Annotated in this window: 59 protein-coding genes and 1 pseudogene (2 of these 60 only partly in view); 37 read left to right on the top strand and 23 right to left on the bottom strand. The window is 36.1% G+C overall.

The features are described 5' to 3' along the window. Together BN990_RS14580 and BN990_RS14575 are read right to left on the bottom strand one after the other, a co-directional pair. On the bottom strand, positions 1 to 700 hold the 5' portion of the coding sequence (locus BN990_RS14580; protein ID WP_021292189.1) for an ABC transporter ATP-binding protein. 398 nt of this gene lie to the left of the window's left edge; only the first 700 of its 1,098 coding nucleotides appear in the window; its start codon is at positions 698 to 700; its stop codon lies beyond the left edge, outside the window. A 91-nt stretch (positions 701 to 791) separates the two neighbouring features. After that, on the bottom strand, positions 792 to 1,688 hold the full coding sequence (locus tag BN990_RS14575; RefSeq protein ID WP_038245660.1) for a PucR family transcriptional regulator: 897 nt from the start codon (positions 1,686 to 1,688) through the stop codon (positions 792 to 794). A 160-nt stretch (positions 1,689 to 1,848) separates the two neighbouring features. Between BN990_RS14575 and BN990_RS14570 the strand changes: the two genes are divergently transcribed. Further along, complete coding sequence (locus BN990_RS14570; protein WP_021292191.1) at positions 1,849 to 2,220, top strand: YlbF family regulator; 372 nt, start codon at positions 1,849 to 1,851, stop codon at positions 2,218 to 2,220. Positions 2,221 to 2,367: 147 nt separating this feature from the next. Here the strand turns inward: BN990_RS14570 and BN990_RS14565 are convergent, their stop codons facing one another. Next, a complete protein-coding gene (locus BN990_RS14565) occupies positions 2,368 to 2,820 on the bottom strand; it encodes an SgcJ/EcaC family oxidoreductase (protein WP_021292192.1) in 453 nt (150 codons plus the stop codon). Between the two features lie 386 nt (positions 2,821 to 3,206). On the opposite strand from BN990_RS14565, the gene BN990_RS14560 reads away from it, so the two are divergent. After that, positions 3,207 to 3,980, top strand: coding sequence for an enoyl-CoA hydratase (locus tag BN990_RS14560; RefSeq protein ID WP_051739215.1), 774 nt, complete (start codon positions 3,207 to 3,209; stop codon positions 3,978 to 3,980). Between the two features lie 265 nt (positions 3,981 to 4,245). Here BN990_RS14560 and BN990_RS14555 read toward each other — a convergent pair whose 3' ends face one another. Beyond that, the gene (locus BN990_RS14555) at positions 4,246 to 4,431 is read right to left on the bottom strand and encodes a YhzD family protein (protein ID WP_021292194.1); all 186 of its coding nucleotides are present in this window, start codon (positions 4,429 to 4,431) and stop codon (positions 4,246 to 4,248) included. Between the two features lie 184 nt (positions 4,432 to 4,615). Here BN990_RS14555 and BN990_RS14550 point away from each other — a divergent pair, with 184 nt between their 5' ends. From BN990_RS14550 to BN990_RS14520, 7 genes are all read left to right on the top strand, one after another. After that, complete coding sequence (locus BN990_RS14550; protein ID WP_038245659.1) at positions 4,616 to 5,512, top strand: ABC transporter ATP-binding protein; 897 nt, start codon at positions 4,616 to 4,618, stop codon at positions 5,510 to 5,512. Beyond that, a complete protein-coding gene (locus tag BN990_RS14545) occupies positions 5,505 to 6,755 on the top strand; it encodes an ABC transporter permease (protein WP_021292196.1) in 1,251 nt (416 codons plus the stop codon). Before BN990_RS14550 ends, BN990_RS14545 begins: the two co-directional genes overlap by 8 nt. A 179-nt stretch (positions 6,756 to 6,934) precedes the next feature. After that, the gene (locus BN990_RS14540; protein WP_021292197.1) at positions 6,935 to 8,161 is read left to right on the top strand and encodes a metallophosphoesterase family protein; all 1,227 of its coding nucleotides are present in this window, start codon (positions 6,935 to 6,937) and stop codon (positions 8,159 to 8,161) included. 9 nt (positions 8,162 to 8,170) lie between these two features. Beyond that, positions 8,171 to 11,140, top strand: coding sequence for an ATP-binding protein (locus BN990_RS14535; RefSeq protein ID WP_021292198.1), 2,970 nt, complete (start codon positions 8,171 to 8,173; stop codon positions 11,138 to 11,140). 52 nt (positions 11,141 to 11,192) lie between these two features. Further along, positions 11,193 to 11,738 carry a GbsR/MarR family transcriptional regulator gene (locus tag BN990_RS14530; RefSeq protein WP_021292199.1) on the top strand — a complete coding sequence of 182 codons (546 nt, stop codon included), beginning with the start codon at positions 11,193 to 11,195 and terminating at the stop codon, positions 11,736 to 11,738. Positions 11,739 to 11,840: 102 nt separating this feature from the next. Continuing rightward, on the top strand, positions 11,841 to 12,800 hold the full coding sequence (gene yhaM / locus BN990_RS14525; protein ID WP_021292200.1) for a 3'-5' exoribonuclease YhaM: 960 nt from the start codon (positions 11,841 to 11,843) through the stop codon (positions 12,798 to 12,800). Between the two features lie 77 nt (positions 12,801 to 12,877). After that, the gene (locus BN990_RS14520) at positions 12,878 to 13,078 is read left to right on the top strand and encodes a sporulation YhaL family protein (RefSeq protein WP_021292201.1); all 201 of its coding nucleotides are present in this window, start codon (positions 12,878 to 12,880) and stop codon (positions 13,076 to 13,078) included. Between the two features lie 46 nt (positions 13,079 to 13,124). Here the strand turns inward: BN990_RS14520 and BN990_RS14515 are convergent, their stop codons facing one another. The 3 genes from BN990_RS14515 to BN990_RS14505 form a co-directional block, all read right to left on the bottom strand. Beyond that, the gene (locus tag BN990_RS14515; RefSeq protein ID WP_021292202.1) at positions 13,125 to 14,036 is read right to left on the bottom strand and encodes a peptidylprolyl isomerase; all 912 of its coding nucleotides are present in this window, start codon (positions 14,034 to 14,036) and stop codon (positions 13,125 to 13,127) included. Between the two features lie 105 nt (positions 14,037 to 14,141). Then, the gene (locus tag BN990_RS14510; RefSeq protein WP_021292203.1) at positions 14,142 to 14,327 is read right to left on the bottom strand and encodes a hypothetical protein; all 186 of its coding nucleotides are present in this window, start codon (positions 14,325 to 14,327) and stop codon (positions 14,142 to 14,144) included. A gap of 163 nt (positions 14,328 to 14,490) precedes the next feature. Beyond that, the gene (locus BN990_RS14505) at positions 14,491 to 15,045 is read right to left on the bottom strand and encodes a DUF3267 domain-containing protein (protein ID WP_021292204.1); all 555 of its coding nucleotides are present in this window, start codon (positions 15,043 to 15,045) and stop codon (positions 14,491 to 14,493) included. A 221-nt stretch (positions 15,046 to 15,266) separates the two neighbouring features. Here BN990_RS14505 and BN990_RS14500 point away from each other — a divergent pair, with 221 nt between their 5' ends. Then, the gene (locus BN990_RS14500) at positions 15,267 to 15,608 is read left to right on the top strand and encodes a DUF1878 family protein (RefSeq protein WP_038245655.1); all 342 of its coding nucleotides are present in this window, start codon (positions 15,267 to 15,269) and stop codon (positions 15,606 to 15,608) included. 42 nt (positions 15,609 to 15,650) lie between these two features. Here the strand turns inward: BN990_RS14500 and BN990_RS14495 are convergent, their stop codons facing one another. Continuing rightward, positions 15,651 to 16,124, bottom strand: coding sequence for a GbsR/MarR family transcriptional regulator (locus BN990_RS14495; protein ID WP_038245652.1), 474 nt, complete (start codon positions 16,122 to 16,124; stop codon positions 15,651 to 15,653). 361 nt (positions 16,125 to 16,485) lie between these two features. Here BN990_RS14495 and BN990_RS14490 point away from each other — a divergent pair, with 361 nt between their 5' ends. The 4 genes from BN990_RS14490 (at position 16,486) to BN990_RS14475 (ending at position 20,480) form a co-directional block, all read left to right on the top strand. Continuing rightward, on the top strand, positions 16,486 to 17,682 hold the full coding sequence (locus BN990_RS14490) for a quaternary amine ABC transporter ATP-binding protein (RefSeq protein ID WP_038245651.1): 1,197 nt from the start codon (positions 16,486 to 16,488) through the stop codon (positions 17,680 to 17,682). Continuing rightward, positions 17,675 to 18,529, top strand: coding sequence for an ABC transporter permease (locus BN990_RS14485; RefSeq protein ID WP_021292208.1), 855 nt, complete (start codon positions 17,675 to 17,677; stop codon positions 18,527 to 18,529). Before BN990_RS14490 ends, BN990_RS14485 begins: the two co-directional genes overlap by 8 nt. 68 nt (positions 18,530 to 18,597) lie before the next feature. Continuing rightward, complete coding sequence (locus BN990_RS14480) at positions 18,598 to 19,491, top strand: glycine betaine ABC transporter substrate-binding protein (protein WP_038245650.1); 894 nt, start codon at positions 18,598 to 18,600, stop codon at positions 19,489 to 19,491. Between the two features lie 38 nt (positions 19,492 to 19,529). Then, entirely contained in the window at positions 19,530 to 20,480 is a 951-nt protein-coding gene (locus BN990_RS14475; RefSeq protein ID WP_051739271.1) for a glycine betaine ABC transporter substrate-binding protein, read from the top strand. A gap of 86 nt (positions 20,481 to 20,566) precedes the next feature. Here BN990_RS14475 and BN990_RS14470 read toward each other — a convergent pair whose 3' ends face one another. From BN990_RS14470 to BN990_RS14460, 3 genes and pseudogenes are all read right to left on the bottom strand, one after another. After that, positions 20,567 to 20,926 (bottom strand): YtxH domain-containing protein, encoded by a 360-nt coding sequence (locus BN990_RS14470; protein WP_021292211.1) that lies wholly within the window; start codon positions 20,924 to 20,926, stop codon positions 20,567 to 20,569. 123 nt (positions 20,927 to 21,049) lie between these two features. Next, positions 21,050 to 21,570: pseudogene (locus BN990_RS14465) on the bottom strand (tryptophan transporter). Positions 21,571 to 21,711: 141 nt separating this feature from the next. After that, positions 21,712 to 22,140, bottom strand: a complete 429-nt coding sequence (locus BN990_RS14460) for an HIT family protein (protein ID WP_031335769.1) — start codon at positions 22,138 to 22,140, stop codon at positions 21,712 to 21,714. Positions 22,141 to 22,743: 603 nt separating this feature from the next. Between BN990_RS14460 and BN990_RS14455 the strand changes: the two genes are divergently transcribed. After that, on the top strand, positions 22,744 to 23,490 hold the full coding sequence (locus BN990_RS14455) for an ABC transporter ATP-binding protein (RefSeq protein WP_038245648.1): 747 nt from the start codon (positions 22,744 to 22,746) through the stop codon (positions 23,488 to 23,490). Then, positions 23,483 to 24,703, top strand: coding sequence for an ABC transporter permease (locus BN990_RS14450; RefSeq protein WP_021292215.1), 1,221 nt, complete (start codon positions 23,483 to 23,485; stop codon positions 24,701 to 24,703). The genes BN990_RS14455 and BN990_RS14450 overlap by 8 nt, the downstream gene beginning before the upstream one ends. Before the next feature lie 29 nt (positions 24,704 to 24,732). Here the strand turns inward: BN990_RS14450 and BN990_RS14445 are convergent, their stop codons facing one another. Both BN990_RS14445 and BN990_RS14440 read right to left on the bottom strand, forming a co-directional pair. Then, a complete protein-coding gene (locus tag BN990_RS14445; RefSeq protein ID WP_038245646.1) occupies positions 24,733 to 25,902 on the bottom strand; it encodes a M20 metallopeptidase family protein in 1,170 nt (389 codons plus the stop codon). A gap of 136 nt (positions 25,903 to 26,038) precedes the next feature. Further along, positions 26,039 to 26,473 (bottom strand): ferritin-like domain-containing protein, encoded by a 435-nt coding sequence (locus BN990_RS14440; protein ID WP_021292217.1) that lies wholly within the window; start codon positions 26,471 to 26,473, stop codon positions 26,039 to 26,041. A 107-nt stretch (positions 26,474 to 26,580) separates the two neighbouring features. Here BN990_RS14440 and BN990_RS14435 point away from each other — a divergent pair, with 107 nt between their 5' ends. The 7 genes from BN990_RS14435 (at position 26,581) to BN990_RS14405 (ending at position 32,030) form a co-directional block, all read left to right on the top strand. Continuing rightward, positions 26,581 to 27,222 (top strand): phosphatase PAP2 family protein, encoded by a 642-nt coding sequence (locus BN990_RS14435; protein WP_021292218.1) that lies wholly within the window; start codon positions 26,581 to 26,583, stop codon positions 27,220 to 27,222. A 92-nt stretch (positions 27,223 to 27,314) separates the two neighbouring features. Continuing rightward, positions 27,315 to 28,544 (top strand): MFS transporter, encoded by a 1,230-nt coding sequence (locus BN990_RS14430; protein ID WP_021292219.1) that lies wholly within the window; start codon positions 27,315 to 27,317, stop codon positions 28,542 to 28,544. Between the two features lie 12 nt (positions 28,545 to 28,556). Then, complete coding sequence (liaF, locus tag BN990_RS14425) at positions 28,557 to 29,303, top strand: cell wall-active antibiotics response protein LiaF (protein WP_038245644.1); 747 nt, start codon at positions 28,557 to 28,559, stop codon at positions 29,301 to 29,303. A 12-nt stretch (positions 29,304 to 29,315) separates the two neighbouring features. Next, positions 29,316 to 30,347: a sensor histidine kinase gene (locus BN990_RS14420; RefSeq protein ID WP_021292221.1), complete on the top strand. Its 1,032-nt coding sequence runs from the start codon at positions 29,316 to 29,318 to the stop codon at positions 30,345 to 30,347. Between the two features lie 18 nt (positions 30,348 to 30,365). After that, positions 30,366 to 30,998, top strand: coding sequence for a response regulator (locus BN990_RS14415; RefSeq protein WP_021292222.1), 633 nt, complete (start codon positions 30,366 to 30,368; stop codon positions 30,996 to 30,998). Positions 30,999 to 31,115: 117 nt separating this feature from the next. After that, positions 31,116 to 31,550, top strand: coding sequence for a disulfide oxidoreductase (locus tag BN990_RS14410; protein ID WP_021292223.1), 435 nt, complete (start codon positions 31,116 to 31,118; stop codon positions 31,548 to 31,550). Further along, on the top strand, positions 31,551 to 32,030 hold the full coding sequence (locus tag BN990_RS14405) for a thioredoxin family protein (RefSeq protein ID WP_021292224.1): 480 nt from the start codon (positions 31,551 to 31,553) through the stop codon (positions 32,028 to 32,030). It begins immediately after the preceding gene. Positions 32,031 to 32,128: 98 nt separating this feature from the next. Here BN990_RS14405 and BN990_RS14400 read toward each other — a convergent pair whose 3' ends face one another. Next, positions 32,129 to 32,626 (bottom strand): antibiotic biosynthesis monooxygenase family protein, encoded by a 498-nt coding sequence (locus BN990_RS14400; RefSeq protein ID WP_021292225.1) that lies wholly within the window; start codon positions 32,624 to 32,626, stop codon positions 32,129 to 32,131. 750 nt (positions 32,627 to 33,376) lie between these two features. On the opposite strand from BN990_RS14400, the gene BN990_RS14395 reads away from it, so the two are divergent. From BN990_RS14395 to hemY, 4 genes are all read left to right on the top strand, one after another. After that, on the top strand, positions 33,377 to 35,545 hold the full coding sequence (locus BN990_RS14395) for a transglycosylase domain-containing protein (RefSeq protein ID WP_038245643.1): 2,169 nt from the start codon (positions 33,377 to 33,379) through the stop codon (positions 35,543 to 35,545). Positions 35,546 to 35,647: 102 nt separating this feature from the next. Then, positions 35,648 to 36,685, top strand: a complete 1,038-nt coding sequence (gene hemE, locus BN990_RS14390; RefSeq protein WP_021292228.1) for a uroporphyrinogen decarboxylase — start codon at positions 35,648 to 35,650, stop codon at positions 36,683 to 36,685. A gap of 30 nt (positions 36,686 to 36,715) precedes the next feature. After that, a complete protein-coding gene (gene hemH, locus BN990_RS14385; RefSeq protein ID WP_038245642.1) occupies positions 36,716 to 37,657 on the top strand; it encodes a ferrochelatase in 942 nt (313 codons plus the stop codon). Continuing rightward, positions 37,654 to 39,063, top strand: coding sequence for a protoporphyrinogen oxidase (gene hemY / locus BN990_RS14380; RefSeq protein WP_038245641.1), 1,410 nt, complete (start codon positions 37,654 to 37,656; stop codon positions 39,061 to 39,063). The genes hemH and hemY overlap by 4 nt, the downstream gene beginning before the upstream one ends. Positions 39,064 to 39,186: 123 nt before the next feature. Here hemY and pepF read toward each other — a convergent pair whose 3' ends face one another. Together pepF and yhfH are read right to left on the bottom strand one after the other, a co-directional pair. Next, positions 39,187 to 40,989: an oligoendopeptidase F gene (pepF, locus tag BN990_RS14375; RefSeq protein WP_038245638.1), complete on the bottom strand. Its 1,803-nt coding sequence runs from the start codon at positions 40,987 to 40,989 to the stop codon at positions 39,187 to 39,189. Positions 40,990 to 41,154: 165 nt separating this feature from the next. Further along, entirely contained in the window at positions 41,155 to 41,283 is a 129-nt protein-coding gene (gene yhfH / locus BN990_RS22020) for a protein YhfH (protein ID WP_021292232.1), read from the bottom strand. A gap of 104 nt (positions 41,284 to 41,387) precedes the next feature. Between yhfH and BN990_RS14370 the strand changes: the two genes are divergently transcribed. The 5 genes from BN990_RS14370 to BN990_RS22015 all read left to right on the top strand — a co-directional run bounded on the left by BN990_RS14370 (position 41,388) and on the right by BN990_RS22015 (position 45,836). Next, positions 41,388 to 42,119: an MBL fold metallo-hydrolase gene (locus BN990_RS14370; protein WP_021292233.1), complete on the top strand. Its 732-nt coding sequence runs from the start codon at positions 41,388 to 41,390 to the stop codon at positions 42,117 to 42,119. Between the two features lie 83 nt (positions 42,120 to 42,202). Continuing rightward, entirely contained in the window at positions 42,203 to 43,198 is a 996-nt protein-coding gene (locus tag BN990_RS14365; RefSeq protein ID WP_021292234.1) for a lipoate--protein ligase, read from the top strand. Between the two features lie 218 nt (positions 43,199 to 43,416). Next, complete coding sequence (locus tag BN990_RS14360; RefSeq protein WP_021292235.1) at positions 43,417 to 44,952, top strand: fatty acid--CoA ligase family protein; 1,536 nt, start codon at positions 43,417 to 43,419, stop codon at positions 44,950 to 44,952. A gap of 102 nt (positions 44,953 to 45,054) precedes the next feature. Then, on the top strand, positions 45,055 to 45,210 hold the full coding sequence (locus tag BN990_RS22630; RefSeq protein WP_021292236.1) for a hypothetical protein: 156 nt from the start codon (positions 45,055 to 45,057) through the stop codon (positions 45,208 to 45,210). A 95-nt stretch (positions 45,211 to 45,305) separates the two neighbouring features. Next, on the top strand, positions 45,306 to 45,836 hold the full coding sequence (locus tag BN990_RS22015) for a competence protein ComK (RefSeq protein WP_021292237.1): 531 nt from the start codon (positions 45,306 to 45,308) through the stop codon (positions 45,834 to 45,836). On the opposite strand, the gene BN990_RS14355 is transcribed toward BN990_RS22015, so the two are convergent. Further along, a complete protein-coding gene (locus BN990_RS14355; protein WP_021292238.1) occupies positions 45,772 to 46,161 on the bottom strand; it encodes a hypothetical protein in 390 nt (129 codons plus the stop codon). The genes BN990_RS22015 and BN990_RS14355 overlap by 65 nt on opposite strands. A 196-nt stretch (positions 46,162 to 46,357) precedes the next feature. Here BN990_RS14355 and BN990_RS14350 point away from each other — a divergent pair, with 196 nt between their 5' ends. The 4 genes from BN990_RS14350 (at position 46,358) to addA (ending at position 54,948) form a co-directional block, all read left to right on the top strand. Next, complete coding sequence (locus tag BN990_RS14350; protein WP_038245636.1) at positions 46,358 to 47,014, top strand: TVP38/TMEM64 family protein; 657 nt, start codon at positions 46,358 to 46,360, stop codon at positions 47,012 to 47,014. Between the two features lie 55 nt (positions 47,015 to 47,069). Then, positions 47,070 to 47,624 carry a signal peptidase I gene (lepB, locus tag BN990_RS14345; protein WP_021292240.1) on the top strand — a complete coding sequence of 185 codons (555 nt, stop codon included), beginning with the start codon at positions 47,070 to 47,072 and terminating at the stop codon, positions 47,622 to 47,624. Between the two features lie 104 nt (positions 47,625 to 47,728). Next, positions 47,729 to 51,226: a helicase-exonuclease AddAB subunit AddB gene (gene addB, locus BN990_RS14340; protein ID WP_038245634.1), complete on the top strand. Its 3,498-nt coding sequence runs from the start codon at positions 47,729 to 47,731 to the stop codon at positions 51,224 to 51,226. Beyond that, a complete protein-coding gene (addA, locus tag BN990_RS14335; protein ID WP_038245633.1) occupies positions 51,220 to 54,948 on the top strand; it encodes a helicase-exonuclease AddAB subunit AddA in 3,729 nt (1,242 codons plus the stop codon). Before addB ends, addA begins: the two co-directional genes overlap by 7 nt. A 164-nt stretch (positions 54,949 to 55,112) precedes the next feature. On the opposite strand, the gene BN990_RS14330 is transcribed toward addA, so the two are convergent. The 6 genes from BN990_RS14330 to BN990_RS14305 form a co-directional block, all read right to left on the bottom strand. Then, positions 55,113 to 55,331 (bottom strand): spore germination protein, encoded by a 219-nt coding sequence (locus tag BN990_RS14330; RefSeq protein WP_021292243.1) that lies wholly within the window; start codon positions 55,329 to 55,331, stop codon positions 55,113 to 55,115. Positions 55,332 to 55,401: 70 nt separating this feature from the next. After that, complete coding sequence (locus tag BN990_RS14325) at positions 55,402 to 55,770, bottom strand: spore germination protein GerPE (protein WP_021292244.1); 369 nt, start codon at positions 55,768 to 55,770, stop codon at positions 55,402 to 55,404. 12 nt (positions 55,771 to 55,782) lie between these two features. Next, positions 55,783 to 55,959, bottom strand: coding sequence for a hypothetical protein (locus tag BN990_RS14320; protein ID WP_021292245.1), 177 nt, complete (start codon positions 55,957 to 55,959; stop codon positions 55,783 to 55,785). 2 nt (positions 55,960 to 55,961) lie between these two features. Next, entirely contained in the window at positions 55,962 to 56,546 is a 585-nt protein-coding gene (gene gerPC / locus BN990_RS14315; protein ID WP_021292246.1) for a spore germination protein GerPC, read from the bottom strand. 76 nt (positions 56,547 to 56,622) lie between these two features. Then, a complete protein-coding gene (locus tag BN990_RS14310) occupies positions 56,623 to 56,823 on the bottom strand; it encodes a spore germination protein GerPB (RefSeq protein WP_021292247.1) in 201 nt (66 codons plus the stop codon). A gap of 17 nt (positions 56,824 to 56,840) precedes the next feature. Next, the gene (locus BN990_RS14305; RefSeq protein WP_021292248.1) at positions 56,841 to 57,053 is read right to left on the bottom strand and encodes a spore germination protein; all 213 of its coding nucleotides are present in this window, start codon (positions 57,051 to 57,053) and stop codon (positions 56,841 to 56,843) included. Positions 57,054 to 57,171: 118 nt separating this feature from the next. On the opposite strand from BN990_RS14305, the gene BN990_RS14300 reads away from it, so the two are divergent. Continuing rightward, positions 57,172 to 57,671 carry the start of a DUF418 domain-containing protein gene (locus BN990_RS14300; RefSeq protein WP_031335773.1) on the top strand. It continues 688 nt past the right edge of the window, so 500 of the gene's 1,188 nt are visible here — the first part of the coding sequence; it begins with the start codon at positions 57,172 to 57,174; the stop codon falls past the right edge of the window.

Here is a 57,671-nt window from a genome sequence, read left to right as displayed (position 1 = left end):
AGCCTCCAACAAAGACATTGTCTGGATTATCATATACATCCTTTGGTGCCCCAATTTGTTGAATTACCCCATCTTTCATTACAACAAGTCGTGTGGCCATTGTCATTGCTTCTGTCTGATCATGCGTAACGTAAATGGTAGTAGTTTGTAGGCGTTGATGAAGTTTTTGGATTTCTGCACGCATCTGCACACGGAGTTTTGCATCCAAGTTTGATAATGGTTCATCCATTAGGAATACTTTTGCATCTCGAACGATGGCACGGCCAAGGGCTACACGTTGACGTTGTCCGCCTGAAAGCGCTTTAGGTTTACGGTCCAAGTAAGCCTCTAGGCCAAGAATATTAGCAGCATTTTTAACACGTTGTTCAATTTCATCCTTCTTAAATTTACGTAGTTTCAAACCGAATGCCATATTATCGTATACATTCATGTGTGGATACAAGGCATAGTTTTGGAAAACCATTGCAATATCCCGGTCCTTTGGAGCTACATCATTCATTTTTTTGTCATCGATATGCAATTCCCCATCAGTGATCTCTTCAAGACCGGCGATCATACGTAATGTAGTCGACTTACCACATCCAGAAGGACCAACGAAAACAATAAATTCTTTATCTTGGATATGTAAGTTAAAGTCATCTACCGCCGTTGTTTTTTTATCATAGGATTTTTGAATATGCTCCATACGTAATTCTGCCATTTTCTATTCCCCCAATTTGTAAGCGTTTGATTAATTATAGTATAAAAAAAGATTGGGTTGATCGAAACGGTAAACATGCACAAATATTCAATTAGTCTTTGTGCATATTTGCTAGAAGTGCCAAATAGACTGTGACAGCTTGATGAAATTGGCGAATATCAATTCCTGTCTTTTCAATAAACTTATCTAAGCGATATTGGAGACTATTACGATGCATATATAATTCCTTTGCAGTAACAGAAACATTGAGATTGCATTTCAAAAACATTTGAATGGTTTGTAATAGTTCTGTATCAGCTGTGAATTCTTGTAGTATCGTATTTGCTAATTCGTTTCGAAAGGGAGAACCCACTTGCTCAAGTAAAATGTAAGGAATTGCCTCTTGATAATTCGTTACTGGCTTATCGGAATAGGTTAAAGCTATCGGGGCATACCGAAACATCGTTAAGTATTGAGATTTTGCCTCTTGATATTGATTTAAATAAGGTCCAACAAAAAAATGAATATTCACATAAAGATCGCTCATGATCACATCTATGATTTGTTCGTAAGGGATATTTTCACCCGTAATGGAGGATTGCTCTTCAATAAGTATTCCTTCCTGTTCATTCTCCCATAATATAGGGATTTTATAATTGAACAAGGCTTGAATTGACTCTTTAAAGGTAATTGGTTCAATTTGTTGTTCGTTCATCGAAAAATAAACGAATCGAAAAGGGGAAGAAGCTGTTTGATGTGTCATGGAAGAGGTTTGGTTAATGACTTCTTTCCACTGCAACTCTTTATCAGAGGGCACCGGTATTTGCGCATGATATGGAGTCATAAATGTTTCCAATAATGCGGTATCTCTATTTGTTAATTCATTTTTTGAAATACCTATTTTAATCCCATTATCTGTGATATACCATTTATACATTTGCTGTGGGAGCTTGATTTTATCATCGTTTACTATAAGTGATGGAAATAATTTTTTTAGTTGATGTAGCATCTGCAAAACCTCTTTTTTAAAAGTTCTTTTTTTAATTATAGCAATCCTGGTTAATGAAAAAAATAATATATTCAAAAACATGACAATCTCGAATCGCTATACACAATTCCCATCGTTTGATATAGTAAATGGGAGTAAGAAATACGAAGGAGGATAAATCGTGCCTAACATTTATGATAGTGCTTATGATTTAGAAAAAGCGATTCGCGAGAGTGAAGAATTTAAAAACTTGAAAACTGCCTATGATGCGGTAATGAATGATCCATCTGCAAAACAGATGTTTGATAATTTCCGAGATACACAAATGGCTTTGCAAGAAAAACAAATGCAAGGACAAGAAATCACAGAAGAAGAGGTAACTAAGGCTAGACAAGTTGTAGAACTTGTACAACAGCATGGAGATATCTCTAAATTGATGGAAGAAGAGCAACGCTTAAATGTTGTGATCAATGATGTGAGCCGTATTATTACAAAACCATTAGAAGAGCTTTATGGTACACAGGAAGAACAAAATAGCCAAGCAACTGAATAGATAAAAGAAGAACAGCTTGTAGACAAATTATTAAAATTTTCTACAAGCTTTTTTGTCTTTATTATACTATTTAATATAGTTAAGCTTCATAAGCTGTTATTGGATAGTCGAAGGTTAGCATATGGGTATGTAGATCTGTAAATAATTCTAGTCCTTCTTTACCTTGTTTAATTCTTCAGTCATTTGTTCAACTAATTCAGGTCTCCCATGAAACTGAGCCGGAGTATTTTGAAAGAGCTCAATATGCCAATCACTATTTACTTTAGATACGACCATCGTTTGGTGGGCATTTAAATTGGGTTCAATATCTTCTTCTCCTGGTGGGATCATCCCTGCAATAGCATGTAGAATAGCAGCATGGTTTCCTATTGGACGTATATTTTTAATTTTAGTTACAAAAGGAGCAGTTGGATGATTTTCAAAGATAGGTTTTACATGTGCTATGATTTCTGTTTTTCCAATTACCTTGCTCCCATCAAATCCAATTTGAACTCCCTGTTCTGCGAACGATTCAGCCATTCTTGAAGCGTCGCGGTTATTCCAAGCTTTTATTAATTCTTGATAAACTTCCTGAACTTCATCGTATAAAGAAGTATCCATATTTTAATTCCTCCTAAAACAGATATATCATTAATTTTAATTAAAACTTATCCCACAGCAAAGCGTGTATGTTTGTAACCAAGTTTTTTTTGGCTTTAGGGAACGGATAATGAATAGTATGATTAGCCATTTCAATTTTTTTGTTACACCAGATTATGATATAGAGTAGGCTGAAACAAAAGATAAAGGTTATTAATGGCTGAATTTTTTCATGAATCTCCATTATAACTGCATTGTATCAAACGCAAGTATAACCTAACCGGAAGTGAATAAATAGTTTACCTATAATAGCAGATCTTCATTTTAACCTTATTGTTATATAGGCAGGAGAATGTTTCACTCATCTCGAAATTTATATACAGTTTAAAAAATAAGGGGAGAGGATTATGGGCCATACACTCATTTATGAAAGCAAGGACCGTGTATCATATATACATTTTAATCGTGCTGACCGTTATAATGCTATGAATAAAGAAATGCTGGAAGAATTATTACAAACGATTGAAAAAGTAGAACAAAGTGAAGATGCAATTGTCATTTTGTCTGGAGAAGGAAATGCTTTTAGTGCTGGTGGAGATATTTCGATGATGAAAGATTCTGCTACAAAAGAGAACTTTAATGAAATAATGGATATCATAGGCAAGGTAGCTTTAAAGCTATATACGCTTAACAAAATTGTGATTTCAGCTATTCACGGTTCAGCTGCAGGACTGGGATTAAGCATTGCTTTAACAGCAGATTTTTTGATTGCCCAAGAAGATGCAAAACTAGGAATGCTATTTATTGGAATTGGGCTTGCTCCAGATGGTGGAGGACATTTTCTACTAAAAGAACGGCTCGGAACACAGCAAGCAAAACAATTTATTTGGGGACGTAAACAGGTAGATGGTGTAAAGGCTAAAAAAATGGGTCTTGTTGATATTGTTACGGAGGAACGAGTATTGACGCATGCTATAAAGCTTGCGAATCAACTACTGTCTACCCCGCTAGCTGCTATGCTGGCGACGAAAAGCATCTACCATTCCAGGCAAAAGGATGAATTGAAATATTATATTGAAGAAGAAAAGCAAGCGCAGTGGAGCTTAAAGAATACAGAAGATCATCAAGAAGGTGTACAGGCTTTTTTAGATAAAAGAGAACCTGTATTTCAAGGAAAATAAGTAAATCTAAAGCCGGTTAACCATTTTTCTGTCTATTTCAAAACCTGAAACAGGTATGCTTCTACGAGAACGGTTTCAGTAATCTCCGTTAAATAAGACTCGAGTTGCTTCGTAGGAACTATGTCTATTTCATTTGCTTGGTAGGATTGGTTAACCGGTCAATGGAATTCATTTCTTCTGTAATTATCGGATAAGTAAATAATCTACATATGGTTTGTTACAGTCTTTTGAAGGAATTACTCCTGCAAAAGGGGAGGTATTCATATCATCTATGAAAAAGAACTAGCTTAGCTTCCGGTGATACACATCGATGCGTGTGTTCTAAGTAGCCTTCCGCTTCTAGCTTGGTTGTTCCCAATTGCTTTGCTTCTTCATCATTTGCAGCATTAATTGTTTCATCTAAGAGCTTTTTTCCAGATGGATCAAAAACGGTAAGTGTGTAATTTCTCATATATTACGCTCCTCCTTGAAGTGAATTCAATACTATATATATTCGACATATAATAACAAAAACCTTCCTAATCAAATGGTTATATTCTGTTTCTTTCGCAGCACGTTAAGCTGGGGAAAAGAAAGAATGTACGAAACATGATTCCAATCATTTACGTACTACAAATAGAAAAGGGGGAGAGACCATGCTTAAATTGACTAATGTAACAAAACAGTTTGGAAATCATACCGCAGTAGATCATCTTTCATTAGAGATCCCTGAAAAAGAAATGTATGGTTTTCTTGGAGGAAATGGAGCAGGTAAAACAACAACCTTTCGTATGATATTAGGGCTGTTGGATAGCACAACTGGTGACATTTCATGGAATGGACAATCCATTCATTATGATAAAAGTCACTTAATTGGCTATTTACCTGAAGAAAGGGGGTTGTATCCAAAGTTAACAGTTAAAGAACAGATTATCTATCTTGGAAAACTTCGTGGTATGAAGAAGGCGGAGATTATAAAAGAGCTAAATAGCTGGTTAGACCGTTTTAAAGTTCCAGAATACTTGAACAAGAAGGTAGAAGAGTTATCGAAAGGGAATCAGCAGAAAATACAATTTATCTCAGCTGTTATTCACCAACCGAAATTATTAATTCTAGATGAACCATTTTCTGGACTTGACCCAGTTAATGTAGAAATGCTTAAAGAAGCTGTTGTTGATTTGAAAGAGTATGGAACATCAATTGTATTTTCTTCTCACCGTATGGAACATGTGGAAGAACTATGTGAACATCTTTGCATATTGCAAAAGGGGAAACAAGTTGTGCAGGGTTCATTACAGGACATCAAGCGTTCCTATGGCAAGAAAAATCTAATTGTGCATGCTGCATTTCCATTAGAATTTTTGGAACGCCTTCCTGGTGTTGTAGGGTTTCGTAAGACAACAGAGGGGTGCCGCCTAGAAATTGAAAATGAGGATGTATCACAGCTGGTTTTTCAGGAATTACAGAATAAAGGCTTTATCCGCAAATTCGAACTAGAAGAACCGTCTCTTAATGATATCTTTATTGCGAAGGTAGGTGCTTCGTATGAATAAGTTCTGGATAATTCTTGGGCATACATTTATGACTCGAATCAAGACGAAATCATTTATTATTAGTACAGTTATTACACTATTATTAATTGTAGGGCTGGTTAATATACAATCAATTATAGAAACTTTTTCCAGTAAAGAAGATGATGAGGTAGCTGTAATTGATTATTCGAACGAATTATATGATCCTTTATCGCAAAGCATGAACCAGTCAAGTGAAGAAGTGAAATTAAGTGAATATGATGGTTCAGAAGAAGAGGCAAAACAAGCTGTTAAAGATGAAACATATCAGGCGCTGATTGTGTTAGACATGAATGAACAGCAATTACCAGAGGCTATTTATTATGCAAATAATATTTCTGAAATAGGCAATCAAGCAGCCATTCAGCAGCATATCCAACAACTGAAAGTTACATATGCGACAACTCAGGCTGATATTGATACTGAAACCTTAGCAAACATTAATGCACCAGTACAATTTGAAACCGTTGCATTGGATAAATCAGCAAAAACAAGTGATGAGTTAAATCAAGCCCGAGGCATTGTATATATCATGCTATTCCTACTGTATATGGCTGTAATTACCTATGGAAATATGATCGCAACAGATGTCGCGACGGAGAAGTCATCACGTGTGATGGAAATATTGGTTTCAAGTGCTTCTCCAGTAACCCATATGTTTGCAAAAATTATCGGTACTGCATTTGTCGGATTAACACAAATCAGTCTGTTTTTAATCGTAGGGTATACATTAATTACCACAAAACAGGATGAACTGACAGAAGGGATATTCTCTACCTTTGGAATTGGTGACACTTCCGTTTCTGTTTACATTTATGCCATTGTGTTCTTTATCCTAGGCTACTTATTATATGCTACCCTTGCGGCTATGTTAGGTTCATTAGTAAGTCGAATTGAAGATGTACAGCAATTAATTATGCCGATGATATTTCTTGTTATGATTGCCTTTTTCATTGCAATATTTGGATTAAGTGTACCTGAATCCAATCTTGTTAAAATCACTTCATTTATACCTTTTTTTGCTCCAATGATTATGTTCTTACGTGTAGGTATGTTAGATATTCCTGTGTGGGAAATTGCTCTATCTATCGGTATTTTAGTAGCTACAATCACTTTATTGGCTATTGTAGGAGCTAGAGTTTATAAAGGCGGCGTATTAATGTATGGCAAGTCTAACTCGTTGAAAGATTTTAAAAAGGCACTCGCTTTATCAAAGAAGGAATAAGAGTGCAGTATGGTATTAAGCTACATGGATAGGACGTAGGAAAACATTCTGTTTTCTACGTCCTTTTTTATGAAGAGCTTTATGTTAATGCAGAAACAGATCCAATAGTGGCCCCAGGCGTACGAACGTGCATTCTGTCATGGGGTTTGATAAAATAATGGGAGATGGAGGTGTGGTTATTGTTAAAACAAGTATCATTTATCCATGCAGCAGATTTGCATTTGGACAGCCCTTTTAAAGGATTATCTCAAACACCAAGCAACTTATTTAAGATGATACGAGAAAGTACATTTTCCGCATTGGATGAATTAGTGCAAACAGCAATTCATCATCAGGTTGATTTTGTTTTACTGGTGGGAGATCTATTTGATAATGAAAAACAAAGTATTAAAGCACAAATACGATTAAAGCAGGCTTTTGAATTGCTTCAACAACATCAAATACTTGTTTATTTATCCTATGGTAACCATGATTACATAAAAGGGAATAAGCATCCAGTAACGTATCCAGATAATGTTACCATCTTTTCCCAAGACACGGTTGATTCAATCGTCTATGAAAAAAATGGTGAAGCCATGGCAGCTATATATGGTTTTAGCTATGTAAATCGAAGTGTACATGCAAATAAAACATCGGAATACGAAAAACAGAACGAATCGATTCCATTTCATATTGCGATGCTCCATGGTAGTGTGCAAAGTAATACAGATCATGATGTATATGCTCCATTTCAAGTACGGGATTTATCAAGAAAGGACTTTGATTATTGGGCACTTGGACATATTCATCAGCGAGAAATTTTAAAGGAAGATCCACCTATTGTATATCCAGGAAATACCCAAGGGCGTCATCGAAAAGAAACTGGAGCTAAAGGCTGTTACCATGTTGTATTGTCACATGCAAAAGCAGAGCTGTCTTTTATTCCACTTCAAGCATTCCAAATAAATTCGCTAACGATAAATGTGTCAGAATGTAAATCAGTATTAGAAATAGAACAAAAGATCTTAGATGAACTGACAAAGCAATCATTTTCTGTGCCTCAATTAATCGATATTCACTTGGAAGGTACAGGTAACCAGGTAGTAGAGTGGGATAAAGAAGGCAGAATAGAAGAAGTAATAGATTTAATTAATGAATCATGTATACAGAAGGATCATTGGATATATCTATTTCGTTATTCTATCCACTTGAAAACTACTACGATAAACCCTGAATGGTATAAAGGGGAACATTTCATTAGTGAATTATTACATGAAGCAGATAACCAAACCATTTCATCGCTTGTAACAGAACTATATCAGCAAAAGCGAGCTAGAAGATTTATCGAACGTTTAACAGATGAACAGGAACAACAGATAAAAAGAGAAGCAAAAGAATTATTGATTCATGAGTTTTTTAAGGAATGAGGGTAACCGATGTTTATTGAACAAGCAACGATTTTTGGTTTTGGGAAGTGGGTTGACTACACGATTGATTTTTCTAGTGACAATGCTATTTATATATTTGGTGAGAATGAATCTGGAAAATCAACCCTACATACCTTTATTTTATTTATGTTGTTTGGTCTTCCTCCTAAAAAAAGAGAATTCTATCGACCGAAAACAAGTGGCAAATTGGGTGGCAGACTGACGGTGCAAGATAAGGGGATTAGGTTTACAATTGAACGATTTCACGAAGTTGATAACGGTGCAGCTAAATGTTATACATCTGACGGTATACAACAAGATGAACAATGGTTAAAGAACCGATTGCAAGGAATGACATATGCTTCTTATCAATCTGTATTTTCCTTTTCTGCAAACGACCTGTCACAGGTTTCCGAGATGAATGAAAATGAATTAGGTGAAGTTATTCTCGGGATTGGATTAACGGGATCTAAGAATCTATATGCAATTGAAAGACGATTAGATGACAAAATGGGTGATTTATTTAAGCCATACGGAAAAAAACCAAAGATTAATCAGCAGCTATCCAAGTTACAAGATATGCAAATCCGTTTAGATCAATACAAACAATTGGAAGCAAGTTATTATCAAAAGAAAACAGAAGCCAATAACATGAAAACAGCAATTACAGCTACGAAAGAAAAGTTGGAAAAGTTAACGAATGACCGTTTATTCTTGGGGAAAATGCAACATGCCCAGCCTTCGATTCAAATGTATAAAACGATATCGAAACAATTGGAAGATTTTCCTGAACATATTCCATTCCCTGAAGATGGAATAACCCGTTTAGAAAAATGGAAAGAAAAAATGCTTCCATTAAAGAGTGAACTTGCTATCTTACAAGATAATGAAAAGAAATATGATCAGAAAATTAAAAACCTGCAAATGCATCAACTCGAAAAGAGTATTCTAGATCAAGCAGAGAAAATGATAGAAGCAGAGAAAAGATACGATCACTTAATAAGTGAACAGAATAAACATAAAGCAGATAAGGATAAACAGCAAATACAAGTGGATAAAGAGTTAGAGGAACTAGATCTCCATATTAGCAGGGAAGAGCTTGTATCAATGGCCCTGTCTTTTCAAACAGAAAAAACATGGAAGCAAATAAAGGTCGATTCCGAACAAATATCTTTGGAAAAAGAACAATTACAAACAGAGCAAAATCAAATCGATCGGCAACGTCACCATTTGCAGCAGCAAAAGTCCGTACTACAGGAAAAATTACATTCAGATAATAAGATTCATGAGTGGCAAGAAAAGCTGCAAGCTGTAGATGAATTTGCTGCCAAAAATTATCTAAAAACGTTTAAAGAACAACAACAAAATGATTGGGCTAAGCAACGAGTCCGCAAACGAAAAGCAGCAAATTACATACTGATAGGGTTAGTTTTTATTGGAATGATAGTTGGTATGTTTGGCATACTAGGAACACATACTGTATCAATTTTTAGTTCACTACTTCTAGTGCTTTTAGGTATGGGTCAATGGTTTTTTCAACGTCATTCCATACATGAAATGGATCATGCGTTCATGCACGAAGATGACATGCCCATAAGGACGAACGAGATAAATGAAAGCGAACGGGAAATGATAATGGCTGATCTTGAGAAACAACACCAATATAGAAATCAAATTGATGCCATTGAAGAACAATTAAAGGGGCTAGAAATTCAATACTTAAAATGGGAAGAAAAAACCTATCAAACAGCAGAGAGAGAAAAGCGAATAGCTAGGCAGGTTCAGGACCAACAGTTGGAGTACCCCTTTTTGAGTAATATGGAAACTTCATTTTGGCCAGAATTATACTATCGTTTAAAGTCCGTGATACGAATGGATAAGCAAGTTCAAGATATAGCTGCAAATTTCAATAAAATAATATGCGAATTAGAACAAATCCAGGAACAGGTAAATACGTTTTTTGAGCAAGCAAATCGGGAAATGAAAAATAAATCAATTAAACAAAAGTTTGAGTGGATTCATCAACTATTAGATAATCATCATGAAACAACGAAGCAAATGACGTATTTAACAACGTATAAAAAGGATGCTGTTGAGAAACAACAACAGCTCCAACAGCAACTGCAGCCTCATCAAATGGAAATAGAAAAATTATATAAGCTTGCTGGCGTAAATAGTGAGGAAGCTTTTTATGAGAAGAGCAGGGAATTAAAAGAAAAACAAGATCTTTTACAAAAAAAAGATTCGCTGTATCAACAGCTATCTGCCATTGATGCAGAACAAGATTGGCAACATATGCTACAGAATGTCAGGGATGAACATACATTACAACTTCAACTTGACCAAGTACAAGAAAAAATGAAACAGTGTACTACAGATCTTGACAAAAAAAGACAGGATTTAGCAGATATTAATGCTGAGATTACCTCTATAGAAGGTTCGGATAATATTTCTCAATTGATGCATGAGTTGGAGTTTGAAAAAGAAAAACTGAAACAGCAGGCAGAGCAGTGGGCAGTAGTGAAATCAGCAAAGGAAATTCTCTTACAAACAAAAAGAACTTATCGTAACAAGTATTTAAATAAAGTGATGGAATTAACAACGGATTACTTTCAAGAATTAACAGGAGGAATTTATGTTCACGTTTTTCCACCTGTAGATGACTCAACGTTTATAGTCGAGAATGAAAACGGCACTCGATTTCATTTAAGTGAACTATCTAAAGGAACGGTTGATCAATTGTATGTTTCTTTACGTTTAGCTGTAAGTAAAAGTATGAGTGAAAAGCATGCATTGCCATTTATTATTGACGATGCATTTGTTCATTTTGATTCGATACGTACAAAGCGAATGGTTCACTTACTTAACCGTATTGCGAATGATCAGCAGGTTATTATTTTTACATGTAAAAAGGAAGTTGCTGATACTGCAGATAATAAAAGTTTTATAAAGCTACAAAATTCTATTCGCATTCATTAACAAATAATGATAAACTATTTGCAGATTATTAATGCAGGTGGAGGGACATCCATTGCCAGAGAAAAAAGAATCAAAAGAATGGGAAATATATGATGAAACGATTGAGAAGTTTATACAAGTTATCGCGAAGAATATGAACCTATATGGTATCACTTCATCAGTCGGAAGGTTATATGGTGTATTATATTTTGCAGATCAGCCAATGACGTTGGATGATATGCGAGATGCGTTAGAAATGAGTAAAACAAGTATGTCAACAGGAGTAAGATCATTATCCGATATGAAGATGGTTGAATCAACATTTAAGCGGGGCATACGGAAGGATTTATATCAATCAGAAGAAGATTGGTATAAATCTTTTACCTCTTTATTTGGTAACCGTTGGCGTCATCATACAGAAACAAATATTGAAGAAGCAGATGAAGCTATTTACGAATTGGAGAAACTTTATGAAGAAACAACAGATGAAGAGCTAAAGCTGAAGATTACTCGGGACATTGATCGATTACGGTATGCGCAGAATTATTATACCTGGTTAATGAAATTCATTCAGGTCATTGAATCTGGAAAAATCTTCGATTATATTCCTAAAAACTAAGGAACGGTAGGGATTGGCAGTTAAATTGACTATAATTAGTTGATGTCAATCTCTTTTTGTTTACAGTTGGATTGAATTATTTGGTAACGGGGAGGAGTAAATATGAAAAATGATGTTAAAAAAGGAATTGGACATGTAAGTGTTGGTGACGCTTATGACGGTTTCTTACTAATAAGAGAAGCAACCAAAGGGCTAACCAGTAACGGGAAACCATTCTTAACATTAATGCTGCGTGATGCATCTGGAGAGATTGAAGCCAAATTATGGGATGCTAGTAAAGAAGACGAAAGCTTATTCGTCCCTGAACAGATTGTGAAACTAGCTGGAGAAGTTGGTCAATTTCGAGGTAAACCACAATTAAAAATATTATCTGTACGACCTTCGCAACCGACAGATGACGTACATGTTTCTGATTTTGTGGAAAAAGCACCAATCGAAAAAGATAGGCTAATAGAGAAATTGACAGAAGCCATTTTTGAAATGCAAAATGCCACATTACAACGGATTGTTCGAGCTTTTATTAAGAAATATCAGGAGGCACTATTAACATATCCTGCTGCAACCAGGAATCACCATGAGTATGCTTCTGGTTTAGCTCATCATATTGTTAGTATGCTTGCAATTGCTAAGGAACTACATCAATTATATCCACAGCTAAATAAAGATTTACTATATGCTGGAATTATTCTTCACGATATAGGTAAGATAAAAGAGCTATCAGGTGTGGTAACAACCACTTATACATTAGAAGGTAAGTTACTTGGACATATTCCCATGATGATTGAAGAAATAGGTCTGATGGCTGAAGAGTTACAAGTAGAAGAGGAAGAAGAAGTTTTGATATTAAAGCACTTAGTTTTAAGCCATCATGGAAAAGCAGAGTGGGGTAGTCCTAAACCTCCTCTTGTACGTGAAGCGGAGATTCTTCATTTAATTGACCTATTGGATGCAAAATTAAATATGTTAAATCGATCACTCGAAAAAGTGAAACCAGGAGAGTTTACCGAGCGATTATTCGCAATGGACAATCGGGCATTTTATAAACCATTATTTGAAGATTAACGAAAAGTAACGGGTATTTTTTGCTTTCTACTCTCATATATATTCACTAGAGAGATGGACAAGGAGGCATAAAACCCATGATATTAGGAGTGCCTTGGTGGGTATTCGTCATGATTATTCTTATATTTCTTAGTGGATTCATGGCATTCCGTGGAATGCTCGCTGAAAAGAAAATTGAGCAACAATTCATTGAGAAAGAAGGAGAAGTATACATGAAACGAATACAAGAGGAACAAAAAAAGAAAGCACAACGAAAACAAACAAGAGAAACTTCATAATAAAAGGCTAGTCCACTGATTGTGGCTAGCCTTTTTAGTTCATTGTTTATTCTTGAGATTCAGTATCTTCTGATCCACCGTTTGATTCTCCAGATTGACTGCTGTCTTCTTGTTTAAACATATCTTTGTATTCTTCAATTTTTACATCAATGTTTGCGTCCTGAAGAATTTTATCAATTTTTTCCTGAGCTTTGGTAGGATCCATTTTTTGAGTTAGTAACTCACGACGAAGATCTTCTTTTACATCTTCATATTTACCAATACTTTCTTCTTTTTCGCGCTTATCATTTACTTTAATAATATGGAAACCATGTTCTGTTTTAACAGGATCGCTGATTTCACCTTTTTCCATACTGTAAGCGGCATCCTCGAACTCAGCAACCATATCGCCTGCTGTGAAGTAGCCAAGGTCGCCACCTTGTTCAGCAGACCCGTCTGTAGAGTATTCTTTAGCTAATTCCGCAAAATCTCCACCATCATCAAGCTTTTGTTTTACTTCTTTGGCTGTTTCTTCATCTTCCACTAAAATATGCTGAGCTTTAATTTCAGTGTTTTTTCGATCGTAGTATTCTTTAATTTCTTCTTCTTTAATTTCTACATCTTCAGCAACTGCTTCTTCTTGTAGAAGACTGATTTTAATAACACTACGAAGTGCGTTCTCACTACCGAACTGTTGTTGTACTGCCATATCATACTGTTCACCAAGTTGATCTTTCATTTTCTGTATTTCTTCATCAACTTGTTCATCTGATACTTCATACTTATCTTCCAATACCTCAATAGTAACCATCTCTTGAAGAATCCCTTCACCATAACGATCCTTTAATTCTTGGTAGAATTCTTCTTTTGTTACATTACCAGAACCAGTTTCTACAACTGCTTCTTCTCCGTCTGAACTGCAAGCACCTAACGTAATTAACCCTGCCGTTAATGTGACAGCAATTGCTGTTTTCTTCATACTTGAACACTCCTAATCTGCTTGTACAATAATTCTCCCCTAACAATAAATATAACATATAAATAAGTAAAAAATACAGTTCTAACTAAAACTGTATTTTTAAAACTATACCATGACATTCATTACTCTTACATACGAACATACAAGCAGTACAGTTATCATAATATTAATGATTCGGAACATCTTTCCTTGCTTGAGAGATTCCATTTCCATTTTTAAACAGAATTGATGTGTTAATGAATTAAAAATAAGTAAAATAATAAATCCATATAATAGAAAGATAATATTCATTATATCCCCCCTGATACTAAAGCTCTCTATATAACGTCTTTGTTGTATAATTAGTTAAGCTCTCTAGAATATCCTATTCACTACTGTATCAAAAGATTAACATTATGAACAGAGCAGAGTATTAGAAAAAATGAAAGGATTTGGTTCGATGGAACCAAATCCTTTAATGTTGATGTGCTCTTACAAGTATATCAAAACCATTTCCATCTTCTCTATTTTCGATTAAAGACCGTTTTGGTGCATTCCAAAGATATGCAATAAACAGTATATCAATAACTGCAATTCCAATATTTACGGATGTTAATAAGAGAATATATACGGAATACGCTGTAAAGTAGAAACTAGCAACTACTCCAGGAATTGTAAGCAAGACGGTAGGAGCTAATTTTACAATGAAATATGCTTTTTTTGTTAGGTGATATTTCGTATAATAATAAAATACAGGAAAAATTTTATGTCTTAATTTAAATACAATTTTAATGCGCTTATTCATTAGGATCAAAGGTAAGATATGCATACACGAATGAATGGTTGGTAAAAGAACCAATGAAAGCAAGAATGGAATGATTCCTGATTCATTTACATCATTCGTCCCTTGAGCCATTGTTAATGAAACATATAGAAAGATAAAAGCGATTAGTGCAACTAGCAAAGACACAAGGTATAAACGGTTTCGACCGAATTCTTTTGTAAGATTAATTGATTTCCAGCAATTCATTTTTGATCCCTCCAACCAAGCTTCTTAGAAGTTTTATCCTTCATGAATAATAGTACGATTAATGGTAAAAATCAATAGTTTTTTTATACTTTTTTTTGACGTAAAGAAAAGTTTAAAATAATGAGGGTGGGATCCCTATACAAGCAAGGGTTTGCCAGTTATTATCAACAGTATGTAAAAGTTGATAAAGGTGTGAAATGATGAAGGAGTGAAGATTTATAATGAAAGATTATCACGAAGCAGAAACAGCTTCTTTTCACTTACATTTACTGTCTAAAATTATGGATATGGATAAATACCCATTTACAAAGTTAATTATTGAAAGGAATCTAACCAAAGCAGAATACATTGAGTTAATGGATCGTTTATCCTTATTAAATCAACAGTTTGAGGTGCAAACAAAGGAAGGGTTGTTAGATTTTTCATCTTTGCTTCTTCATTTCGCAGGAATGCTTACGGAGAAACTAGAACCAAATCAAACCATTTATGCATTAAAAGAAGAAGGAGTTTATCCTTCTTTAATGGAAACATTTATAACTATCTTAAAACAAACCAAGGAATAGAAAAGAAGGTAATCAGCACATATCTTCTTTTCTATTCCTTTTTTAATCCTGTTTCATCTCTTTAAATACATTCTCAACTTCTTGATGAAATAAAATGATTTGCTTAAGTCGAGGTGTAATCGTTGTGACTTCAGATGATCGTAACTGATGCATTTGTTTTTCAATTTCTTCTAGAGAAACACGTTGTTGATTTGCGGCATCAATCCATTTGTTTATATAAGAATTCATAAATGATTTAAATAATTGCGTATTTGCTTCGTATAGATCTTTACGAACACCTTTTCTCCAAACACGAGTAACTAAATTTTGATCTGAAAGAGCGCGAATACTTGTACTCATTGATGTTTTACTTTTTCCAAGAGCATCTGCCATATCATCTAACGTCATTGGTTTTTCAGTTAAGTATAGGTAAGCAAATAATCTTGATTCTAAGGGGGTCAGGCCAAACATTTCTACCGTTTTTGATAATTCCAGCATAATTTCATTGATGATTGTTTCTTTTTGAGGTCTGTTCATAAAATCCTCCTAAAGCCTTGATATATCAAGGTTACACTATATCCTAATCTATTAAAAATAGGTAATGATATCGAATTTTAAAGCAATTTAGAGCTAAACAAAGGATATTGTATGTATTTTTTATACAGAATTAACTGTATAAAAAATACATACAAAACCAAAAGAATTTAAAGTTTGTATTGAATTAATAAAACCGTTATAGTAGATAAAGTAAATGAAAAACTGTGTTCGGAGCTCGTGAAAATCTATGTATCAATGAAAATAGTTTTTCATGCGTCTTTGTATGTATCAGTACTGATCTGAAAGTAGTAGTTCTATAATCATGTTCAGAAGCTGAAATAGAAAAATAGAGGTGAAAGTAGTGCCAGTAATAGAAGCGAAAAATTTATCAAAGATTTTTGGTAAAAATCCGAAGCAGACAACAAAGCTTTTGGATAAAGGGGTATCAAAAGACGACATTTTAAAGGAAACGGGTAACACAGTAGGTGTTAATCGTGCGTCTTTCTCCGTCGAACAAGGGGAAATTTTCGTTATTATGGGGCTTTCAGGAAGTGGTAAGTCAACATTAGTACGGCTGATTAATCGATTAATTGAACCAACGGAAGGAACGATATTAATTGATGGGGATGACTTATTAACTTTAGATAAGAAGTCGCTTCGAGAAGTTCGTCGTCAGAAACTAAGTATGGTCTTCCAAAAATTTGCGTTATTTCCACATCGTACAATTTTGGAAAATGCCGAGTACGGATTAGAAATTCAAAAAGTAGATAAAGAAGAAAGGCGAAAAAAAGCTCAGGAAGCTTTAGAATTGGTAGGTTTAGGTGATTATATGCATCAAAAACCAAATCAGCTATCTGGTGGTATGCAGCAGCGTGTAGGACTTGCACGTGCTTTAGCAAATGATCCAGAAGTTCTTTTAATGGACGAAGCTTTCTCAGCATTGGATCCATTAATTCGTAAAGATATGCAAGATGAACTATTAGATTTACAAACAAAGATGCAAAAAACAATCCTGTTCATCACGCATGATTTAGATGAAGCATTACGGATTGGCGATCGAATTGCTTTAATGAAAGACGGTTCGATTGTTCAAATTGGTACACCGGAAGAAATATTAGTTAATCCGGAAAATGATTACGTTGAAAAATTTGTTGAAGATGTCGATCGCTCCAAAGTTTTAACAGCACAGCATATTATGAAGCGTCCAGAAACAATTAATATTGAAAAACATGGGCCGCGCGTTGCGTTAGAACGAATGCGTGAAGAAGGACTTTCCAGCATTTTTGTCGTTGATAAGAAGCGAAATCTCAAAGGGTATATTACAGCTGACGATGCATCAGAAGCACGGAAAAAAGAAATTAAAGATCTCCAAGATATCATGAAAAATGATATCCCACGTGTAAATAAAGAAACGCCAATGCATGAGATCTTTGATTTGATTTATGATTCGCCAATACCTGTAGCTGTTGTTGAAAATGAAAAATTAGTTGGAATTATTGTACGTGGGGCAGTACTTGCTGCATTATCCAGTGAGGGTGAGGTGAATCTAGATGCTTAATAACATATTAGAAATAGTTCCAGAGATGCCAATTGCAAAATGGACCAATTCTGCTACAGATTGGATTACGGATAAATTTTCCTTTTTATTCGACCCTATCAAGGAACACTTCGGGAATTTCATGGAGATGACTTCCGAAACTTTAAATACTATTCCACCAGTCATTATTATTCTTATCGTTGCAATTATTGCATTCTTTATTTCTGGTAAGAAATTTGGATTGGCAGCCTTCTCTATTGTGGGATTATGGTTAATTTATAACCAAGGTTTATGGGAGCAATTAATTAGCACATTTACACTTGTGCTTCTAGCCAGTCTATTATCAGTCATTGTTGGTGTTCCACTCGGCATTCTAATGTCGAAAAGCAAAATTGCTTCTGCAATTATTACACCTATTCTTGACTTTATGCAGACAATGCCGGCGTTTGTTTATTTGATTCCGGCAGTAGCATTTTTTGGAATTGGTATGGTTCCAGGTGTATTTGCATCATTAATTTTCGCAACACCGCCAACAGTACGCTTTACCAATCTAGGGATTCGTCAGGTGTCAAATGAGTTAGTTGAAGCATCGGAGGCATTTGGTAGTACCGGTGCACAGAAGTTATTTAAAGTAGAGTTACCTATGGCAAAAACGACAATTATGGCCGGTATTAACCAAACCGTTATGCTGGCATTATCTATGGTAGTAATTGCTTCAATGATTGGGGCACCTGGTTTAGGAAGAGATGTTCTTTCAGCACTACAACGTGCAGAGGCAGGTGCTGGATTTGTTGCCGGACTAGCAATTGTTATCCTGGCAATTGTAATTGATCGTATTACACAAAACATGAATAAACAAAAAGATTAATCGTTGTTGGTATCTTTTCTAAGGAAAAGTTTCCATATATATCAACTTTAAAAGGGGAGATTAGTATTATGTTTAGAAATAACTGGAAACGTCTGGGTTTAACTGCCGGACTTGCATTGTCATTATTTGCAGCAGGATGTGGGTCAGATGAAGAATCTACTAGTTCTGATGAAGGAGCTTCATCAGAAGGAAAAGAAATTGAACTAGCATATGTAGAATGGGATACGGAAGTTGCTTCTACACATGTCATTGGTAAAGTTCTTGAAGATCAAGGGTTTGATGTAACGTTAACCCCATTAGATAATGCAGTAATGTGGGAAGCCGTAGCTAACGGCGAAGCAGATGGAATGGTAGCTGCATGGTTACCAGGTACGCATGCTGACCAGTATGAAAACTATGGCGATCAAGTAGTTGATTTAGGTACAAATCTAGAAGGAGCAAAAATTGGTTTAGTTGTACCAGAATACATGGATGTAAATAGTATTGAAGATTTAGATTCTCAAGCAGATCAAACAATTACTGGAATTGAACCTGGCGCTGGTGTAGTAGCAGCGGCGGAGGATGCAGTGGAAGAATATGAAAACCTTGAAGGTTGGGAAGTGCAAACTTCTTCAAGTGGTGCTATGGCTACGCAATTAGGTCAGGCGATTGAAAATGAAGAAGACGTCATTGTTACAGGTTGGTCACCACACTGGAAATTCGCTAAATACGATTTGAAATATCTAGAAGATCCAAAAGGTTCATTTGGTGAAGCTGAAACCATTGATACAATGGTGCGTCAAGATTTAGAAGAAGATATGCCAAATGCATATAAAATTTTAGACCAATTTAACTGGACCTCTGAAGATATGGAAGAAGTTATGCTAGAAATCACAGATGGAGCTACACCTGAAGATGCTGCAGCAGCATGGGTTGAAGAAAATCAAGATAAAGTTGATGCGTGGACAAAAGGTGTAGAGTAATGGATGGAGGGCTGATACTTTATTGTATCAGCCTTTCAATGAACAAAAGAAAGGATGTTTATGTGAATAGCAAAGTAAAAAAGACAGCAGGTTTACTATTTAGCTTAATCATTGTATGTATACTGGCAGCATGTGGTTCAAATGATTCTGAAGGTGAGAATACAGAAGGATCAACAGAACAAACCAATTATAGTGAGGCAGTCGATTATACAATTACAGGTATTGAGCCTGGAGCTGGAATTACAGTTACAACTGAAAAAGCAATTGAACAATATGATTCGCTCTCAGGCTGGGAACTAGAACAGTCGTCTACAGCTGCAATGGTCACAGAATTGGAAGATGCTATTGCTAATGAAGAACCAATTGTAGTTACAGGGTGGAATCCGCATTGGATGTTTGCTAAATTTGATAACATTAAATATTTAGATGATCCGAAAAATGTTTATGGGGATGTTGAGGTTATCAAATCATTAGCTCGAAAAGGATTGAAAGAGGAAAAGCCAAACGCTTATAAATTAATTGATCAATTTAACTGGAGCGTTGACGATATGGAAGGAATTATGTATGAATCATCAGAAACTGGAAAAGATATCGCTGAAGTTGCTAAACAATGGGTGAAAGATAACCCCGATAAAGTAGCTAGTTGGACCGAAGGCGTCGAAGATGTTGATGGTGTGGCAATCGAACTTGTGTCTACGCCTTGGGATTCCGAGCGTGCATCTGTTAATGTTGTAGCAGAAGTATTACGCCAGAAAGGTTTTGAAGTTACGATCACTCCGGTGGACGTAGCAGTTGTTTTTGAAGCGATCGCAAATGGTGATGCTGATGCTACGTTAGCAGCATGGATGCCAATGACACATAAAGATTTTTATGATGAATTCAAAGATGACTTTGTCGATATGGGACCAAATCTCGAAGGAGCAAAAATTGGAATTGTAGTACCAGAATATATGGATATTGATTCAATTGAAGATTTACAGGCAAAATAAAACAAGAAAAGAGCATAGAGATGCTCTTTTCTTGTTTTATTGAATAAACGAAAGCATTTTCTGATGGAAGAATGCTTACAAGCTTATTAATGTTTTTTTACTTTATCCTCTAAGTCTTTTAAACTTAATTCAATTTGTTCTAAATATTGGTGAATGCTTTCTTGATGCGGCTCTACTGTAGCCTTCCAATCACTAACCGATTGTTTCATATCTTGTGTAAGTTCTTTAATTAAAACTGCACCCTCTTGAGAAGTTTCTTTAATTTGCTTTTTCAAGCGTAATCCATCTTGTTTTAAGTTTAAAAGGACATCCTTCCATTCGATGCTTCTATCTTTCATTTGCATACGTAAATCTCTCCCAGAAGCGGGTGTACTTAATAATGTAACTGCTGCACTTACAGCACCTCCAACCATTAAACCTAAAAATAACGACTTATTATTCGCCATTTATCATACGCTCCTTTCTACACATATTATATCTTTTCCTCTTTAGAGTGTAATATTAAACCTTTTATCACAGCTTATGTATTTTTTAAAAAATCCTCCGACAAGCATGTCAGAGGATTTTCATTACGTAATGATGAGTGGCTGTGACCTCTTTAGAATTTTTTGTACGATCGGATAGACAACAGCCATTATGACTGTATTTAATAGAGCAGCTGGTAAAACAGCTATCCCAAATAATGCAATAAATGATCCATCCATTAGACCTATTAAAAATAGGGCAGTACTCAAGAAAATGGCTCCGGAAATCATTGTCCCAACTGCTGTTAGAGCTGGTGCACTATACGAAGGGTTCATTCGATCCTTTATTACAATAAACATTGCTAGAAATAACATCGCTGTTAATGGTTTATCAATTAAATTAGCAATTTGTCCCCTGGAGCTGTCGTTGTTAATGCTGATACAACACCCGTAGCAATAGAAAGTATAGCTACATATTTAATTTTAGGGAATAGAAGGATACCTAGAAACATCATTGCCAGCAACATGTCAGGTTTTACTCCAAATAATACTGGTGGCACTACTGCATGGAGTACTGCACCTATCCCCACCAAAAGAGACAAAATAATTAAAATACGCGTATTCATTTGTCAACTCTCCTCTTCTCAGCTTTTCTCAACTAAAGTTCCCAACTGTACACTATTGTCAGTTGCGGAAATATAGTACTATTATATCAAAAAGTTTACGGAATAAAAAGAGTTGAATGTGGATTTTTCAAGGGTTGTACACTAGTTCATTGCTTGGTTTAGTTTACTTGCAATCTCCTGTAAATCCTCTGATGTATAGTCATCAGAATGAACAGTCCAATTCGATGAAAAGCCGTCTTCTTTTCCATAACGAGGTAATAAATGTATATGTAAGTGGAAAACGGATTGATCAGCTGGTTTTTCATTATTATTTAATAAATTCATGCCAATTGGTTGGTATGTTTCTTTGATTGCTTTTGCGATTTTAGGAACTCTTTCAAATAAAGCTGCTGCTATTTCTGGAGGGGTTTCATAAATATTTTTAACATGTGTCTTAGGTATAACTAATGTATGCCCCTTGGTAACTTGGCTAATATCTAAAAAAGCATATACGTGTTCATCTTCATATACTTTAGCAGATGGAATTTCTCCATCGATGATTTTGCAAAAAACACAATCTCCATGACTCATTCTATCACCAATCCTCTCATACATTTTTTCTTTCATTGTATATAGTAATGTAACTTATTGTAAAGGGATCCATCTAAGAATTATTTATGTCAAAAAACGAGCTAGCCCATATGGACTAGCCCTTGAAAGGAATGAGATGCAATTTTCTAATGCGGGGACAAGTAAACATTACATAAGCGCATTGCTTCATAAATGCTTACAAAAACCTTTTTGTTCCATATCTCCGTTCTTAGAGATATGTTTCAAAATGGTCATTGATTAGACTGCCGTTCACAAACACCTCATTTTTGTGTTTTTTGTACACGAAATTCAGTTAGATATCGATCACTAACACCTCATTTGTGTAAGCATACACGCATTTACATTAGATTTTCGATCGCTGACACCTCATTTTGTGTTTTTACACGCAAATTGTTTGTTTCAAGTGAACATTGTTGCATCTTCATTCCTTCACGATTATTTTGTACGAAATAGATGAGATTATACAAGGTATTTATAAAAAATTCAATCGTATAAGGATGTCGAAAAATAGTGGAAAGTTTATTTTGGTTTTCAACAAGACAAATGATAAAATAAAGATTAGATGAAGAGGAGGAGCGACTTGTGGAAGCATTATTACATATAAACCATCTCTTTGGTGGGTATACCCATAAAAATGTATTACATGGTATTTCTTTTGATGTTCATCCTGGTGAAATTGTTGGCTTAATTGGGTTGAACGGTGCAGGGAAAAGTACGACAATTAAGCATATAATTGGATTAATGCATCCCAAAAAAGGGACAGTGATGGTGAATGGGAAAACCTTTCAAGAGAATAATGAAAATTATCGTAATCAAATGGCCTATATTCCAGAAATGCCTATTTTATATGATGAATTAACGCTATATGAACATCTACGTTTAACAGCAATGGCATATGATATTCCTGAACACATTTTCGAAAAAAGATTACAGCCACTTTTGAAGGAATTTAGAATGGAGAAGCGATTAAATTGGTTTCCTGTTCATTTTTCAAAAGGGATGCGTCAAAAAGTAATGATTATGTGTGCATTTTTAATTGAACCGCCATTATATATTGTAGACGAGCCATTTGTAGGACTAGACCCCCTTGGTATTCAGTCTTATTTACAACTTATGGAGTCGATGAAAAAAGATGGTTCGGGTGTTTTAATGTCCACGCATATTTTAGCGACCGCAGAACGCTACTGTGATCGTTTTGTTATCCTTCACGAAGGTGAAATACGTGCAAAAGGAACACTTGAGGAGCTGAGGGCAAGTTTTTCAATGCCCCAAGCGTCACTTGATGACCTTTACGTTCAATTAACAAAGGAAGAAAATAATCATGTTTGATTCACATCTATTCTTTAAACAACGATTTTCTGCACACTTAAAAGAGACAAGCCGTTATCTAAGGTATATCTTTAATGGACATATTGCTATTGCTATGCTTTTTTTTGTATCTGCTCTCGCATTTTATTATCAAAAATGGCTACTAGAAATACCTGAAAATTTTCCAACCGCATTTATTATTGGAGTATTATTTGGGTTGGTAGCAAGTTATAGTCCTGTTCGCACGCTGCTGAAAGAGCCGGATCTTGTTTTTTTGATAGCTGCGGAACATAAAATGACAAGGTATTTTAGGAATACACTTATCTATAGCTTTATCATTCAGTTGTATCTTGTTTTATTAGTTGCTGCTGCATTAGGCCCTTTATACACCACCGTTTATCCAGAGCGTGAAGGTAGTTTTTATTTACTAACCGTCGTTGTCCTATTGATGTTCAAATTAGGAAATTTAATTGCTAATTGGTGGATGTTAAAGGTCAGAGAACCAGGGATAAGAAGGATTGATATAACAGTACGAACGGTTCTTAATATAGCCGTTTTTTATTTCATGGTAGATGGCAGTATGTGGTTAGCGGGTATGATCTCTATCTTGTTTGCCGCTTTATTTTTATATGATTATCAAGTTTCACGAAAACAACCTGGCATCGTATGGGATTTATTAATTGAAAAAGATCAAATGAGAATGCAGGCGTTTTATCGTTTAGCAAATATGTTCGCAGATGTCCCTCATTTAAAAAGCCGAGTCAAAAAACGGCAATGGCTAGTACAGCTTGTAAACAATGTCCCGTTTCTAAAGAAGCATACTTATGATTACTTGTTCCGAATTACTTTTATTAGAAGTGGCGATTACTTAGGAATGTATGTCAGACTAATTGTTATTGGGGCGCTAATCATTTATTTTATACCCCCGATGTGGCTTAAAGTTGTGTTCGCTATTTTGTTTTTGTATTTGAGCAGTTTTCAGATGATGGCACTTTATCATCATCATCGAACGGTTATGTGGATTGAGCTATATCCAGTCAAGACTTCTATTAGGCAAGAATCGGTTATAAAATTATTATTCCAATTAACCATTATCCAGACTATGTTATATGCGCTTTTGCTTTTTGGAATGATGGAGTGGAGCGGAGGCGTGCTCACACTTGTTGGAGGAGTTTTATTTAGCTTTTTGTTTCATCGTGGATATGTCAAGCAAAAATTAATTAAAAGCACATGAAGCATTGGCTCATGTGCTTTTTTAAAAGCCTATTTTTCCTGATACGCATAATAGGCTTCAATTAATGTTTTTGCTGCTATTGGCATCGAGCGTTCATCAATATCAAATTTAGGGTGGTGATGAGGATAAGGGTTTTCGTGTTTTTGTGCACCTGTGAAAAAGAATGCTCCTGGCTTTTCTAAAAGATAATAGGCAAAATCCTCTCCAGCCATAGATGGATTAACCTCCTGTGTTTCTTTTATATCCTCTATATTTCGTGCGATCTCTAGTAATAATTCAGCTTCACTGGCGTGGTTAATTAGAGGTGGGTAACCCTTAATATAGTCAAATGAATAGGTTGCATCATTACTAGTGCAAACACCTTTAATCATTGCTTCCATCTCTGATATGATTTTATCTTGTAATGTCGGATTTATATAACGGACAGTACCAACTAGTCTAGCCTTATCTGCAATGACATTGAAAGCTTCACCTGCTTCAAATATACCAACGGTTACGACCACCGTGTCGAGTGGATCGACTCGTCTGCTTACGATTTGCTGTAGTTGCGAAATAAGTTGTGAGCCTATAACAATAGCGTCTTTGGTCTCGTGAGGATAAGCGCCATGCCCCCCTTTACCCTGAATGGTTAGTTCAAAGCGATCAGCACCTGCCATGAATGCTTGTTTTGAAGTTTGCAGTACCCCAAGTGGGGTTGTAGCCCAAAGGTGTGTGCCAAATACAGCATCGACATGATCAATGGCACCAGATTCAATAATTGGTTTTGCTCCACCTGGTGCATATTCTTCTGCGTGTTGATGTAAGAAGACGATGGTTCCTGGTAATTCATACTGGTAATCCTTCATTACTTTTGCAAGCGAAAGTAATGTAGCTGTATGGCCATCATGCCCACATGCATGCATGACTCCGTCAATTTTGGATCTATATGGAACATCTTTTTCATCTTGGATAGGTAATGCATCAAAATCGGCGCGTAATGCAATTGTTTTTCCTGGTTTTCCCCCTTTTAACGTGGCGATTACACCGTTGCCACCAACTTTTGTCTCATAAGGAATACCTAGCTTTTTATAATGACCGGCAATAAATGCAGCTGTTTTTGTTTCGTGAAAGGATATTTCTGGATATTGGTGTAGATATCTACGGATTTCTACCATTTCTGAATAAAGCTTATCAATGGATTGATGTATTTGATCTAACACAAAAAGACCTCCTAGCTGTTTTTCTAACTATTATAACACCAGAAGACTGCGAAGAAAGTATATATTAGTAAAATACAAACAATTATTTATTCTTTATAAAATCAAAAGACAGTTCGTAAACCGAACTGTCTTTTGATTACGATAAGCGAGGGTCAGCAAGTAGGCGCTCTATCTCCTCTTTATGCTGCGTTTCATCTGTTATTAAATCCTCTAATTTTACTACTAACTCGGTATATCCTAAGTCTTCAGCCTGTCTTTTACGCTTTTCATACCGTTCAATTGTAGCAGATTCAGACTGTAAGGTTGCTTGTAATAATTCTCTAACCTCTGTTGGTTGAGGAATTTCAGCAGCTTTCGTAGTAGGAGTTCCGCCAAGTGATTTAATTTTTTCAGATAAGTATAGGGCGTGTCCCAATTCATCATTAATCTCAGCTTCAAAAAATGGTTTAAGTGCGGAACGGTATAACCCATAAACTACAGAGGCACTGTAAGTATATTGAATTACTGCGCCATATTCATTAGAAAGATCCTCATTTAATCCATCAATTAAGTTTTGTAAATCCTTTTCCATTTGTCTTCACCCTTTTATCGTTATTGTATATCTATTCATCCATTCCCTATTCGGTTTTTTTGAAACATAAAATAAGGTATTATATAAGAAATAGGAGGGACCGTATAATGACTGATAAAATTCGCTTTAGCCTTTTCCTTCTTTTATTATTTATGATTGGAATAATTGGCTATTGGATTTTCCGAATTATGAATAATGCAGTTCCTTATGTGGATCAATGGACAAGAGAACCGGTTGAGCAATTAGCAAACACAGGGATGTACAGCATCTTCCGTTGGATAACCGAATTAGGATCATCTACCTTTACCATACCGCTCGTAATTATTATGGGCATGATCTTATGGCGGATGTACCAAAATTGGCTACCTGCATTGGTTTTTAGCGGAGGAACATTAGCAACACATTATTTAAATGTAGCAATAAAACATCTAGTCAATAGAGAACGTCCCAGTATATTAGTTGCAGCTAATGCAGAAGGACATAGTTTCCCTTCCGGGCATGCAATGATATCGATGGTATGCTATGGTTTATTAGCTTATTTTTTCTCAAAAAAGGTTAAATCATCAAAGAAGAAATTGTTTATTGAGTGTTTCTTTGCATTGCTTATTTTATTAATTGGAGTTAGTCGATATATCATTAATGTTCACTATTTGACAGATGTTTTGGCAGGGTTCTTTATTGGCTTTTTATGTTTAATTGCATGCATATATTTATTTCAGTTTCTAATGAGAAAGCAACGCTCAGTCTAGGGGCGGATAGAAAAGCATCCCTTGGTAGGTTTCCCTCGTTTTGGGATATAGGTAAGCTAACATTATATCAATCGAGGGGGGAGATTTTTGTCATGGATGCTGTTGTTCAAGAAAAGCAGGTAATACCAATATTAAAAAACCGGAATTTTCTACTTTTATTTATAGGGTCGCTTTTTTCTGCTCCTGGTTATTATGTTTATTTAATTGGAGCGGAATGGTTAATGCTTTCTTTAAATGATAATCGCTTTTACTTTGGCATGTTATTCTTTGCTGCCTCCATTCCTCGTTTGCTGTTATTAACAATGGGTGGAATTGTGGCAGATCGTTATAATAAGCGAACAGTATTATTTATTTCGGATTTATCCCGTGCGCTTTTAATTGTTATTTTATTGGTTTTACTATATCTCGATGCAGTATCTGCTTGGCATTTAATTGGTTTAGCAGCATTATTTGGTATTGCAGATGCGTTCAGCTATCCAGTTATAAATTCATTAACACCAATGGTACTAGAGGAGAATCAATTACAGCGGGGGAATTCGTTTATTCAAATGACGATGCAAATTAGTCCGATTTTTGGTCCCGCCTTAGGTGGGACATTAATTGCAGTCTTAGGGTTCAAAGGGGTTTTTACTGTAGCTTGTGTCATGTTATTAGCTGCTTCCGTTACCGTTATCTTTATCCGGTTAAAACCAGAAGAGACACCTATCGTATCCTCGCCATGGGAAGATCTTAAAGAAGGATATAGGTATGCTCGCAGGAATCGACTCATTTTGTCTATCGTAAGTATGGGATTTTTTATTAACTTCTTTTTTACAGGTCCATATACCATTGGTATACCAATCATTGTAAAGGATATCTTTCAAAGTAGTTCGATTAGTCTGGCTATCGTACAAACTGCGATGGGGGTAGGAGCCTTAATCGGTGCGATCTTCTTAGCATCAAAAAAATTAAAAAAACCTGGGATAACTATGCTTACAAGTTTAGCATTATTGGGATGTATTTACACTAGTATTGGCATGTCCAGTTATCTTTATCTCACAGCAGTATTGGTAGCGATGATGGCATTTTTATTGCAGCTAATTAATATTCCAATTACTACAGTTTTGCAAGAAACGACAGAGAAACGTATGCTTGGGAGAATGATGAGTCTGCTTATGACTGTATCTACAGGGCTTATCCCGGTTTCTTATATCGCAACTTCTTTATTAATAGCTATGGGGCTATCGATTCTAACGATTATTATGGTCTCTGGACTGGTAATTCTATTTATTGCTCTCTATAATTTGAAGAATAAACCGCTTCGTACGCTTGGAACTTCGTAAAGGGTGAAAAAAATGAAACAATTTGCACGCATTGTTGTCGCAATTTTTTTAATTATTATTGGTTTGCTATGGATATTAGCGAATATCAATGTAATATCGTTTGATGTTGCTTTTTTATGGGCCTATATATATCCGGTAATCTTGGTTATTTTCGGCAGCAGATGGCTGATTAATTATGTCCGAAAAGATGATGGAAGTTGGTTTTGGGGTTGTTTCTTTATCCTGTTTGGATTGTTATTACTGTTGGACCGTTTTCAAATAATCGCTTTTTCCTTTTGGGATGTACTAAAGCTATGGCCGTTATTAATTATCTATGTTGGCTTCATGTTAATTAGTCGAAGAAACTATAATATTATTAATGCAGGAAGAGATAAGCCAGGGGCAAAAAATGGGACTGGTTCGCTTTTTTCTATTGGGAGTTATGATTATACCGAAGAAAATTGGAAGGCGGAACCAATGAAGTTAAATAACATGGCTGGGGATTTTTATTTCGACTTCTCTAAGGCTTTTATCCCAGAGGAGGAAATCCCAATTAGCATTCGCTCTCTAGCAGGAGATGTAACTATATTAATGCCTGAAACAATCCCTTTTCACGTAGAAGCATCAATGAAAGCCGGGGAAATTAACATTCTAGGCAGGGTGGCAGAAGGGGTAAATCGATCATTAGCATTTACAAGTGATGAGTATGACGCTTCAATTCGAAAAATTAATTTTACAATTATCCTAAAAGCAGGATCTATCAAAATCGATTATGTATAGGGAGGAGGTCGTATGAATAAACGATTTGCTAGTATTCGTTATAGTTATATTCGCTCTCATTTTCAAGGTCTATTTCTTACTGTTGTTACGATTCTCTCTATCTTACTCACTATTTATGTATTCATTCAACCAGACTGGTTATCTGCAGCAAGTATATTTCTGTTTATTTCGTTATATAGTGGTATTGGTTTCATTGTTACCGTCTATGCGGGATTTAAATCTGGTGGAGATATTAAAAATCGATTAGACTATTTATCCGTCCAAATTACCCAGTTTGCAAATGGAAATTACCAATCACGACTTTATTTTAATGAAGGGGATGAAATGGAGCGTATTGCCAATGAAATGAACGACTTAGGAGAGAAATTACAAAATCAAGTGAAATCTTTACAACGAATGGCAGATGAAAAATCAGATTTTGCAAAGTCAGCACATAAAGCAGCTGTTATCGAGGAAAGACAGCGATTAGCAAGGGATTTACACGATGCTGTAAGTCAACAATTATTTGCAGTCACCATGTTATCCGAGGCAGCTGTAAGGCAATTAGAAAACAATCCAGAAAAAGCCAAATTGCAAATACAAGAAGTAGCTAAAGCAGCTTTACAATCTCAATCAGAAATGCGGGCGTTGTTATTACATCTTCGTCCTGTTCATTTATCAGGAGAATCCTTATCAGAAGGGTTAACAAAGCTAATAAAAGAATTACAACAAAAAAGCCAAATAGATTTTCATCTTACTATTCCAGTGGATCTTTCGGTTTCGGTAACAATAGAAGACCATATGTTTCGAATTGCTCAAGAATCATTATCGAATATATTACGCCATTCAAATGCTTCAGAAGTAAAGATCATGATAAAGGAACGCCCAGGAGAATTATATTTTCATGTGCAAGACAATGGGAGGGGCTTTGATATGGAGCAAGAACGCAAAACGTCTTATGGCTTAAAAACAATGAAAGAACGTAGTGAAGAATTAGGAGGTGTTTTTGCCATCCGTTCAAACATAGGTGAAGGAACATATATAGATATTCGTATTCCATGTTAAAGGAGAAGGGGCAGTAGAATGATACGAGTTATCGTTGTAGACGATCATGAAATTGTGAGAAAGGGGATTATCGCATATTTACAAACAGATTGCGAGATTGAAGTTGTAGGTGAATCTTCAAATGGGAATGATGGAGCTGCGTTAATTATCCAAGAAAAACCGGATGTTGTACTTATGGATTTAATTATGGATAATGGAACTGGGATAGAAGCAACGAAACAAGTAATGGAATCTCATCCACTATGTAAAATTATTATATTAACAAGCTATTATGATGATGAACAAGTATTCCCAGCAATAGAAGCTGGTGCTTTCAGCTACTTATTAAAGACCTCCTCCGCTACAGAAATTACAGATGCAATCAAAAAGGCTGTCAAAGGGGAAACCGTCATTGAACCGAAAGTAGCTGGAAAGATGATGTCTAGCTTCCGAACGATCGATCGAAAATCACATGATGATTTAACAGAAAGAGAATTAGAAGTTCTGCTTTGTATTGGAAATGGTATGACAAACCAAGAAATAAGCAATCAATTATATATCGGTATTAAAACAGTAAAAACTCATGTAAGTAATATTCTATCGAAGCTTGAGGTGAATGATCGGACCCAAGCAGCAGTTTATGTACATCGAAATAAATTGACAGGTAATTAATCGTATAGATTTTCATAAAATTGTCACATAAACAAAATGAATAAAGCGTCACCCTTTGTCTTTCATCTCCCACATTTGTATAATACAGATGTAACTAAAAAAGAAAGGACTTCTTCTATGGCGAATCTATCGAAAAAAGCAGAGAATTTGCTAATGTTAATCTGGGCTCAAGCTTTAATTGCAATGCTAGGAAGTTTGTTTTTTTCAGAAATTATTGGGTATGAACCTTGTGAGTTATGTTGGTATCAACGGATCTTAATGTATCCTTTAGTTATTATTTATGGTATTGCAGCCTATAAGAGAAATCTCTCTATTGCATTACCGGGGTTGTTTTTGAGCGGGATAGGCGCGTTGGTTTCCATTTATCATTACGCTGTTCAGAAATTACCTGCATTACAGGAGGCAGGAGGTTCTTGTGGTACGGTTCCTTGTAATCTTACATATATTGATTATTTTGGATTCATTACCATTCCATTTCTAGCAGGTATCGCCTTCATTATCATATTTGTATTGCATGTAATTCTAAGGAAGCACCAAAGGGAGATGAAATAAATGAAGAAAAAAATGTTGATTTTTATTGGTATTATTGTTTTATTATTCGCAGGGTTATATTTTGTAATTGATTATAAGAATAATCAAGCAGTGGAGAACAATGACAACCCCTATGGTGATAAAGATCTTGAACAAGCAACAATTGATCAGCTTGATGACCCTAATTATCAAAATCAAATCATGCCAGACGAGTTGTCAGATGAAGTAGAGAGTGGTGAACCGGTTACTGTGTATTTCTATGATCCATTATGCCCGCATTGTCAGCAAACAACGCCATACCTTGTTCCATTAGCAGAAGAAAATAATATCGATATGAAAAAGATGAATTTACTAGAATTTCAAGATCAATGGAACGCTTATGGTATTGAATCTACGCCAACATTAATCCATTTCGATAATGGTGAAGAAGTTGCTCGAATTGTAGGGGATAAGGGAGAAGAAAATTTTCAATCCTTTTTTGACCAATATGTAAATAATTAAATGAAAAAAGCCAACTGCAGGACAGTTGGCTTTTTACTTTTATCATGATCGACTAGTTGGGACACTATGTTTAAAGGTACAGAAGTGGCAAAGGCATCTTATTCTTCCGTTACCATATGATAGGTGGTAAGAAATGGTTGGTCAGCAAAATACGCAGGAGGTTTTCCGGATGATTGCCCCTTATGAGATTTTTTGAATGCGTCCGAGTTCTTCCAGTTATCAAAATCTTGAACGGAACGCCATTGTGTAAAAACAATATACGTATTCCCCTTTTTTGGTTTTAATAACCGAAATGCTTGAAAGCCCGGCATCATTTCAACATCATGTTTGCGATTTTTAAAACGATCTTCAAAGACTGGCTGCCCTTCTTCTGTTACGGGTATATTATTCATAACGACATATCCTTCTTCTTGAATCTTTCCATTCTCTATTATAATGTCGTATTCTCTTCCAGATGCAAATATGCTTTTTTTCTTATCTTCGTAATAAGCCAGCGCTCCTGAATTAGAACGCATAATCCAAATTCGTTTATCGGGATGGTTGTCATCCAGTTTTTGCAGAAAATCTATCGTTCCATTAGTCATAAAAGCTTTCATCATTGTTTTCCCCTTTCATATGACTTCCTATTTTCATCATAACCGATGTGTAGATAGGGTAGTCAACTAATATTTAGAAAAACTTATCATTTCATAGTTACAAAGATACTTAAATGGATTGGGGAGTTAGTTATCAATAGGACTTTAAGCTTGACCGACTATCATTTGATGTGAGGTATGGAACTTATCCTGCGTTTGCTTATGAAGTAAGTAATCCGAATGTAATGTTTTATATTGGAGATAATATGGAAAATAAAGCCATTCATACCATGGATGAATAGGGGAGGGTATCTTAAAAAACAAGCGCTATCATCAAGCAATACGTATCAACGAACGCCCAAGCGAATGTTGAATTAATTTCGCTGAGAAGAAAGCGGTTGAAGTTACTATTTGGACGGAAACCCGTATAAAAACAGAAGTGGATGACAGTGGACATACAAATCAAATTTTCTCCAATTAAAAGTGAACAAAAAAACGTTATGTGAATATTGGTAAGATCAAGTATATGTCTAATGGTTTCCTAAACAGACAAAATCGGATTCGACTTTTGGAATACATATGAAATTATTCTAAACCTTAACTCCTGAACTTAAATTGTATCTTTCTAGATAACCTGAAACGTTTATTTAACAAGTTGGATTTTCGGTTGTTCAATAATTTGTAATAATTATTAATTAATATGAAGTATAAAGCTTTAAGATTGTAAATATATGTCGTATAATGTAGGGGTGAATGTGTAGAGGTGAACAAATGAGCAGAATAGAAAGAAGGAATCAGAAGCGTTCTCACTTGATCGGCAGATTGAAAATAATTGCATTCAGTTGTTTACTTATTATATTTCTTGGGTTCATTGGATATGCTGCTATTGTTTTTGGAGGACGATTCGTTGTTGATGACGATAAATTTCTTTTAGATGCAACTACGACCATTGAAACAGAAGAAGGGCAGATAATTGGCCGATTATATAATGAGAATCGCAAACTGACAACACTTGGTGATATTCCAGAACATGTAAGACAAGCGTTTATTGCCATTGAAGATAGACGCTTTTATGGACATGCAGGTGTTGATTTTCGTTCTGTGTTTCGTGCTGTTTATAAAGATATTCTAGCTATGGCCAAAGTTGAAGGGGCGAGTACAATAACCCAGCAGCTTGCTAAGAACTTATTTCTAACAAATGATAAAACGTGGTTGCGAAAGACAAAGGAAGTAATGGCAGCTGTTTATCTAGAACAAACATTATCTAAAGATAAGATTCTAGAATTATATTTAAATGAAATTTATTTTGGACATGGGGTATATGGGATAGCTACAGCCGCAGAGTATTATTTTTCAAAAAATATTAAAGATCTGACTGTAGATGAAGGAGCGATGTTGGCTGGAATGGCAAAAGCGCCTAATGGATATTCGCCAATTAATCATCCTGAAAAAGCAAAAAGTCGTAGAAACACAGTGCTTCATGCTATGGAAGCAACCGGGGTATTAACGTCAAAACAACTGGCTACAGAGGAAGAGAAGCCGCTTGGATTAGAAGTGAATAAGTGGAATCCGTCCCCATGGACAGCTAGTTATGTCGATTATGTAATGAAAGAGGCAGCTAGTAAGCACGATATGTCCTTAGAAGAGTTAAAGCGAGGTGGTTATCGTATCACTGTAAATATGGATAATCACGTGCAAGAGAAAGCCTATGAACAGTTTAAAAATGCTGATTATTTCCCAGGGAATACAGAAGGGGTTGAAGGGGCTTTTATGATGATGGATCATGGAACGGGCAAAGTTGTTTCGGTGATCGGTGGTAGGGATTTCCAATTAGGTGATTTAAACCGGGCTACCGTTGCAAGACAACCAGGTTCAACCATGAAACCATTAGCGGTTTATGGGCCCGCAATGATGGAAAATGAAAAATATCAGCCTTACACACTTATACCAGATCAGAAAATTGATTATGATGGTTATACAGCCGAAAATTATGATAACGAATATACAGGAGCGGTTTCAATTTATGAAGCGATTGTTCATTCGAAAAACGCTCCAGCTGTATGGTTATTAAATGAGATTGGAATCTCAACTGGAAAGGCATACTTAGATAATATGAATTTATCAGTAGAAGATGATGGATTAGCAATTGCTTTAGGTGGATTATCAAAAGGTGTTACCCCTGCTAAATTAATGGAAAGTTATAGTTCTTTTGCTACAAATGGTAATATGGTTGAATCGCATTCAATTGAACGAATCGTACAAAATGGACAAACCCTTTTCAAAGCTAATCCAGAGATGAAAGAAGTGTTCACCCCCCAGGTGGCTTGGAATATGACAGAAATGCTTGAGGAAACCGTTGCAAGTGGGACTGCAAGTTCAGGAAACTATTCAAAAGCATTAGCAGGAAAAACAGGTTCAACACAACACCCGCAAGTAGAAGGGCAAACCAAGGATGCTTGGTTCGCTGGATACACACCACAATATGTAATGACATTGTGGATGGGATACGATACATCGGATAAAGCGCATTTTCTAACAGGAGGAAGTGAATATCCAACTAGGTTAGTAAAATCGATTTTAACAGAGGTAGATAAAGAACAAGCCCTAACAGAGACATTTGCTAAACCTGAAGCGGTATCGGCCTTACCAAAACCAATTCAACTTCCAGAAATAAAAAACGTACAAGTAAGTTATCAGTTTGGAAGCCTACCTTTTGGAAAAGGTAAATTAACCTGGCAGGGATCCAATGACGAGCGTGCCATCTATCGTATTTACCGAGAGAAAGAGGGGATTGATGAACGCATTGGAGAGGTCGAAGGAAAGAGAGAGTTTGTAATCGATAATGCTCTATTTCATTCAAAGAGCTATTATATCGTTCCTTACAATCCATTAACCAAAACAGAAGGAAAGCGCTCAGAATCTGTCAAGCTTTCTTGGTAATTTAGACAAATTCATGACAATCAATAACCATTACTATACAGTTTCTATTGAAATCGATATAGTTATTAGTGGCAAAAGTAGTACGTGAAAAGGATGGATGGTATGTCAAAGCAACTAAATGATACGATAATTCGAGCATATAAAGGAGAAACTACTAATTATACACCCACTTGGTTTATGAGGCAGGCAGGTAGATCGCAGCCAGAATATCGTGAGCTAAAAGAAAAGTATTCGTTATTTGAAATTACGCATGAACCGGAATTATGTGCTTATGTAACAAGGCTTCCTGTTGAAAATTATGATGTTGATGCCGCGATTTTGTACAAGGACATAATGTCGCCATTACCTTCCATCGGAGTTGATGTGGAGATTAAATCTGGTATCGGTCCAGTAATTCATAATCCAATTACTTCCCTACAGGATGTTGAGAAATTGGGAACCATTCATCCACAAGCGGATGTTCCTTATGTTCTCGATACCATTCGCTTGCTGACAGAAGAACAATTGAAAGTACCGTTAATTGGCTTTAGCGGTGCACCATTTACATTAGCAAGTTATATGATTGAAGGTGGTCCTTCTAAGAATTACAACAAAACAAAAGCATTTATGTATCGACAGTCTGAAGCTTGGTTTGCGTTAATGGATAAGCTAGCTGATATGATCATTTCGTATGTGGATGCACAAGTCGAAGCTGGTGCGAAAGCTATTCAAATCTTCGATTCGTGGGTAGGAAATTTAAATGTTATGGACTATCGTATCTTTATTAAGCCTGTCATGACCCGCATTTTTTCTGAATTAAGACGACATGATGTTCCGTTAATCATCTTTGGTGTAGGAGCAAGACATCTTCTTCTGGAATGGAATGACCTGCCAGTAGATGTGATCGGCCTGGATTGGCGTACATCTATTATGGAAGCAAGACAAATGGGTGTAACTAAAGTAATTCAAGGAAACTTAGACCCAACGATATTACTTACAAATTGGGAGACAATTGAGAAACGCACAACGTCCATTCTGGATGAAGGTCGTGCAGATGGAAATCATGTATTTAATTTGGGGCATGGTGTTACACCAGATATTACACCAGCTACACTTAAAAGATTAACAGCCTTTATTCATGAATACACAGGGAAAGATTAATAAATTATTAAGTGAAGAGGTGCTTTGAAAATGGCAAAACAAAAAATGGGATTATTAGTAATGGCATATGGAACACCATATAAGGAAGAAGATATTGAGCGTTATTATACACATATTCGCCATGGAAGGAAACCAGATGAAGAAGCATTGCAAGATTTAAAAGATCGTTATAAATCAATCGGTGGAATTTCTCCATTAGCCCAAATCACAGAACAGCAAGCTGAAACCTTAGAAGCAACATTAAATGAAGTACAGAATGAAATCGAATTTAAAGCATATATCGGACTGAAACATATTGAGCCGTTTATTGAAGATGCAGTTGCACAAATGGCTGAGGACGGAATCGAGGAAGCTGTGTCTATTGTGTTAGCTCCACATTATTCTACGTTTAGTGTAAAATCTTATAACCAACGAGCGAATGATGAGGCGGCGAAGTATGGTGTAACTTCTATCACATCCGTAGAAAGCTGGTATAATGAGCCTAGATTTATTCAATACTGGGCTGATCAGATTAAAGCTGTTTATAATGGAATGCCCAATGAAGATAGAGAAAAAGCAGTATTAATAGTATCTGCTCACAGTCTTCCGGAGAAAATATTGCAAAATGGCGACCCTTATCCACAACAATTGGCAGAAACGGCACAGCTAATCTCTGAGGCAACGGGTATTACGCATTATGAAATTGGTTGGCAAAGTGAAGGCAATACGCCAGATCCATGGTTAGGACCTGATGTTCAGGATCTAACAAGAGAACTGTTTGAGCAAAAAGGATATCGTGCATTTGTCTATGCCCCAGTTGGTTTTATTGCAGATCATTTGGAAGTATTATATGACAATGATTATGAATGCAAAGTGGTATGTGATGAATTAGGTGCGTCGTATTATCGTCCGGAAATGCCAAATGTTCATCCACAATTTATTAAAACATTAGCTGAAGTGATTATGAAAAAGGTAAAGCGTGAGGTTAGATGAAACCGAGCAAACAAATAGTGATTATAGGTGGCGGAATAACTGGGTTATCCGCAGCCTATTACATACAAAGAGAAATAAAAGCAAAAAAGCTTCCTTATACAGTAAAGCTGGTAGAAGCAAGTGAACGCTTAGGCGGAAAAATAAAAACCTTAAAGCGTGATGGGTTTACGATTGAACAAGGTCCTGATTCGTTATTATCCCGCAAACCTACAGCTATGAAATTGGTGAAAGAATTAGGTCTAGAAGATCAAGTTATTCGTAATGCAACTGGCCAATCTTATCTTTTAGTTGATAATAAATTACATAAGATGCCAAAAGGAACGTATATGGGAGTCCCGAAAAATGTTCGTTCCCTTTTATCATCAACAGTTTTATCTTCTAAAGGTAAAATACGTGCTTTAGCTGATATCATGGTGTCAAAAGGAAAAGCAGATACGGATCAATCATTAGGCGCTTTCTTTCGACGTCGTTTTGGTAATGAATTGTTAGTGAACCAAGTGGAAGCACTGTTATCTGGGATTCATTCTGGAAATATTGATCAGATGAGCTTGAAAGCAACATATCCAACCTTTTTAGAACTAGAACAAACCTATGGCAGTGTAATGAAAGGGTTATCCAAGACAATGCCGAAGCCGACGAAAACGAAGCGTAACCAACCATCTTCTGGAGCCTTCTTCTCATTTAAAAATGGATTGGAGACATTAATACACCGGCTTGAGGATAAATTAGATCTAGGAATGCTTCATAAGGGAACGGCAGTTGATCATATTGAGAAAAAGAATCATGGTTATCATCTTCTATTAAGTGATGGAAATGTTTTGCAGGCAGATGCCGTTATTGTGTCGACTCCTCACCTTACTGTTCCAAAAATTTTTAGTCAATATGATTTCTTCCATGTGTTTAAAGGTGTCCCAGCAACATCAACCGCAAATGTGGTCTTAGCATTTGACCAATCGGCGATAAAAAATGATATAGATGGTACTGGTTTCCTTGTTTCCAGAAATAGTAATTATCAAATTACTGCATGTACGTGGACCCATAAAAAGTGGCCAACGACTTCTCCTGAAGGAAAAATTTTATTGCGTTGTTATGTTGGCAGACCTGGAAACGAAGATATAGTAGACTTATCAGACGATGAGCTGACAGATATTGTACTTAATGACTTGAATAAAATAATGAAAATCAAGGATGATCCTGAGTTTTGTGTCATAACGCGTTGGAAAAATGCAAGACCACAGTACACTGTCGGTCATGTCGAACGGCTAGCTGAAGTAAGAAGAAAGACCGAAAGATATCTTCCAGGTGTCTTCTTAACAGGTTGCTCTTATGATGGTGCAGGCATCCCTGATTGTATTGAACAAGGGGAGAATACGGTAAGCGAAGTATTGCGTTTTTTACAAGATTAATTTATGAAACCTAACGCTAAAGCTTAACTAAAAAGACCCTTAAAAAAGCTTGAGAAAATGATTCTCAAGCTTTTTAAAACTTTATAACTTCAAACATGGATGAAATAACAGGTGCTTAATAATTTAGTTGTAGCTTTCTTCGAGCTGATCAATCAGTGAACCGACGAAAGCAACAGCATCTTTAATTGCATCTGGTTTTGACATATCAACACCTGCCTTTTGAATCAGATCCAATGGTTTCATCGTTCCACCTGATTTTAGCACGTCAAGCCAGCGATTGACTGCAGGCTGCCCTTCTTCTTGAATTTGTTTTGCAACAGCCGTAGATACTGTTAACCCTGCAGAATAGGTGTATGGATATAATCCCATATAATAATGAGGTTGTCGCATCCAAGTTAGTCCTGCACCATCGTCGAAAGTGACAGTGTCTTGCCAAAAATTTTTAAGCGCTCCTCTTTTTAATTCAGATAATACATTAGCAGTTAGTGGAGTACCTGTTTCTGCTGATTGATATACATTTTTTTGAAATTCTGCTTCTAAAAGATGCGTAACAAAATTATGATAATATGTTCCAAGTAGTTGGGTAATAATCCAACGTTTCATTCGTTTATCGTTTGTGTTACCTAATAAATGGTTGGCTAGGAGTAATTCATTCAAGGTGGATGGAGCTTCCACAAAGTAAGTAGATGGACGTGTATTCAAAAGGGATTGATTCTTTCCCGCCAAATAAAAATGTCCTGCATGGCCTAATTCATGGGCTAAGACGAAGGCTCCTCTCATCGTATCTGTCCATGTAATGAGAATATAGGGATGTACCCCATATGGACTAGAGCAAAAAGCGCCTGTTGCTTTCCCAACATTATCAGCTAAATCTACCCAGCGATTATCAATAGCTTGTTTGGTAATGCCACGATATTCTTCTCCCATAATCGTTAGAGCATCTAAAATAGTAGAAGTGGCTTCTGCGTATGTTGTTACTGGATTAAAGTCAGGATCCAACGGTGCTTTGAGATCATAGTAATGTAATTCAGGTAAACCTAACTTCTCTTGTTTTAGCCTAGCAAACCGGCGCATGTGAGGAGCTAACTCTTGTTGTAATAGTTGGAGCTGGTTTTCATACATTTCAAATGTTACTTGTTGTGGATGAAGCAGCATTTCAGTAACAGATGAGTAGTTTCTTAGTTTGGCCATGGTTACCTGCTTCGTAACCTCTGTTGCATATACAGCTGCGTAAGTATGTTTATACTGATCTAATGTCCTGACAAAGGATTTATATGCTTTCCTTCGTGTATTTTCTTCTGCGGCAAGCTCATATCGGTCTTCATATAAAGCAGCTGACATGGGAAGTTCATTTCCTGCATCATCCGTTATCGAATCAAATGTCAGATCAGAGGATTTGCTTCGTTGGTAAATCATATAAGGAGCATCATGAATTTCTGATAAAGCAGCAATGGTTTTCTCTACGATCGGTGCAAGTGCATATGGTTTCTTTTCCATCACATCTTTGAGCATCTTTAGATAGGGTTGCAGGGAACGCTGCTCTTGTAAAAATAAATCAATGGTGTGTGCAGGAAGATCTAATAATTCAGATTCTATAAATGCAAGTTCTGTATTAATCAAGGCTATCGCCTTCGCAACGCGTGAAGAATCACGTTGATTGATTGGGTTTGTTCCATCTGCATTTGAGCGTAAATTAGCATATACTGCTACTCGAATAACACGCTTTTGAAAATCCTCAAACGTAGTTAAACAGTGATCTAATGTCTCAGCATTCTCTCCTAAATTACCTTTAAAACGGGTGACTTTATGTACATCTTGCTGAATAGCTTCTAATTCTGTTTCCCATGCTTGATAAGTTGGAAATAAGTCATGTAGATCCCAGGTAAGTTCCATTGGCACTTCCGAACGTTTAGGTCTTGTTACCACGTATGTATACCCCTTTCTCTTAACTATTTCGTAACTCTAAGTAATTATAATATAAAAATAGTAATAATGGTATGTTTTTTCAGAAAAAAACAGCTATCAATGGATAGCTGTTGGTAGAACATTGGATATGCGTATAGTACAGTAGAAAGAAGAATAAAGAAGGTGTTACCTAGCTGGATGATCACAATCGTCACATAAATTACCATAGCAATCGGCTTTCTCTATCATTTCATTTCCGCATTTACTACACTTTTTCTTAGGTAAATTACGAAAAAATTCGATGACGTTCATCATGTGATTTCTCCTCCTCTAGTTTGAATTATTTTTATTGTAATATAACAGTATTCAATCAGTCAATACTGTGTTACAACAAAAACTAAAATTAGGAGTGTGTACCTATGAAGTTTACGGTTATTGGTTATTGGGGAGGTTATCCTGCTCCAAATGAAGCGACTTCCTGTTATTTACTTGAATCAGGTGGCTTTTCCCTTGTCATTGATATGGGGAGTGGTGCCTTGGCAAAATTACAGCAATATAAGACAGTTACCGAGATTGATGCAGTCATTCTTTCTCATTATCATTTTGATCATGTTGCTGATATTGGTGTTTTGCAATATGCCCGATTAGTTACCTATTATATAACAGGAAAGGATAAAGTATTACCAATTTATGGACATGAGGAAGATGAAGCTGGATTTCAATCTTTGACGCATACATATACAAAGGGAGTGGCATATGATCCAAAAGAATCTTTGGAAGTGGGAGCCTTTACCATTTCTTTTTTAAAGACAAAACATCCCGTACCTTGTTATGGAATGCGTATTACTGATGGAACAAATTGTATTGTCTATACGGCTGATACAAGTTACCGAAAGGAGTGGATACCATTTGCAAAAAATGCAGATTTATTAATCACGGATTGTAATTTTTATGCCGATCAAGATGGAGAAAATGCTGGACATATGACAAGTAAACAAGGTGGTAAGATTGCAGAGGAAGCAAATGTAAAGCAATTACTGCTTAGCCACTTACCACAATATGGAGATCGTAACCAATTAATTGAAGAGACGAAGGAAGTCTTTTCTAGAACGGTTCAATTAGCTCATGCCGGTTTTATTTGGGAAAGCTAGGTTTATCTTTTGATTACTCCTTTAATTTACATTAAACTTAAACTATACAAAAGACCTATTTATATTGAAGGGAGTAAAAACGTATGAAGTTTATTGATAATAAAGGTATTACTGATCCATCAATTAATCTTGCTTTAGAAGAATATGTGTTGAAAAATTTTGGCGAACAGGATACATATTTACTATTCTACGTGAATGAACCATCTATTATTATTGGGCGTAACCAAAATACTGTAGAAGAAATCAATACGCAATATGTGGATGAGAATGGAATAAAGGTAGTGCGTCGTCTTTCCGGTGGAGGCGCTGTTTACCATGATGAAGGAAACTTGAATTTTAGCTTTATAACGAAGGATGACGGGAATAGCTTTCAAAATTTTGCTAAGTTTACACAACCAATGGTAGATGCATTAAATAAACTTGGGGTACCTGCCGAATTAAAAGGGAGGAATGATCTTACTGTGGAAGGCAGGAAAATTTCTGGAAATGCCATGTATTCTACAAAAGGTAAAATGTTTAGTCATGGCACACTCATGCTTGATTCTGAAATTGAGAACGTTGTTTCTGCATTGAATGTAAGAAAAGAAAAAATAGAATCTAAAGGAATCAAATCCATTCGTAGCCGTGTCGCAAACATTTCGGAGTTTCTAGAAAATAAAATTACAGTAGAGCAGTTTAAAGAAATTATATTGCAATATGTCTTCCATGTAGACGATATAATAGACGTACCTCGTTATGAACTATCCGAAGAAGATTGGGAAAATGTCCATCAAATTTCCAGAGAGCGCTATCAAAATTGGGAATGGAACTATGGGAAGTCTCCATCCTTTAATATTCAAGAATCTTATAAGTTTGATGCTGGCTTTGTAGATGTTCGCCTTGATGTCAAAAAAGGAATTATTGAGAATTGCAAAATTTACGGGGATTTCTTTGGAGTTGGAGAAATTAGTGTTATTGAGGACAAGCTAACTGGAGTCCGCCATAATCGACAAGCAATAGAAGAAGCACTTGCTGGTGTGGATGTTCCACACTATCTAGGAAGGATTTCAAAAGAGGATTTTGTCAACTTGATATATTAAGTAAAAGCAGCCTTTTATTTGGGGCTGCTTTTTGATTAGGTTTATATAATTATTTTGGCAGCGCTTCCACTTGAAAAGAAGATACCAGTACTTTATACTTGAAATAGTAAAATAATTCATATGGTTTTGACGGATAGAAGATTGTTTCGTGTACATCTTCTTTTAAATCTTAAAATATGAATGATCATTCATTCATATTTTTTCAGGGAGGAATAATAGTGAATGTAAGTGATCAATTAAGTGAGACTGCTAAACAGTATCCGGAAAAGATAGCTTATGTATATCAAGGAAAAGAAACAAGCTATGCTGAGTTGGATCGTGCTATCACGCAGTTTGCTTCTGGTTTGATGTCTTTAGGTTATCAAAAAGGTGACCATGTTGCTTTGATTGTCGGAAATAGTCCTTATTATATTGTTGGATTATACGGCGCGTTACGGCTTGGGTTAGTTGTCATTCCAATCAATCCGTTATATACATCAACTGAAATGAGCTATATTATTAAAAATGGAGATGTCAAAGCCATTATTACCATGGATAATTTACTTGAGAAATTTAAGACGATCAATGACCAATTTTCAAAGGTTAACCATTACATCGTTTGTGATTCTCATTCTAATCAACAACCTGTTTCCTTTCTCCAAGAAAATTCAAAATCATTCACAGCGGTTTTAAAATTAGGATCTCCCCACTTTACCGGTCCAGTATTAGAAGAGGATTCAATGGCAATTATTCTATACACATCAGGGACGACAGGAACACCTAAGGGTGCTATGCTTTCCCACAAGAACCTATACTCCAATGCTAAAGATACAGCAGATTATTTGCAGATAAACGAACATGATCGCGTTATTGCTGCGTTGCCAATGTTTCATGTGTTCTGTTTGACCGTATCGCTTAATGCGCCGTTAATGAACGGGGGAACAGTGCTTATCTTACCTAAGTTTTCTCCAACAGAAGTATTTAAAATAAGCAAACAGAATGAAGCAACCATTTTTGCTGGTGTGCCGACAATGTATAACTATTTATTGCGAGGTGGGAAGGCGAAAGTCGATTATTTTTCAAGTATTCGCTTGTGCATCTCTGGGGGCGCTTCTATGCCCGTTTCATTATTAAAAGCGTTTGAAGAAGCATTTCATGTTAAAGTTTCCGAAGGCTATGGATTATCAGAAGCTTCTCCTGTCACTTGTTTTAATCCGCTGGATCGTCCGCGAAAGCCAGGATCAATTGGATGTAGCATTTTAAATGTTGAAAATAAAGTCGTGGATGAGCTAGGTCAAGAAGTTCCTATTGGAGAAATAGGCGAACTAATTGTGCGTGGACCAAATGTCATGTTGGGATACTATAAAATGCCAGAAGAAACAGCGGCTGCTTTAAAGGATGGTTGGCTTTATACTGGTGATATGGCTCGTATGGATGATGAAAACTATTTTTATATAGTAGATCGAAAAAAAGATATGGTTCTTGTCGGCGGGTATAATGTTTATCCACGTGAAGTAGAAGAGGTACTATATGCTCATCCGAATGTGACTGAAGTTGCGGTTATTGGTGTCCCAGATCCACAGACTGGTGAAGCGGTACATAGTTTTGTAGTCATCGATAAGCCCTCACTGACAGAAGAAGACTTAATTGAATATTGCCAAGCCCATTTAGTGAAATATAAAGTCCCTACGTCCATTGATTTCTTAGAGGAATTACCAAAAAACACAACAGGTAAGATTCTGCGTAAAAATTTAAGAGATAAAGTTCGCTATTAACTTCCCTAAAGCTTTGAGGTATTAACTACACCTTAAAGCTTTTTTGTGTATGAATAACATATTAATCCTGGGGGAGAATGAGTAGAAGAAGGAGGGATAAAAATGGGCTTTGAATCTAACCGTTCAACAAAAGAACTAGATACATTTACTTTGTTAAACCCGCAATTTGATGTATTCGAACATAAAGAAAGATTGTATAGCAGCGAAGGGGACGTCATAACGGAAAAAGAAAAAGACACTACATCATCTAATTTTTAGAAAATATAGATTTTATATTCCATTTTACCTATAAATTTGTTAAATTAGTAAATAAGCCACTTTCTTTTCTATTTTTATAGAAAGGATGAAAATTTTTGATAAATCTTTATATGCAATCTCCAGAAGTTACTCCTCTAACCGTAGCACTTGTAGCTCAACGTAATTCTAGCAATAAACCAATTACTATGGTATTGGAAGAAGAAGCAGAGTATCCTGTTAATTATTCTCCTAGTAAAATTGTTGATCATGCGTGCAAGTTTTTCGGTTCAAGTCTAAAAGGCAGGCAAGAAGGGACAAAAGACATTTGCGGCATCACCCATAAAGCTCCAATTACGATTGATCCAATTAGTGGTATGTATTTCTTCCCTACCACTTCTCCCACAAGCTCAAATTGTTCATGGATTGCCCATTCCCATATTGATCAAGTTTTAAAAGCAGATAACTATGGTACAGAAATCCTATTTAAAAATGGAAAACGTATATTGATTGATATATCATATGGATCTGCTTTAAATCAGATTCAGCGAACAGCTCAATTTCGCTACTTGTTGGACAATCGGATTAAGTTTCTACAAAAGCAAATTGGGGGTCGGACTGCAGAGTTTTTCGCATCAATTCCCGAATAATAAGCTGTACTTTTTTGCGAATAGCAGGATTAAAATAATTTCGTTTTTCTTCACGCCCTCGGCAAAGGAACAGATAAGAAGAAAAGGAATCATTTTTTTCTAAGGTAACTACTTTTAATTGCATGGTTTGCATTGTTTTGCGCAAGCTTCTTCGTTCATTTAATGCTTCTGTTTCCATTTTCTTTAACAGTTCCATATATGGCTCTTTTATTTTAAATCCTCCGTTTTGGATATGCTGGATATCTTGTTGTATCACGACCATGGCCATCGATAGAAATAGAAAACGTGAGGCAATGGTAAATTCCTCTTCATTTAGATAGCGCATGATAATTCCCTCCTTAAACAGAACATTTGTTCTTTATCTAGTATATGCTAAATCATATAAAATATTCAATAGACAAGGCTTAAAAATGAAAAGAAAGTGGCAAAATAGTGATATTACTATGCATATCTATTGGATTACATTAAAATATACATATATCTAATATCTTGATCTTTTACATATTGAGGAGATTTACTGCATGTTTTTATTAGACGTTCAACTATCAGATTGGAAAACGATGATTGAAAATGACACTTTTGATGAATATATCATGCAATTACTAAATAACTATGAGAATCTAGGACCGCTTCCAGGGATATTGTTACCGTTTGTGGAAGCATTTCTGCCATTTCTCCCACTGGTTGTATTTGTATTTGCGAATGCGGCTGCTTATGGACTAATGGAGGGATTTTTATTATCTTGGTTAGGAGCTGGACTTGGAGCTATCCTTGTTTTTCTAGTTATTCGTAAGCTTGGTAAAAGGAAAGTGTTTAGAGCGGTTCGGGAAAATAAACAAGTGAAGAGAGTAACTAGCTGGTTAGAGAGACATGGTTTTGGACCCTTATTTTTGCTTATGTGCTTTCCATTTTCTCCATCGGCAGTGATTAATGTTGTTGCTGGTTTATCAAAGGTAAGCACGCAACAGTTTATATTGGCTGTGATCATGGGGAAATCAGTAATGATTTTTTCAATTGCTTATGTAGGTTCAAGTATTATGGAGTTCGCCAAAAATCCAGTTAAGACGATTGTAGTTGGTGGATGTATTGTCTTATTTTGGATGATTGGTAAATATATTGAAAAACGGTTGCAAAAAAAGGCGCTGTTAAAGGATAAAATGGGCTCTGAGAACGATTAAGACGGGATAAACCAGGGTAAGATGTTAAGAGAACTTACTCTGGAGGAAGATGAACATGAAGAAAATAAAATATCGGAAAGTGGTTCCAGTTATTTTACTTGGAGTCATTCTTGCAATTGTATTCCGTACAGCTATATTTGCAAGCTATGTGGTAGATGGAGAATCGATGGAACCGACATTAAATGATGGTAATTTGCTAATGGTTAATAAAGTAGTATATGATTTAGCAGATGTTGATCGTTTTGATGTCATTGTGTTTCATGCGAATAAACAAGAAGACTATGTTAAGCGAGTTATTGGAATACCAGGTGATGAAATAGAATATAGAGACGATAAATTATATATCAATGGGAAATATGTAGAGGAAGAATTTCTAAATGATTATGCAAAAGCGACAACTGGAGAAAAACCATATACAGAGAATTTCAATTTAAAAGAGGTTACTGGTAAAAAAACCGTGCCGAATGGAAAGCTATTCGTAATGGGCGATAATCGCGGAGATAGTTTAGATAGCAGGTCTTTTGGTTTTATCTCACAGACACAGCTCGTTGGCAAAGTAGATGTGAAGTATTGGCCGCTTTCACAAGCAAGTTTAAGCCTTGGCAAATAGTTATGTAGAAGCTCTTATCTTTGATAAAATAAAAGATAAGAGCTTCTTTATGCAGTAAATATATCTTATTAATAATTGTTTAATAACTGAATGGAGGAAACAGAATGGGACTCCGTTTTATTACAGGACGAGCAGGAACGGGGAAGAGTGGTCGTTCCTTAGACGAAATAAAAGCAAAACTACTGGAGGATCCACAAGGTCCACCAATTTTTTATATTGTACCAGATCAGATGACATTTCAACAGGAGTATACCCTGTTTAATAATAGTGAGATTACCGGAAGTATTCGCGCACAAGTTGCAAGTTTCTCTCGATTAGCTTGGAGAGTACTGCAGGAAACAGGTGGGGGAACGAAACAATTTATTAGTACCATCGGAATCCAAATGATGCTTCGTAAGATAATTGAGGAAAAGCAGGGAGATTGGCGTGTATTTCAAAAAGCGATGGAGAAACAAGGATTTCTCCAGCAGCTGGAAACGATGATAACTGAGTTTAAACGTTATACAATCACCCCTGAGACGTTGCATATGCAAATTGAAGAAATTGAGCACTATGTACACAAAGAACCTGGGGAAGTAGGTCTGGTAAATAAGCTAGAAGATTTAGTCTATATATATGAAAAGCTATTATTTGCCTTGCAAGGGAAATATATAGATGGAGAAGATCAACTGCAATTATTAGCAGATAAAATCCCAGCGTCTTCTTTATTAAGTGAAGCCGAAATTTACTTCGATGGTTTTCACCGTTTTACACCAACAGAAATGATGGTAGTAGAAGCGCTTATGAAAAAATGTAAAACGGTCACGGTAGCTTTAACAGTGGAAAAGCCAGAAGAATACGAGGCTTCTGAATTAGATTTATTTTATCAAACAACCGAGACATATTTTATGCTGAAACAGACAGCAGAAGTAAATCAAGTGAATATTGAAGCGAATATTGAATTAGATCCGGAAAATGGGAGGTTTCGAGATCGCCCTCATTTTGCTCATTTAGAACGGAATTTTGATATTCGCCCTGTACCGGAATATCGCGGAGAGGTTCCTTTACAAATTGCTGAAGCTGTCCACCCTCGTGCGGAGGTCGAAGGAGCTGCACAGGAAATTACTCGGCTTGTTCGTGATGAAGGCTATAGATATCAGGATATCGCAGTTTTTATTCGACAAACGGATACGTACCATGATTTGATTACAACCATTTTTAGTGATTACGAAATTCCGGTATTTATTGATGAAAAGCGTACCATGTTGAACCATGCATTAATTGAATTTATCCGATCAGTGCTAGATATAGTGGAAGGCAATTGGCGTTATGATGCTGTTTTTCGTGTATTAAAAACAGGTTTTATTCCCATTCAGAATAACGAATATCCATTAACTGCAGATGCCATTGATGAGCTAGAGAATTATGTCTTAGAATATGGTATTCGCTCACGAGAGCGCTGGCTTAGTGATGAAGAGTGGGTGTTTCAGCGATTTCGTGGTTTTGAACAATCAGCACAAACCGATGCAGAGAAAACAGCACAAATAAGAATAAATCAATATCGTAAACAAGTTGTACAGGCATTAGGATCATTTGATAACAGGATTAGACAAGCGAATACGATTCAAAAAAAATGTGAAGTTATTTACTTATTATTAGAAGAGTTACAAGTTCCGGCCCGTTTGGAACAAATGCGTGCAGATTTCGATGAAAATAATGAGCTAGAAAAAGGGAGAGAACAGGAGCAAGTTTGGGAAGCTGTAATCCAATTGTTTGATGAAATGGTTGAAATGGCTGGAGATGAAACAATATCCCTAACAACATTCCGAAAAACATTGGATGCCGGGTTTGAAACATTAACATTTGCGCATGTACCTCCTAGTATTGATCATGTGATTGTTGGTTCTATCGATCGTTCACGTATAAGTGGAATTGCTTGCGCATTTCTTCTCGGAGTTAACGAAGGAGTATGGCCAATGAAACCTGCTTCAGACGGACTCATTAATGAACATGAAAGAGAAATATTGGCAGGTCACGGTCTGCAATTAGCAGAAAGTAGTAGACGACAGCTTCTAGACGATTGGTTCTACATGTATATTGCCTTTACAGTGCCAAGAGATAGATTATGGATTAGCTATGCTCTTAGTGATGAAGAAGGCAAAACAAAAATGCCATCTCAGTTAATCAAACGAATGGAATACTTATTCCCAAGTTGCAGTAATCATCTATTTTTGCAAGATCCAGATGAATTATTGGATGCAGATCGGTTTATTACAACGCCTACGAAAACGAGGGCAGCCTTAACTGCTCAATTAGCAAGGCATCGCAAAGGCTATCCAGTTAAATCCATTTGGTGGTATGTTCTGAATTGGTATATTGAGCATGATCCGAAGTATCATACAACTTATCAAGTATTACAAAGCTTATATTACAAAAATTTACCTATCAATCTATCAGAAGAAACGGTTGAAGAGCTTTATCCTAAACAGGTGAGAGCAAGTGTTTCTCGTCTGGAAACCTATTACCGCTGTTCTTATCAGCATTTTGCTAAATATAGTTTAGGACTGGAAGAGCGCAGAACATATAAATTAGATGCTCCAGATATTGGACAATTATTCCATGAGGCATTAAAAACAATTACGGAATGGATTCAATCAGACGGAAAAGATTATGCACAATTAAACCAGACGGATGCAAATAACTATGCATCTAAAGCAGTGAAATCCTTAGCGCCGGTTTTACAACATCAAATATTACACAGTTCAAACCGATATAAATACATTCAACAAAAATTGGAAGAAGTAATTGCACGTGCTGCCTTTGTACTTAGCGAGCAAGCCAGGCAAAGTAATTTCTCACCAGTTGGCTTGGAACTGGGATTTGGACAAAACCAAAAACTACCGCCATTAACAATTCCATTAGACAATGGGTTCGAATTAATGCTGCGTGGACGGATAGATCGAGTTGATCGTGCCTTAAAAGACGACTCCTTGTTCCTTCGAATTATTGATTATAAATCAAGTGCAAAAGGACTGAATCTAATCGAAGTTTATTATGGATTAGCATTACAGATGCTTACGTATTTAGATGTAGTGTTAACTCATTCTGAAAACTGGTTAGGTGTAAAGGCCACACCAGCTGGAGTCTTATATTTCCACGTGCACAACCCAATGATAGCTGGAAAAGAAAAAATGGATGATGTCACGATTCAAGAAGAATTGTTTAAAAAGTATAAGATGCAGGGATTGTTATTATCTGATGAAGAGATTGTCAGATGGATGGATACAGCATTAGATTCTGGATCAAGCCAAATTGTACCTGCTGGTGTGAAGAAAAAAGGAGGATTCTATAGTTATTCAAAAATTGCAGATGAGCAAACCTTTGCAAGTTTACAAAGCCATATGCATCAGCTGATGGCAGGAGCAGGAATGGATATTACTAACGGAGGAGTCCATTTAAATCCATATCAATATAAACAGCACGTAGCTTGCACATATTGTCCGTTTCATTCCGTTTGCCAATTTGATCCAGATTTGATAACGAATGATTATCGAAAGTTAACGGATATGAAAGAAGAAGAGATATTACAGTATTTACGAGAAGAGGAGGGGAACGGATGGTAAATTGGACAAAGGAGCAAGAGGAAGCAATTTATACTAGTGGAAGTGATGTGCTCGTAGCGGCAGCAGCGGGATCCGGAAAAACGGCAGTCTTGGTAGAGCGGATTATTCAAAAGTTATTAGATAAAGATCATCCAGTAGATATTGATTCCTTACTTGTTGTTACCTTTACGAACGCTGCTGCACAGGAAATGCGAAATCGAGTTGGTACAGCTTTAGAAAAAGCTTTGGCAAATGATCCTTCTTCCCTTCATTTGAAAAAGCAATTATCTTTATTGCAGCGTGCTTCGATTTCAACCTTACATTCATTCTGTTTAGATGTAGTAAAACAATATGCTTATCTATTAGATATCGATCCAGCTTTTCGAATTGCAAATGATATGGAAGCTGATTTAATTAAGCAGGAAGTAATGGATGAATTATTTGAGAATTGGTATGGTTCGCAAGGAGAAGAGCAGGAATTATTCTTCCAAGTCGTTGATCGCTTCTCTAGTGACCGAAGTGATGCAGAAGTAGAGGATTTAATTCTTTCCCTTTATTCATTTGCTGTACAGAATCCATGGCCTGATCAATGGCTTGACCAATTAGCTGAAGCGTATTATATACCGGAAGACTATCAACAAGAGGATTTATTTTGGTTAGACATTTTAAAGCGGGAAGTTCAACATAAGTTTGAAGCGATTCAACAAGAAATGGCAATGGCATGGAACATTGCAAAGGAAAATGATGGCCCTTATCAATATGTGGAAACCGTTGAAAATGATATGCATTTATTACAGCAGGCATTGGATGCGGTTCATGACTGGAATCAATTACATGAGATGATGAATAGTCTCGCTTTTGGAAAGCTTCCTAGTAAAAAGTCTGATGTCAATGAAGATAAAAAAAAGCAGGTTCAAAAGCTACGAAACAATTATAAAAAACGCTGGAATGATATGAAACAAGAATGGTTTAGCCGAGATTTAACTAGCCATGTAGAAGATATGCAGGAAATGACACCGGTTATTAAAAAATTAGTTGAGCTGGTTAAGGAATTCAAACAGCACTTTATTGACGAGAAACGTGAGCGAGCCATGGTCGACTTTACGGATTTGGAACATTACTGTCTTCAACTATTAATTGATGAAACAAATGGTTTTGATTTCAAGTCGCCTGTACCGTCAAAAGTTGCTAAAGGCTTCCAGCAGCAGTTCTCTGAGTTATTGATCGATGAATATCAGGATACCAACCTAGTTCAAGAGACAATTCTCCAATTGATCAGTGACCAGGTTGGTTCGGGGAATCGGTTCATGGTAGGGGATGTAAAACAAAGTATATATCGATTTCGTCATGCAGAACCAACGTTATTTATAGGAAAATACAAAAGGTTTCAACAGATGAATCATCCTGGGAAACGAATTGATTTAGCTCGTAATTTTCGTAGCAGAGCACCCGTTTTAACTGGTACTAATTATATATTTAGACAAATCTTAGATGAAACACTGGGTGAAATTAGTTATGACGAAAATGCGGAGCTGATTTATGGGAATAAGATGTATGATGAATTACCCTATTCTGAACCAAATCCAGAATTATTGATTATTGATCGAGATAGTGAAGAACAAGAGATGCCAGAGGAAGAGGACTTTCGAGATTTAGAAAAAGCAGAATTGGAAGCTAGGGCATATGCAGATAAGATTAAAAAGTGGATTGGACAGAAAGGAGATGCGCCATTACAAGTTGTCGATAAGGAAACACAAATACAGCGAGATATGCAATATCGCGATGTTGTCATTTTATTACGCTCGATGACATGGGCACCTGCAATTAGTGATGAATTAAAGAAACAAGGAATTCCTGTTTATGCCGAGTTAACTTCAGGTTACTTCGAAGCAATTGAAGTAAAAGTCATGATAAGTCTATTGAAAGTCGTGGATAACCCAAGACAAGATATTCCGCTGGCCTCTGTACTGCGATCCCCAATTGTAGGGTTAAATGAGGAGGAATTAGCTGCTATTCGACTTGCTGGTAAAAATTTTGCTTTTTATGATGCGTTAAAGGAATACGTTAAACAACATATAAATACAACGGCTGAAAAAATACAACGGTTTATAGATAAACGAGAAACGTATCGAATCTCCTCTAGACAAGGGGCGTTGTCGGAACTGATTTGGCAAATTTATAGAGAGACTGGGTACTATGATTTTGTTGGAGGGATGCCAGGCGGGAGGCAGCGTCAAGCTAATTTACGAGCACTTTATGATCGAGCAAGAACGTATGAAACAACTTCATTCCGTGGGTTATTCCGCTTCCTTCGGTTTATTGAACGAATGGAAGAAAGTGGAGATGATCTTGGGGCAGCACGTGCCTTAAGTGAGCAGGAGGATGTCGTACGAATTATGACGATTCATAAAAGTAAGGGCCTAGAATTTCCAGTCGTCCTGTTAGGGGGAATGGACAAACAATTTAATCTCATGGATCTCAATCAGAAGTATTTACTACACAAAGATTACGGATTTGCTAGTAAATATATTGATCCAGTTAAACGAATTACCTATCCGACGCTTTTCTATCATGCCTTAAAAAGGGAAAAATTACGCGAGCAGTTAGCTGAGGAAATGCGTGTCCTGTATGTTGCTTTAACTCGTGCTAAGGAAAAGCTGGTTATGGTCGGGAATGTTGCTTCATTCACAAAAAAAATTGACAAATGGGAAAAAATTCGTGACCATCAAGAATGGGTTCTTCCCGCTTATTTTCGAATGGAGTCCAAAACATATCTTGACTGGGTTGGCCCTGCATTGCTTCGTCATCGTGAAAATCAGTTGCTTCGAACAGATGAATTCCAGGAAATAATTAGTTCTGCAGTACAACATGATTCTTCACATTGGGATGTAACGCTTATTCATGGAAGCGAATTGGTAAATACCGATCAGTTACAAGAACATGAAGATGAACAATTATTCAACCATATCTCTACATGGCAGCCAATGGAGGGACTAAAAGACAACGAACTTAGTAAGCTAGTGAATCACCGTCTGCGTTTTATATATCCTTATAAGGAAGCAGCTATATCCAGAGCAAAACAGACAGTTACCGAAATAAAACGGCAACAGGAATTAAAAGATGAATATAGTGCTGAACAGCTCGTAACACCTTTTCAAAAGCCGATCGTTAAACGACCAGCTTTCATGCAGCGAGAAAAAACAATCACATCTGCGGAAAAAGGAACGATTATCCATACTGCTATGCAACATTTGCCTATGAATCGCCGATTGACTCTAATTGAAATCGAAGAAGAATTAGAAAAAATGGTAGAGAAAGAGATTCTAAGCAAAGAAGAAGTAGAACGTATTGATCTCCAAACAATTGAACAATTTTATGATACAGAGTTAGCCGAATATATGAGGGAAGTACCAAACTTGTATCGTGAGGTTCCATTCAGTTTAGCACTGCCAGCCAGTGAAGTTTATCCGTCATGGCAGAGCAATCAAGAAGAGAATGTGTTAATTCAAGGGGTTATTGATGGGATTATACCGAAAGATGAGGGTTGGATAATCATTGATTATAAGACGGATGCTATCGAAGAAGCTTGGACTGAAGAAACAAAACAAAAAATGCTTGACCGGTATTATACACAGATGAAATTATACCGATATGCAATTGAAGTAATTTGGAAGCAGCCTGTCAAGGCGACATATCTATACTTTTTCGCTAAAAATGCGCTTGTAGAAGTTCCAAATGAGTGATACTTGGATAAAAGTGCGATGCAAGAACGATGTTAACAAGTCAAATGATTAGACTACTACCTCATGGTGGAAGTAAACCGAAACAAATAGTAATTTTGAATGCGTTGTTTATAGGAAAGGGACGAAGACCACAATCCATTACGATTGTGGTCTTGCCTTTTGTCTTATGCGTTTGCTGTAATATTTTGATCATAGCCATCAGGGTCGAATGGATTTGTTGAGCTAATTCCATTATTTGTACAGATAAAGTCACCAGTATTTAATGAACCTGATCCAGCATTTGTTTTTGCTGTATCCTTCGGAGATAAATAAAAGGAGTCTCCGAAGTTAACGACCCCTCCCCCTACACTAACAATCTTTATCGGTCCGACAATCGCGGGCATTTTACCACCTTCTAACAAAAGTATTTCATACATTAGCTTATGTTTAAAGTAAGCTAATGGTGTGTAGATCCTAATCTCTTAATTCCCTAAAATGTTTAATTCTTGCGTCTGCGTTAATATGACTGACACTCCCTATTTGCATTAAGGAAGAGGAGCTTATACCTATTGTACGTACATGGTTTACTTGAATGCTATCATCATGGTGAAAGGTAGTTTTATTTACTTTCTTTGAAGAAGGGATCCAATTGGCTTGCTGTGTAAATAAAGCATAATTGTTAAAGTACTTTTCATCTTCTCTGGTAAATCTTACACCTTCTTTTTGTACAGCGATTCCTCTTGATTCCAAGTTTGCATCGACGGTATCTCCAATCGCTACAATCCCACTAAAGGAAACAGAATTCGTATAGATATCACATACATCTGCTGTTCGTTTATTCATACGTTTTACTCCTTACGTAGGTCCCAAAGGTACAATATTGCTGATTGTAAATGCTTCTGGGGGGGTATCAAAGAAGGATGACAAGCTAATCTCGTCGTTATCCCCAATTAAGAAAACAGATGATGCAGAAACATTATCAATGGATACATTTTCAACATTTAAACCCCAATTATGAACTTCCATGTTCATACTTATTCTCCTTTTTGATTACTAGATTGCATGTAACTTGCTAGTGATTGATTAATTTCGCTCTTTATCTTATTTGTTATATAGGCATGAAGTTCTTCTCTTGATTGTATTTTTCTGTGCTTTGTTGCTTCATTTTCATGATAGGCAATCCGTCCGGGTAGTTGTTTTTCGATATCCTTAATGAGAATAGAAGGATAACCATCATCCAAGGTTACATTATGATCTGAAGCGAGTTGACGAATAATAGTTGGTCCTGAATCATTTAAATAACTGCTTAATTCTGATTGTAAGGTTTGTTTTAGAGGTGGTTGATAATTAGGCGGCGTACCTGGTTGGTTAGGGAATCCATTTTCTTCTAGATTTACTAAATCCTGCGGCGACAAACCAATATGAAGTGTTCCATCTAAATGTTCGATTTTTAATTGATCAAAATGGTATTCCACTTTTTCAATCTTATTCGAATTAGTATGTTGTAGGCTCTCTTCAAGTTGATTTACTCGTGACATCAATGTTTGGATAATGGTTTCCTGTTGCTTCATATACTCATGTATATCGTTAAGATAATTAGACCAATTAGTTGAATTCATGAAAATAAACCCCCTCCCATGGATGGTAGACGAATGCCTATGTTTAATTTATGCACTTCTACCCAAAATGTGCGTGTTAAGGGGCTAGTGGGACAAGCGGAGTTGTATCACCAATTGCTTCAGCTTCTTCTACAGGCTCTGCATATCCACCTGTGTTATAAATATCTGATTGGGATTGAAGGCTTCCAGTACTTCCTATTTGTAATACAGATGAATTGGTGATTGCTCCAACTTTAATCATATATATACTAATGGATTGATGGACAGTTAAATTCATGTTTTTCCCTCCAATAGCTAGTTCACTGGCTGGTCGACTTTGTCTGGATCATACACATATGTTTTAGAATTTCCAAGGTGGACGCGAATTCCGTCTCCTGTGTTAAATGATCCACCACCAGCATAAGTTTTTGCAGAGCTATCTGGGGACATCGAATAGACATCCCCAATATTAAAAATACTGGAGGAAGATAAGTTAATTACTTTCACTGCACCGACTTTTGCGGGCATATAGATTCCCCCTTTATGTTAGTTTATGTATATAAGGTTTTTTGTTGAAACGTTTGGCAGGAATAATGCAATTTTTCTAGAATAAAGGGTAGAAAAAATACAGAAAGGAATTAAGGAAATGACTACAATGACACCAGTTAATGAGAAAGACCGACTTCGTTGGATCGATGCTGCTCGTGGATTTGCCTTATTTGGAATTCTTGTTGTAAATATCGGCGCATTTAGTGCTCCATTTTTTATTTACGGAGGAGAAGGGATCGTTTGGAATTCTAGCATCGATCGTTTGGCACAAGCGGTAATTGATATATTTTTTCAAGCTAGCTTTTACACCTTATTTTCTTTTTTATTTGGTTTTGGATTACAATTAATGAAGGATCGTTTAACATCCCGACGTGTATCCGTATATCCAATTTTAATTAGAAGGATGCTTATATTAACAGGAATTGGATTGGTTCATGCTTTTTTGATTTGGCATGGTGATATCTTACTAACTTATGGCATAATAGGATTAATATCTTTACTATTTTTAAACCAAAGGGATAAGACCATACGGCGGTTTGGAATTAGTTTACTTGTAATTATTGTCGGCCTTTTCACAGTCATGTTATATAGTTCCCG

It is taken from the genome of Virgibacillus salexigens, from assembly GCF_000723585.1.
In the GTDB taxonomy this organism is placed as follows: Bacteria; Bacillota; Bacilli; order Bacillales; family Amphibacillaceae; genus Virgibacillus; species Virgibacillus salexigens.
This window is presented reverse-complemented; position numbering and strand designations above follow the sequence as displayed.

What these genes read in the sequence shown, in the direction of transcription:
- BN990_RS14575 (WP_038245660.1), bottom strand. Translation starts at nt 1,688, where the DNA reads ATGCTACATCAACTAAAAAAATTATTTCCATCACTTATAGTAAACGAT.
- BN990_RS14565 (WP_021292192.1), bottom strand. Translation starts at nt 2,820, where the DNA reads ATGGATACTTCTTTATACGATGAAGTTCAGGAAGTTTATCAAGAATTA.
- BN990_RS14560 (WP_051739215.1), top strand. Translation starts at nt 3,207, where the DNA reads ATGGGCCATACACTCATTTATGAAAGCAAGGACCGTGTATCATATATA.
- BN990_RS14555 (WP_021292194.1), bottom strand. Translation starts at nt 4,431, where the DNA reads ATGAGAAATTACACACTTACCGTTTTTGATCCATCTGGAAAAAAGCTC.
- BN990_RS14550 (WP_038245659.1), top strand. Translation starts at nt 4,616, where the DNA reads ATGCTTAAATTGACTAATGTAACAAAACAGTTTGGAAATCATACCGCA.
- BN990_RS14545 (WP_021292196.1), top strand. Translation starts at nt 5,505, where the DNA reads ATGAATAAGTTCTGGATAATTCTTGGGCATACATTTATGACTCGAATC.
- BN990_RS14535 (WP_021292198.1), top strand. Translation starts at nt 8,171, where the DNA reads ATGTTTATTGAACAAGCAACGATTTTTGGTTTTGGGAAGTGGGTTGAC.
- yhaM (WP_021292200.1), top strand. Translation starts at nt 11,841, where the DNA reads ATGAAAAATGATGTTAAAAAAGGAATTGGACATGTAAGTGTTGGTGAC.
- BN990_RS14520 (WP_021292201.1), top strand. Translation starts at nt 12,878, where the DNA reads ATGATATTAGGAGTGCCTTGGTGGGTATTCGTCATGATTATTCTTATA.
- BN990_RS14515 (WP_021292202.1), bottom strand. Translation starts at nt 14,036, where the DNA reads ATGAAGAAAACAGCAATTGCTGTCACATTAACGGCAGGGTTAATTACG.
- BN990_RS14510 (WP_021292203.1), bottom strand. Translation starts at nt 14,327, where the DNA reads ATGAATATTATCTTTCTATTATATGGATTTATTATTTTACTTATTTTT.
- BN990_RS14505 (WP_021292204.1), bottom strand. Translation starts at nt 15,045, where the DNA reads ATGAATTGCTGGAAATCAATTAATCTTACAAAAGAATTCGGTCGAAAC.
- BN990_RS14500 (WP_038245655.1), top strand. Translation starts at nt 15,267, where the DNA reads ATGAAAGATTATCACGAAGCAGAAACAGCTTCTTTTCACTTACATTTA.
- BN990_RS14495 (WP_038245652.1), bottom strand. Translation starts at nt 16,124, where the DNA reads ATGAACAGACCTCAAAAAGAAACAATCATCAATGAAATTATGCTGGAA.
- BN990_RS14485 (WP_021292208.1), top strand. Translation starts at nt 17,675, where the DNA reads ATGCTTAATAACATATTAGAAATAGTTCCAGAGATGCCAATTGCAAAA.
- BN990_RS14480 (WP_038245650.1), top strand. Translation starts at nt 18,598, where the DNA reads ATGTTTAGAAATAACTGGAAACGTCTGGGTTTAACTGCCGGACTTGCA.
- BN990_RS14475 (WP_051739271.1), top strand. Translation starts at nt 19,530, where the DNA reads ATGAACAAAAGAAAGGATGTTTATGTGAATAGCAAAGTAAAAAAGACA.
- BN990_RS14470 (WP_021292211.1), bottom strand. Translation starts at nt 20,926, where the DNA reads ATGGCGAATAATAAGTCGTTATTTTTAGGTTTAATGGTTGGAGGTGCT.
- BN990_RS14460 (WP_031335769.1), bottom strand. Translation starts at nt 22,140, where the DNA reads ATGAGTCATGGAGATTGTGTTTTTTGCAAAATCATCGATGGAGAAATT.
- BN990_RS14450 (WP_021292215.1), top strand. Translation starts at nt 23,483, where the DNA reads ATGTTTGATTCACATCTATTCTTTAAACAACGATTTTCTGCACACTTA.
- BN990_RS14440 (WP_021292217.1), bottom strand. Translation starts at nt 26,473, where the DNA reads ATGGAAAAGGATTTACAAAACTTAATTGATGGATTAAATGAGGATCTT.
- BN990_RS14435 (WP_021292218.1), top strand. Translation starts at nt 26,581, where the DNA reads ATGACTGATAAAATTCGCTTTAGCCTTTTCCTTCTTTTATTATTTATG.
- BN990_RS14430 (WP_021292219.1), top strand. Translation starts at nt 27,315, where the DNA reads ATGGATGCTGTTGTTCAAGAAAAGCAGGTAATACCAATATTAAAAAAC.
- liaF (WP_038245644.1), top strand. Translation starts at nt 28,557, where the DNA reads ATGAAACAATTTGCACGCATTGTTGTCGCAATTTTTTTAATTATTATT.
- BN990_RS14420 (WP_021292221.1), top strand. Translation starts at nt 29,316, where the DNA reads ATGAATAAACGATTTGCTAGTATTCGTTATAGTTATATTCGCTCTCAT.
- BN990_RS14415 (WP_021292222.1), top strand. Translation starts at nt 30,366, where the DNA reads ATGATACGAGTTATCGTTGTAGACGATCATGAAATTGTGAGAAAGGGG.
- BN990_RS14410 (WP_021292223.1), top strand. Translation starts at nt 31,116, where the DNA reads ATGGCGAATCTATCGAAAAAAGCAGAGAATTTGCTAATGTTAATCTGG.
- BN990_RS14405 (WP_021292224.1), top strand. Translation starts at nt 31,551, where the DNA reads ATGAAGAAAAAAATGTTGATTTTTATTGGTATTATTGTTTTATTATTC.
- BN990_RS14400 (WP_021292225.1), bottom strand. Translation starts at nt 32,626, where the DNA reads ATGAAAGCTTTTATGACTAATGGAACGATAGATTTTCTGCAAAAACTG.
- BN990_RS14395 (WP_038245643.1), top strand. Translation starts at nt 33,377, where the DNA reads ATGAGCAGAATAGAAAGAAGGAATCAGAAGCGTTCTCACTTGATCGGC.
- hemE (WP_021292228.1), top strand. Translation starts at nt 35,648, where the DNA reads ATGTCAAAGCAACTAAATGATACGATAATTCGAGCATATAAAGGAGAA.
- hemH (WP_038245642.1), top strand. Translation starts at nt 36,716, where the DNA reads ATGGCAAAACAAAAAATGGGATTATTAGTAATGGCATATGGAACACCA.
- hemY (WP_038245641.1), top strand. Translation starts at nt 37,654, where the DNA reads ATGAAACCGAGCAAACAAATAGTGATTATAGGTGGCGGAATAACTGGG.
- yhfH (WP_021292232.1), bottom strand. Translation starts at nt 41,283, where the DNA reads ATGATGAACGTCATCGAATTTTTTCGTAATTTACCTAAGAAAAAGTGT.
- BN990_RS14370 (WP_021292233.1), top strand. Translation starts at nt 41,388, where the DNA reads ATGAAGTTTACGGTTATTGGTTATTGGGGAGGTTATCCTGCTCCAAAT.
- BN990_RS14365 (WP_021292234.1), top strand. Translation starts at nt 42,203, where the DNA reads ATGAAGTTTATTGATAATAAAGGTATTACTGATCCATCAATTAATCTT.
- BN990_RS22630 (WP_021292236.1), top strand. Translation starts at nt 45,055, where the DNA reads ATGGGCTTTGAATCTAACCGTTCAACAAAAGAACTAGATACATTTACT.
- BN990_RS14355 (WP_021292238.1), bottom strand. Translation starts at nt 46,161, where the DNA reads ATGCGCTATCTAAATGAAGAGGAATTTACCATTGCCTCACGTTTTCTA.
- BN990_RS14350 (WP_038245636.1), top strand. Translation starts at nt 46,358, where the DNA reads ATGTTTTTATTAGACGTTCAACTATCAGATTGGAAAACGATGATTGAA.
- lepB (WP_021292240.1), top strand. Translation starts at nt 47,070, where the DNA reads ATGAAGAAAATAAAATATCGGAAAGTGGTTCCAGTTATTTTACTTGGA.
- addB (WP_038245634.1), top strand. Translation starts at nt 47,729, where the DNA reads ATGGGACTCCGTTTTATTACAGGACGAGCAGGAACGGGGAAGAGTGGT.
- addA (WP_038245633.1), top strand. Translation starts at nt 51,220, where the DNA reads ATGGTAAATTGGACAAAGGAGCAAGAGGAAGCAATTTATACTAGTGGA.
- BN990_RS14330 (WP_021292243.1), bottom strand. Translation starts at nt 55,331, where the DNA reads ATGCCCGCGATTGTCGGACCGATAAAGATTGTTAGTGTAGGGGGAGGG.
- BN990_RS14325 (WP_021292244.1), bottom strand. Translation starts at nt 55,770, where the DNA reads ATGAATAAACGAACAGCAGATGTATGTGATATCTATACGAATTCTGTT.
- BN990_RS14320 (WP_021292245.1), bottom strand. Translation starts at nt 55,959, where the DNA reads ATGAACATGGAAGTTCATAATTGGGGTTTAAATGTTGAAAATGTATCC.
- gerPC (WP_021292246.1), bottom strand. Translation starts at nt 56,546, where the DNA reads ATGAATTCAACTAATTGGTCTAATTATCTTAACGATATACATGAGTAT.
- BN990_RS14310 (WP_021292247.1), bottom strand. Translation starts at nt 56,823, where the DNA reads ATGAATTTAACTGTCCATCAATCCATTAGTATATATATGATTAAAGTT.
- BN990_RS14305 (WP_021292248.1), bottom strand. Translation starts at nt 57,053, where the DNA reads ATGCCCGCAAAAGTCGGTGCAGTGAAAGTAATTAACTTATCTTCCTCC.